We start from the raw sequence: 57,671 nt of genomic DNA, 5'->3' as shown, positions 1-57,671 counted from the left end.
ATAAAAGGTAAGGATCTAACCATATTGATCACTGGATTGACCATTTTGAAAAAAACACTATTTTCGATAATTCCTCCCGGCCTCGTAATGACAAGTAAAATTCCGAGCGGGATGCCGATGATCGACCCAACAAGTAAAGAAAATCCTACCATATAAAAAGTATCCACCATCGCTTGAAGGAATTGATCAACTGTAACTGTTGTCTGAAACATTAGTAAGCCAACTCCTTCACATATATTTCTTTGGTAGATAAAAAGGATACAGCCTGATTTACAGTAGCTGAAGCTCCAATTAATTGAATGACCATATGGCCGATCGTATTCGTTTTAATTTCGTTCATCGTCGCATAAATTAAGTTAACAGTGACACCGAAATTGCGAATCATATCATTAATTAACTCATTTGATTCATCATTAAAATCAATTTTAAATAGTCTACTTCCAGGAATCACGTTTATCTTTTTACGAATATTTTCTGGAATTTCATCTTGTAAAACTGTTCGAACAAAATTTTTCGTGGAAGAATGTTTTGGATTTCCAAACACTTCTAGCACATTGCCTTCCTCAATAATTTCACCTTTTTCCATGACAGCGACACGATTACAAATCTTTTGAATAATACTCATTTCGTGCGTAATAATCATGATTGTAATATTGTATGCTTGATTAATTTTTTGCAACAATTGTAAGATCGAATCGGTCGTTTGTGGATCTAGTGCAGATGTAGCCTCATCACATAATAAAATAGATGGATTGGAAGCAAGTGCACGTGCAATCCCGATTCGTTGTTTTTGCCCTCCAGATAATTCATTTGGATAATTAGTTGCCTTCTCTTCCAATCCGACAAATTGTAATAATTCCATCACACGTTCTTTGATCACTTTTTTATCTGTTTTAGCTAAGATAAGTGGAATGGCAACATTATGAAAAATTGTCTTCGAGTTTAATAGATTAAAATGTTGGAAAATCATCCCGATGTTTTTCCGAGTTTTTCTAAGTTCCTGCATTGTGTAGTCACTTACATCATTGCCATCGATCAAAACCGTTCCAGATGTCGGCTTTTCTAAATAGTTTACCATCCGGATTAATGTACTTTTTCCTGCACCACTAAACCCAATGACACCAAAAATATCTCCTTTATTGATTTGCAAACTAACATTGTTTAACGCTATTGTTTCTGTTCCATTCCGTTTATATGTTTTGGAAACATGTTCTAGTTGAATCAACTTATTTCCTCCTGACAAACTTTCACCTATAAAATTAATAATTCATATAAATTTACTATACATTGGAGATGAAAAGATTGCAAGAGGAAAAAAGCACGTACATCTTGACTCATTAAAGTGAATCTGTGCCAATTTGTTTACCCATTTCGTGTAAAATTTGTTCGAGAGGATAAACAACGCCATGATCATCTTTATACATAATATGTTTTGCCTCAAATTGAACAGGGGATTCAAGACCAGCGGCAGCAGAAATTCGAAACAATCCCCGGCGTAGCGTAATTAAATAATTAGCGACCCGGTGTTTTTTTTCTTCAATGACAAGTGCTTTTTGTAAGTTAGGATCAGTTGTGGCCACACCAACAGGGCAAATGTTTGCATGACATTTCAATGTTTGGATACAACCGACAGAGATCATAAAGCCACGTGCTATATTGATAAGATCTGCCCCCATTGCGAGTGCAATAGCAATCCGGTCAGGAGTAAACAGCTTGGCGGATGCAATAATCTTTACTCGTTCTCGCACCCCGTATTTTTTTAACGTTAAATCAAGTATAGGAAGGGCGGATCTAATCGGAAGTCCAACACTATCAATTAGCTCTTGATAAGAAGCCCCTGTCCCACCTTCTCCACCATCAACTGAAATAAAGTCAGGTCCTTGCCCAGTTTCTTTCATGTACTTAGCGAGTGGTGCGATACTATCCGTGCCACCGACGACAATTTTAATGCCGACAGGCTTTCCGGTCACTTCACGAATTTGATCGATGTATTCAAACATGGTCGGAATAGAATCGAATTGATGAAACCGGTTTGGACTGTCGATTGATCGATATGGTTCAACCCTACGAATTTCTGCAATTTCAGGGTTTACTTTTTCGGCATCAATATGGCCACCTCGCGTTTTGGCACCTTGGGCAAGTTTTATTTCAAAAGCTTTAATTTGAGAGATTTCACCTTTCCGTTTTAGTTCTTCTCTGTCTAGTTCACCGTCTTTATTACGGACACCAAACATGGCTGGTCCAATTTGCATAATGATGTCGACATTTCCTTCAAGGTGATATGGCGCTAGACCACCTTCCCCAGTATTCATCCATGTCCCTTGTGCTAGCCCTAACCCTTTCGATAAAGCAGTTATCGCATTTTTGCCTAGAGCACCATAACTCATCGCCGACATCCCGATCAGTCCTTTCGTTACAAAAGGGTGTGTCGTATTTGGACCGATTACAACAGCATCTTCATCTGTTAAAAGATAAGCGAACGATTTATCATCTTGCAACACTTCTTTTCGTTGTGTAAATAGTGGATCACGTAGTAATAAATATTTTTTTGTTAACACAATGACATCTTCATCAACATTTAGTTCCTCTATTAATTTTGGAAACATCTCATTGCGAACATAATATCCTTCTTCTTCATAATCACGTTTCGAACCAAAACCGATGACATCTCGTTTATACTTTGCACTTCGGACAATATGTTCATAGTCGTCTCGTGAAAAAGGCTTTCCCTCTGTGTCATTATTAAACCAATATTGCCTTAATTCAGGTCCGATTTTTTCTAAAAAATAACGCACCCTGCCGAGTACAGGGTAGTTTCGTAGAATGGAATGCATTTTTTGTCTTTGATCAAATAAAACTAAATAAAGGAGTAAAAAAGTAAATGCTAAGAATAGGAAGATGAAAAGAATAACTGCAATAATGATGAGCATACTAGCGATTAACTCCATATAGTTCCTCCTCCCATGTATATTCCTATAAATTAATATATTCGAATGTGGATAAATTATACGGAAGATATGTAAGGAACGGTGGGGAAGATTCGTTTATCTTCGCGGCGTTACCAGATCTCCCACCTCTATAGGCAGGGGAGTAAGTGCCGCTAGCAAACACACTGACTGACGAACTAGGAGCGAAGTAAGAAGTGATGTTGCGCATTTATGCAAATAAATCCTCCTTTATTTTCCAAACTCGGAAATAAGTACGACTAAGGTTCGGTGGAGAAATGAAGCAAACGAACGACGTGACGTCTTGGGAATGGGACTGCAGTTACTCGTCCCGTCGACAATCATTGTCGCAATGTTTACCCTAGCGAGTCCTGTGTGTCGAAACTTCATACTGAACCAAGTCTTTTTATAAGAAAAAAGCCGAGGGGAATTTACCTCGACTTTTAATCTAACCATTCATTTATCGTATCTTCATTTTCTTCTACCCACTGTTTTGCACCTTCGATCGGATCGTCAGCATCTGCAACATAGCTCATCAATGCCCCGATTTGATCATCGTCCATCTTCCAATTTTTTAACCAACGATCGACTTCAGGAAAATCTTCTGCAAACCCATGACGTGTAGCATGGTGAATTTTTTCTACTCCACCATATACTTCTTTCGGATCTTCCAAGTACTTTAAATCGACTTCTGAAAATATCCGATGTGGACTCCAGAGAGGAGCAACGATCGGGTCTCCTTGATCAATTGCTTCCTTAATTTCTGTCACCATTGCCGGTTCTGAGCTAGGAAGTAATTCGTAATGTAAGTCATACGCAGCAATTAAGTCTTCCGTTACCTCCATTGTTCCTGCCCCTGGGTCAAACCCGACAATGACGCTTTCAAATAATGCTTGATAATCATTTAAATCTTCAATGCTATTTACTTCTTCCACATAGCTTGGAACAACTAAGCCTACTTTTGCATTATCGTACCATGTTTCATCTGAAAAATGAATCTCCTCTTTGTATTGTTCTAAGTAATTAGCATCTTGAACTGGTAACCATACTTCTAAGCCAACATCGAGTTCATTGTTTGCAAGTGCTGCCATTGTGGTACCTATATCAAGGACATTAAAGTTAACTTCATATCCTTTGTCCTCTAAGATAACTTTCCACATATTTGACACAGCTATGTTTTCGGCCCAATTTATTTGCCCCATTTCAATTACTCTTACATCCGTATCTTTTGTTTCATCTTCCTTTTTACCGCCACACGCAGAAATGAGGACGGAAAAACTTAATACTATTATCATCAAATATTTAAATCTCATAAAATCCTCCATAGAAATTTAGTTGGTTTCTGGTGGATCTTTCGGTAAAAATTCGTATATTTCACCACTTCGGATACTTTTCACTAATCGCTTTAGCCAACGATAATACTTTTTGGAATCTTCGAGTAAACGTGCTTTTTTTTCTGCATCTTCACGAATAATGGAAGAAACAGATGAATCCTTGATTACTTCATTTAACAGGATTTGTGCTTGTCTAATTGCAGCCATATTCGTATTTGCTTCTCGATCCCACATTTGGCAAAAATACGAGATAAATGAATGAAAAAAATCCTTTTCGGCAATATAATTATGTTTTCTTGATCCACGCTGAAACACTTTCTTTACCATTTCGATTTCTTGTAATTTTCTAACTCCTGTACTCATACTTGGTTTACTCATCCCAAGTTCATCACGCATCTCATCTAATGTCATTTCCTCTTTAAAATACATCGTTGCATATAGTTGACCCGTTGAAGGAGTAACACCGTAGAGATCCATTGTTTCTGAAATCGCATTGATCACGATGTTTTCCGCTTCTTCAATGGTTTCCAACGCTTGATCATTTTGAGAAAGGTTCATTTGTACACCTCTATTGTTCATTAGTTAAATTAAATTTTTTCTTAACATTTTTAATCTTATCGTATATTAAAGATATGTCAAATGAATAAAGAAGATTTTTTGTAGTTTTGACAACTATTTTCCTTTATGTTATGTTAATAACGTTCAGAATGTTAAATTTTTTCTTAACAAATTAAATGAAGTGGGGGAGGTTCATTTGGACATCAAAAAACAATTTATTGATGGCAAATGGGTTTATTCGAATGCAAAAAATAGTAGGGAAATTATTAATCCCTTTAATCAAAAGAGCATTGCACAAGTGACTGAAAGTAATGAAACAGATGCCAAAACAGCCGTGGCAGCAGCAAGAAAAGCATTTGATTACGGAGATTGGGCATATATGTCATCATTAGAGCGAGGAAAAATTGTTAGAAAAATTGCCGAGCTTATCGAACGTGATAAAGAAGAACTTGCGACACTTGAAACATTAAATACAGGAAAAACATTAGAAGAAAGCCGTTGGGATATGGATGATATTGCATGTGTATTTCATTATTATGCAGACCTTGCTCAGCAAAAATGTGAGGAAATAATTGACTCACAAGTCCCAAACTCTGTTAGTAAAGTCGTATATGAACCGGTTGGTGTTTGTGCTCAAATTACTCCATGGAATTACCCACTCTTACAAGCTTCATGGAAATTAGCACCGGCACTTGTCGCTGGAAACACTCTTGTCATGAAGCCAAGTGAAATTACACCACTGACAACGATAAAAGTGTTTGAATTAATGGAGGAAGCGGGTGTACCAAAAGGAGTAGTAAATCTTGTACTCGGCCCTGGTCATACAGTTGGTGCTGAATTATCAGTTCATACGGATGTCGATCTCGTTTCATTTACAGGTGGATTAGAAACGGGAAAGAAAATCATGCAAGCAGCAAGTAGTAATGTTAAAAAAGTTGCTTTAGAGCTTGGTGGGAAAAATCCGAATATTATTTTTGCTGATGCAGACTTTAATACCGCTGTTGATCAAGCGATGAACGCTGTTTTTTTTCATGCAGGGCAAATTTGTTCAGCTGGCACGAGAATCATTGTTGAAGAAAGTATTCATGATACATTTATCGATGCACTAGTTAGGCGAGTGAAAAATATAAGATTGGGAAATGGTTTTGAAGAATCAACAGAAATGGGGCCACTTATTTCAAAAGAACATCTACAAAAAGTAATTTCATATGTTAAAGATGGTATTGAAGAGGGCGCTACTGTTGCTATTGGTGGAAGGCAACCTGAATCAGAAGAATTAAAAGCAGGCTTCTTTTACTTACCGACAGTTTTAACGGACTGTACAACTAATATGTCCGTTGTCCAAAATGAAGGGTTTGGTCCAGTCATTACGGTAGAAAAGTTTTCGACAGAAGAAGAAGCAATTATTTTAGCAAATGATTCTCCATATGGGCTTTCAGGTGGAGTTTGGACACAAGATCTAGCAAAAGCGGAGCGTTGTGTAGCAAAAATGCGTATGGGAACTGTTTGGATTAATGATTTTAATATCTACTTCCCACAAGCGCCATGGGGTGGTTTTAAGCAGTCTGGATTTGGACGTGAATTAGGTAAAACAGGACTTCAAGAATATCAAGAGCAAAAACATGTTTTCCATAATTTACAGCCGGAAGCTATGAATTGGTTTGGAACAGAAGATAGATAGAAATGTTTTATGGGAGGAATAACAATGGGATTAAAGATGAAAGTGGAGCATATGTGTACATTTCAACAGTTTGAAGTACCAACAGCAATTAAGCATGGGATTGGTGCAGTGAAATATGTTGGGGAAGAAGTAAAGAATTTAGGTGTCACAAAGGTATTATTAGTGACAGATCCAGGAATATATGAAGCGGGTGTTACAAAGCCAGTAGAAAATGCATTAAAAGAAGCTGGTATCGATATCGTTTTGTTTAACAAAGTAGAACCCAACCCACCAGTACGATCTGTGGCAGCAGGCTCAGCACTGTATAAGGATACAAATTGTGATGGACTCATTGCAGTTGGTGGTGGGAGTTCAATGGATACGGCAAAGGGAATTGGGGTTGAAATTGCCCACAATGGATCTGTCTTAGAATATGAAGCGGCAGAAGGAAAGAAACCACTTGAAAATAGAATTCCTCCTTTAACGACGATTCCAACAACAGCAGGTACTGGATCGGAAGTAACACAGTGGGCCGTTATTACAGATGAAGAACGCGAGTATAAATTTAATACAGGTGGACCACTTATCGCTGCTCATTTAACGATTATTGATCCAGAACTTCATAAGTCAATGCCACCTCATGTAACAGCAATGACTGGTATCGATGCGTTAGCACATGCGATAGAATGTTACACGATGCATTACGCACAGCCTGTAACAGATGCGGTTGCTCTACTTGCAATTGAATATGTCGCAAAATACATTCGCCGTGCTTACGCAGATGGAGGAGATTTAGAAGCTCGTTATGGCATGGCACAAGCAGCGATGCTCGCAGGATTATCTTATGGTAGTGAATCGGCTGGCGCAGCACATGCAATGTCGCAAACATTGGGAGGCATCATTCCAGTTGCTCACGGTCAATGTGTTGCAGCAATGATGGGACCGGTAATGGAGTACAATTGGAAAGGACATCCAGCAAAATTTGCTCGTATCGCACAAGCGCTCGGAGTTAACACCTTTAATATGTCGACAGAAGAAGCAGCAAAAGCGGCGGTAAATGAAGTATATGAGCTTGTGTCAGACTTAAATATTCCTAGTTTAGAAGAGCAAGGAGTTTCGAAAGATCTGATTGAAAGATTATCGGAAGAAGCGTTAAAAGACCCACAAACAATCGGCAATCCAAGAGATTTAACATTGAAAGATTATGAGTGGATTTATAAAAGATGTTTTAATCTAGTACCAAAAACGATCTAATTTATGTCAGGGAGATTCTATATGGATCTCTCTTTTTTATTTGTTGAAGGCAATCATTACAGCTACAATAAATATAAAGTAACGTCAAAAAGGGGTGGTCTTATGTTGAAAAATGAACTTACAACATTGTTGAAGATAGAATACCCAATTATTCAAGCGCCGATGGCTGGTGGGGTAACGACGACAGAACTAGTTGTTGCATCCTCTAAACATGGTGGACTTGGAATGGTTGGAGCTGGGTATATGAGTGGAGATCAATTGAAGAGTCAGTTGAAGGAAATCCAAAAAAAGACGAAAAGTTTTGGAGTAAATCTTTTTGTGCCAAATGAGTTTCTTGTAAACAAGACTGAAGTAAACGATGCGAAAGAAATATTACACCTTTTTCATGAATCATTACTAATCAAAGAAGAAACGACAACCCTACCAACGACAGAAACAATGGCAAACAATTTTCGTGAACAAATCCAAGTCATTATAGAAGCACGAGTACCAGTTTGCTCCTTTACATTTGGAGTGCCGAAAGAATCAATGATAAAAAAATTAAAACAAAACGGAATTATTATTATTGGCACAGCGACAACGGTGGACGAGGCAATTGAAATAGAGCGGCTCGGAATGGATATAGTTGTCGTTCAGGGAAGTGAAGCAGGCGGTCATCGTGGAAATTTCATCAACGAGACAGAAGAAAGCATGATCGGTTTAATGTCACTAATTCCGCAGGTGGTCGATCATGTAACAATTCCTGTTATTGCTGCAGGAGGGATCATGGATGGGCGTGGGCTCGTTGCTGCTTTCGCCCTAGGTGCAAAGGCTGTTCAAATGGGTACAGCGTTTTTAACGACAAAGGAAAGTGGAGCACATAATGTACATAAAGAGGAAATCTTACAAAGAAAAGAAGATGAAACGATCCTCACTCGCTCTTTTTCTGGAAAATATGCACGCGGAATTAAAAATGAATTTATCCAGCGAATGAAAGAACATGAAGATTCTTTTCCGCAATTTCCCATCCAAAATACATTAACACAATTGATTCGTAAAGCTGCCAGTAAAGAGAACGATAAGGAATGTATGTCACTTTGGTCTGGTCAAAGTCCAAGAATCGCTAAAAAACAAACAGTTCAACAATTAATGGAACATACGATAACTGAAGCGGAAAATGTACTGAATAAACTAGACGTTAGGTTGTAGCACGATCAATTTTGCTTTTTTACTATTAGCTCATTTCATCAATCTTATCATTAATAGTCCACGTATTTTATGGTACTCTTATAAGAGAAAGGGAATATGAAATGAATTTTTTTTAGCCAAATAGCGCTTTTGCTAGAAGGGTTCTTTATATCCAGTTATTGATTAAAGGAGATTTTTGCAAATGATTGTAGAACGTTTAAAAGAAAAGCTCGGTGCTGAAAAAGTAAGTATATCCGAAGCGGAACGATATCGACACAGTCATGATGAGTCTGCACATGAAGCAGTACAACCTGATGTCATTTGTTTTCCCGAGACGAGAAAAGATGTAGAAACCATTATGGCTATTGCTCGTGAACTCCATATACCTGTTACACCTTTTGGAGTTGGATCGGGGCTAGAAGGGCAAGTTATCCCATTAAAGAAAGGAATTTCAATTAATTTTGAGCGTATGAATCGAGTAATCGATTTTTCTCCAGAAGATATGACGATAACTGTCGAGCCGGGTATCACTCGGATTCAGTTAAATGAACAGATTAATAAACATGGATTGCATTTCCCGATCGATCCCGGTGCAGATGCAACGATTGGTGGAATGGTAGCTACGAATGCAAGTGGGACGACTGCCGTTCGCTATGGATCCATGCGTGATAATATTTTAGATTTGGAAATTGTATTGGCTGATGGAAGAGTCATTCATACTGGAACTAGAGCAAAAAAGTCATCATCAGGATATCACTTAACAGGCCTTTTTACAGGGTCGGAAGGAACACTTGGAATTTTCACTGAAATTACTTTAAAATTGCATGGAATACCTGAACATATTATTGCAACAAGATGTACATTTCCAACATTGGAAGAATGTGCAAAAGGAGCTTATCTTATATTAGCGAGCGATATTCCGGTGATGCGAATGGAGCTTGTCGACGCTTCAAGCATCAAGCAAGTAAATGCTTATGGAAATTATTCATTTCCTGTTAAGCATTCGTTGTTTTTTGAATTTGCGGGGGCAACATCTGCTGCAAAAGCACAAGCTGAACTTGCGAAAGAATTAATGGAAGATGCAGGTTGTGATCATTGGAGTGTAGCGACAAATACAAAAGAAAGAAACGAAATATGGAAAGCACGTCATGAAATGGCCTATGCATTTAGGCATCAAAAAGGAAAACGATTTTACGGAACAGACATTTGTGTACCAATTTCAAAACTGCCTGATTTAGTTCATTATGCTAGAGAATTAATCGAGGAAACAGGTTTACATGGTGGAATTTTAGGTCATGTTGGTGATGGGAATTTCCATACATTGTCTTTATTTGACGCCAATAATGAAGAAGAGAGAAAAAAAGCGGAACGGATGAATGATAAACTCGTTTTAAAAGCAATTGATGTTGGTGGAACATGTACGGGTGAGCATGGTGTTGGAATTGGCAAAATGAAATATCAGCAAGCTGAACATGGAGTAGCAGTTGATGTGATGAAAAGCTTTAAGCAATTATTAGACCCAGATTATTTATTAAACCCCGGAAAGATCTTTGAATCATAAATGCAGAGCATGAAAAAAGTTTAGTGAGCCGGTTCACTAAACTTTTTTCAATAATAGACAATTTTTTTCCGGTTTAATGCCGCCATTAACTTCCGTTCGTATTTCTGGTGAAAAAGGTTCTTTTGTAATTTATCATGATTGAATTTTCCAATGAGATTACGAATTTCCCGATCATGAATAATAAACTGTCTATATTTTTCATTCCTTAATATGTTTTGAAACCACTTATTTTTCTTCAATACTTTCATATTTTCACAAATTTCGTCTTCTGAAATATTCGTTCGATATGGTAAAATCATATTAAATAATATATCGAGTAATAGTGATAACATGCCCTCACCTTCCTAAAGAAATTTTACCATAAATGATGCCATATTCTATTTATTTTATTTTTATTTTAGATTTTATTCGTATCGATTATTTAGCTTGCATCTGAGTAAACTCCTCATTCCGCGGGTATACTCGTGTACAGGATTTTACCAATGTAGATGACGTCACAAAAGCATTTAGTTGGACAAGAGAATGAGACGTCCCAGAACGTGGCGGTTGTATCGACCCTCGAGCTCCGTAAAGCCACTGAAAAAGCTTAAATTAAAATATGAAGCGATCAGTGCATTTACTAAAGTTTTTTATTAAACAATAAGTAATATATATTTTACATAATTCAATATATATGTTACATTAATAAGTGGAAGGGGTTCATAGGAGTGAAAAATAAAGTTAAACTTGCCAGGGTGGAAGCGAACTTAACGCAGGCAGAGCTAGCAATGAGGACTGGAGTTACCCGGCAAACGATTAGCCTGATCGAAAAGGGTAAATATAACCCATCATTAAAGTTATGTTTACAAATATGCTACACGGTAAACAAAACGTTAGATGAACTATTTTGGGTAGATAAGAAAGAATAAATCCTTTCTTACTACATAAGCGCAACATCATCTCTGATATCGCCCAACGGCTTTCCAATCGGTGTTTTTTCTTTCGTCATAAACTAGCTACCCGCTATAACAAGTCGTACGCTGGCTAAGAACACCACGTCGTGTGGCAACGCCCGGGACTGCGATTACTCGTCCCAACGTAAAGATTTGCACTAGCACGTCCTATGCGTCGTAAGTGCAACATCACCTTTGTCATCGCCCAACGGCTCGTCAGTCAGTGTGTTTTCTTAAGCGAATGCCAAGTTTTCTAAGATTAAAAGGAGTGAATGATTTGTTAAAAAAAATAAAAGATGAACGATTAATGATAAAAAACCTCAAAATTATTCGAGTTGCATTTTTGGTTCAAACAATAGGAATTTCGATTATTTTAGTCAAGGATTTCATCGATGGGAAAGCTGTTTTTGGATCACCATTATTTTTTGTACTCATTGTAACGGTACTCGTATTAAATGTGATGAGTATGCCCATATCTCTTGAGTATTTCGAGCCAAAGAAAAAATCAGTTCTAAATTCTTATCCTAAAATATTATTTATCTCAGCCTTAATCGGCGTTGGGATGACATTTTTGTATTTGTTTTTATCACCTGATCGGTCTGTGATGGAAGCGATCATTGCTGGGGGCATCTTATCCGTTTGTTTTTTGTTCTCGTTTTCCATTTTATATTTTATTCAAAAAAAACGTAAACAAGATTTGGATGAATAGGCAAGCGCTTAGTAGTTTATTTATAGTATCTTAAGATGATGGCGTTTTATTTTCCATCTTTATCGAGAGAGCTTAAGTTACGTACCGATGATAAAAAGTATGTACTCCATCCAAGCATCCCACCACCAATTGCAAGAATACAACCAATTAGAACAAACTTTGCAGAATAGTAGTAGACACCAGATAAGTAGACGCCGATAGTAAACATGATTAATCCTATGATAAAAAGTATTGTACCTGTCGATTTCACGGTTTTTATATCTTCCCTATATGTTAATGGTATTCTTGTTTCATATTATCATATAGATAGATGATTTCATTTATTTTATCATTATTTTACTATCATTAACGACAAAAAGAAGGTTTCCAAAGAACCTTCTTTTCATCAAACTCATTATTTACTTTTCGCGATCATACCATCAATATATTTAATAATTTCTTCTTTATTCCCAGCTATTTTTGCTTCGCGTGCATCATCTGAAGCCAATTTTTCTTTTGCTCCTTGTAGTACTTCTTCCGCTTTTTCTCTTGGAATTACGACCACTCCATCAACATCCCCGACAATAATATCGCCAGGATTTACAGATGCACCACCACATGAAATTGGGACATTCGTTTCTCCTGGTCCTGTTTTCCCACCTGAAGATACCGTTGTCCCTTTTGAAAACACAGGGAAATTTAACTTTTTTATATCAATAATGTCACGTATAACTCCATCAACAACTAGTCCGCCGAGCTCCAATGTTTGCATCATCCCGACGACAAAGTCTCCAGCAATTGCCCTATATGTATCACCTTTTACATCGACAACAAGAATGTCACCAGGTTTTGCCTCTTTTAAAGATTGTAAAAGTTTTAAATTGTCCCCAACTGGAAGCTTGACCGTGTAGGCAGCACCGGCGATTTTATATGCTTCTTTAAGCGGCTTTATGGCAGGATCTACATTGTTCATTCCTTTGAGTACATCAGAAATCGCAGTAGTTGGTATTTCTTCAAATTGTTCTATAACAGAATTCATTTTACATGCTCCTTTACGTAATTGAGTTTGCATTTATTATAATTTGATAAGGGCCATAAATGCAATTATTTTAATTCCTTTGTTATAATACAGTTTTGTTTCGAGTATTACTAATAAAATATGGTAAAATTAAGTAGATTAATATAAGAGGTGATCATATGTTATTTAAAAATAAGGACATCACTCTTCGGCATTTGCAAGAAAAAGATAAGGAATTGCTTGTAAAGTGGCTTACAAATCCTTTCGTTCTTCAATACTACGAGGGGAGAGATAATCCTCATCATTTGGATCAAGTGGAGGGAAAATTTTATCGAAGAAAAGATGAGGCTACAAGATGCATTGTTGAGTACAAAGGAGTTGCTATAGGGTATGCTCAATACTATAAAGTAAACCCTGAGACTAGTCATATTACTGATTACTTTGAAAAAGAAAATGTATATGGAATGGATCAATTTATTGGTGAAACAAATCATTGGAACAAAGGGATTGGGACGAAATTAGTAAAATCCATGATCACATTTTTAATGACGGAAAAGCATGCAAATGCAATTATAATGGATCCTCAAATGACAAATGATCGTGCAATAAGATGTTATGAAAAATGCGGATTTAAAAAAATACGAATTTTACCGAAGCATGAGTTTCATGAAGGTATATACCGCGACTGCTGGTTAATGGAATTTACAGTTAGAAAGGACGGGTAGCGAGAACATGAATGAAGAAGTCAATAAAGCAATCGAGTTACGGGAAAAAGGAGAGCTAAAGGAAGCGAATACATTGTTGGTAAAACTAGTACAAGAGTTTCCAGATGATGCATATATTCATTTTCAATGTGCATGGAGTTTTGATGTACTCGGGGAAGAAATAAAAGCCGTTCCTTACTATGAAGCTGCAATCAATTTAGGATTGTCTAATAAAGATGTAGAAAAGGCTATTATCGGATTGGGAAGTACATACAGAACGATTGGCGAATATAAAAAATCGCAAGAAACTTTTTTGAAAGGAATGAAATTGTTTCCAGAAAACAAAGTAATTCAAGTATTTTACTCTATGACGCTGTACAACTTAAAAGAACATCAAAAAGCGATGGAATTATTGCTATCATGTTTAATGGAAACGACATCAGATGATGAAATTTTAAGTTATCAAAAGGCAATTAATTTTTATAAGGACAATTTAAATGAAGTATGGAGATAATGGATTTTTGAAGGTTAAACTGTATAGAATGTGGAATTAAGTATGTATCAGGTAGATGTTTGTTATTGTTATACAGGTTTCCGTTCATGTGAATTTAAAATGATGCTTGAAATGGGGGAGAAAAATGGCTATCGATTTTCATGATAAGAAAAATCGCTTTACTTATACAAATCGTTTTGCGGATGAGTCATGGATGAATACAATACAGAGTCTTATACCGATAGAAAAAATCCATCATGCAGTTGATGTAGGTTGTGGTGGAGGGATTTATTCTAAAGCACTTTTAGAGATGGGGGTAGATTTTGTCACAGGAGTTGATTTTTCAAAAGAAAGTCTTCAAGGAGCAAAAGAAAATTGTAAACAAATTCCCAATATATCTTTTAGTTATGGAAGTGCTTTACATACAGGATTACAAGGTGAACAGTTTAATTTAGTCTTAGAAAGAGCGTTAATACATCACTTGACTGATTTACAAGCTTGCTTTAGGGAAGCTTTGAGATTGTTAAAGGAAAACGGATATTTTATCATACAAGATCGTACTCCGGAAGATTGTATGTTGCAAGGTAATGAAACACACATTAGAGGATATTTCTTTGAGCTTTTTCCAAGATTACAAGAGATAGAAACACAACGAAGGCATTCAAGTAAGTCTGTTATCAACAACCTTAAGTGTGTTGGATTTAAAGATATAAAGGAATATACATTGTGGGAAACGAGAAAAGTTTATGATAAGAAAAAACAATTATTAAAAGAATTAAGTGAAAGAACGGGAAGAAGCATTTTACACGAATTAAACAATAAGGAACTACAATTATTGCAAAGGTATATCGATACGTCTATTAAATCAGACAATAATATAGTTGAACAAGATAGATGGACTATTTGGACAGCTGTAAAAAAGTAGATGATAAAACGAAGAAACATTACGATTGTTTTGTTGAAATTTTTGGGGCTAGGCATTGATAAATAGAACGATGATTAATCGCGGATTAATTGAATCATCAGCTGAACCGATGGAGTGAATTTCAACTATAATTCGTGATACTTTCGTTTTTTAATTTTAGGTAAAAGAAAATTTACTATCGTATTACAAAGAGATGAGGAATTATTTAGATATTGGAAAAAACACATTTGGAACAGATGATTAAAATTAGTGAGATTGTATAGATGGCTAGGGGGTGTCAACAGCTGAATTATTAAAGTCGTTTAAGGAAAAGGATGTTGAATAATAGCAAGGTGGAAAATCATTTATACAAGAAGAGCTATATTGTAAAGGACATGAGAGTAGCCTGTCTAATAGTAGAAATAAATAAGGCAGAATGTTTTTCGCGCAAAAAGTAACACCCTGCCAAACGATTATTCTCTTTCCATTTTATACACTTGGTCCACGTCCTTATCACCGCGACCAGATAAGTTTACAATAATCACATCATCTTCAGCTAGTTCTTTTGCTAATCTCAACGTATAAGCAATGGCGTGAGAACTTTCAAGTGCTGGAATAATTCCTTCTACACGCGATAACTCTCTGAAAGCTTTCAACGCTTCTTCGCCAGTAATTGTTACATACTCTGCTCGTCCAGTTGTTTTGAAATGACTATGTTCGGGGCCAATTCCCGGATAATCAAGGCCAGCCGCAATGGAGTGTGTTGGAGCAGGTTCTCCATCTTCATTGAGCAATGTTAAACATTTAAATCCGTGAATGACTGCTGGTACACCTTCTGTGATAGAAGCAGCTTCTTTCGGTTCCACACCAATTAACCGAACATTCTCTTCATCGATATAATGTGCGAAAGATCCGATTGCATTACTGCCACCACCGATACAAGCAACAACTGCGGTTGGAAGTTTTCCTTCTTTTTCAATAATTTGCTTTTTTGATTCTTCACTAATGATCGATTGGAAATGTTTGACCATTGTTGGGAATGGATGTGGTCCTACTGCTGATCCTAATAAATAGAAAGTAGTTTGATAGTTTTCGATTAAATCACCAAGCGCCGCATCCACTGCATCTTTAAGCCTACCTTGTCCAGCTTCGACTGGGACAACTTTCGCTCCAAGTAATTCCATTCTGAAAACATTGAGAGCTTGTCTCTCTGTATCGTGTTTTCCCATATAAATCGTACACGGAATATCAAACATGGCACATGCTGTAGCTGTTGCAACACCATGTTGACCCGCACCAGTTTCAGCGATTACACGAGTAGCTCCCATCCGTTTTGCAAGTAAAATTTGCCCGATTGCATTATTAATTTTATGAGCACCTGTGTGGTTTAAATCTTCACGCTTTAAATAAATTTTTGCCCCACCAATTTTTTTCGTTAAGTTTTGGGCGAATGTAAGTGGATTTTCTCTTCCAACATACTCCCGTAAATAATAACGGAATTCCTCTTTGAAATCTGGATCATCTTTATGCGTTTCAAATGCTTCTGCAAGTCCATCTAATACTGTTTGTAAATTTTCTGGTACATAACTTCCACCAAATTCACCGAAAAGCCCATTTTGATTATTTTCTGTCATATTAACTTCACTCCTTTAACAATTTATTATAATAAAATTGTTCTAGAAATCCAAATTGAAAGAAAAGATGACTTGAGAATGTCCGACATCCGAAAAACGTTGTTCTTAAAGCAAAAGATTGAATACCTAATGAAAGATTGCATACGTTTAATAGAAATTGTTCAAAAAGTTCGGTAAAAAAGATACTGCGCACTTCTTTGGCAGTAAGAAAATACAAACATTTTACCAGTTTACTTGCTAACGAAAAGCATTGTTGCAACGCCTGCTATTAAAATGCTTCTGCAATTATTTGTTGCCAAACTTCCGCAAGGGACTGGAAATTCCTGCAGTTTTTCAAAACTTTCCGCACTAAACTAGAATGATCAGAAATCGACAAAGGATTAGATGTAATTGCATGAATAAAAAAGCTCACACTTTGATAAAGGTAGTGTGAGCCGAAATACTACTCTTGTAAAGCTTTCTTTGGATCTTTTGTGACACCGTTTGTTAAAAACTTTTTCATGTACAGTGTTTGTAATAGGACGAATAATCCACCTACTGCCCAATATAAAGGCAGGACTGCTGGGGAATTAAGTGAAATAACCCCGATCATAACTGGCGAAAAATAACCCAAAATGGCCATTTGTTTTTTCTGTGTTTCTGGCAGTCCAATAAGACTCACTTTTGCTTGTAAAAAGTAAATTGCGACGGCGATGAGTACTAAAATGATGTCTGTTTGTCCTAAGTCGAACCATAAAAAAGATTGAGCACTAATTTCAGGTGTACGTCTTATTGCATAATAAAAAGCGAATAAAAATGGTAATTGAATAAGCATTGGCAAGCAACCCGCAGCCATTTGAAATGGATTGTATTGATGCTTTTTATACAGTGCTGTCAATTCCTTTTGCATGTCAAGTTGATGATCAGTTCCTTTTTTTGAGCGATATTTTTCTTGAATTTGCTCCATTTCGGGTTTCATGATTTTCATTTTCTCTTGTCCGATTTGACTTGCTTTCATTTGTTTCATCATGAATGGTAATAAGACAAGTCGGATTGCTAATGTAATGATAATAATAGATAAACCATAGCTTCCGAGTATGTTTGCTAACGTTTTTATTAAAAGTGAAAATGGATAAATAAAATAATGATCAAATATCCCAGTGGATGATCCATCAATCGGTGTGATTTCTGTTCCACATCCTGTAAGAAATAGTAAACTAAAAATAATTAAAAGACGATATTTTTTAATAATGGTGAGTACGTTGTTTTTGCCCATTTTTGTCCTCCTCTAATTTTAAGCATATGGATAAAATTAGAGAAAGTAGCATCTTCTTTGTCATCGTCAGGCAGATCGATTCGTTTAAAAGTAACAATAAACCAAACGATAAATGATTCATTTGAAAAGACTGGTTTTTTAAGACCTTCCAAATCGAGCTTTACATTGTTATAGTCTTTTATAACGAATTCAGAACGCGTTGTGACCATCGTATAACGTAAATAACCGAATTGATGTATCCCAATTGTTGTTAACAATACACCGAAATAAACATAGAAAAGACTTGAGTTAATGAAAAGGTCGTTAAATAGATCTAAAAACATTCGCACTCACCTCCCGAACAGTAGTTGTTTATATTATACCACAGACGAATTTGCAGCAAAAATCATTCATTCGATAACTTTAATAATTCAAGGATTTTGAAAAATAATCCAAGGATAATTGCAACGACAGTGGCCAGTCCCATACCAGTTAACGCAACTTTTCCAATATGAATGGAAGCGCCACTAATTCCAATTACTAATACAACACAAGTTAAAATTAAATTTTGTGATTTCGAATAATCAATTTTTGCCTCAACGAGCATGCGAATCCCGCTTGCCGCAATAATTCCGAATAATAATAGTGAAATTCCACCCATGACAGGAGTTGGAATCGATTGAATGAGTGCCGCAAGTTTACCTACAAACGATAAAATAATCGCCATGACAGCAGCCATTCCAATGACCCAAGTAGAATATACGCGTGTAATTGCAAGTACTCCAATATTTTCACCGTACGTTGTGTTTGGTGTTGAACCAAAGAAACTCGAAATGATCGTTGAAATACCGTTCCCTATAAATGAACGATCCAGTCCAGGTTCTTTCATTAAATCTTTCCGAACGATATTACTCGTGACGAATAAGTGACCAATATGTTCAGGAATTAAGACGAGCGCAGCAGGTAAAATGATAAAAACAGCTGACCAGTCAAATTTCATTGTATAAAGTTGTGGAACCGTTACAAAAGAAGCCTCACGTACTAGGTCGAAATTTAATAAGCCAAACATCCAAGCAATAATATAACCAGAAATAATACCTAGTAAAATTGGAATGATTTTTAAGAAACCACGCATCGTTACCCAAAAAACAATTGTAATCACAAGAGTTAATAGTGCAACAGTTGCTGACGTAACATCCATCTTCCAATCAGCACCTGCATCAGCAGCAGGAATCCATCCAGCCATTTCAGCTGCTACTGGAACAAGTTCAAGTCCGATAACAGCGACGATAGCCCCCATTGCAGCGGGTGGGAAAATAACATCGATCCAACCAGTTCCCGCAAATTTTACAATAATTCCAACAACGGTTAAAACGACTCCAACCATTAAAAATCCGCCTAATGCATAACTGAATCCTTCTTCTCCATTATATTTATCAAGTACGACAAGGACTGGTGAAATGAATGCAAAACTTGATCCTAAATATGCAGGAATCTGCCCTTTTGTAATAAATAAATAGAGGATGGTCCCAATTCCATTCATTAACAAAATAGTTGCTGGGTTCACCCCAAAAATAATTGGCACTAATACAGTAGAGCCGAACATTGCAAATAAATGCTGAATGCCAAGCGGAATACTTTGTTGGATTGGTGGTCGCTCATGAACTTGAATTTCATCATATTTTGCCATATTTTTTATCTCCTATCGCTTTCCTTTTATTATTAGGTGAGTGCTTGTCCGATATACAAATAAAAAAACACCTTTTACCAAGGTGTTTTATCCATACAAATTCCGAACGCAGAGAAGTACTGCATTATATATCGTTCACCTTGTTAGCCTCACAGGACTAAATTAAAGGAAAAATATTAAATTAGACTTGCCATAATTGTCACATAAAATCAGTAAATGTCAATAGAAATCTTTTACATTATTAAAAAGTTCATAAAAGTGTCTGTTTTGTTAAAGAAATATTTGCTTACCTCCAATCATTAAGCATTTTTTTAAAAAATTAGTATAATAGATGGAGAAGGTGGGGTGGAAGCAATGAACGCTAATGATGTTTTTTCGAAATTAAAAAATCGTCAAGCCTCAATTTTAGATAAAGATAAATGTAAAGAATATGCTGTATTACTTCCGCTTGTAGAGGAAAAAGAAGAAACGCATCTATTGTTTGAAGTGCGATCCATCTATATGCGCAGTCAGCCGGGAGATGTTTGTTTTCCGGGAGGAAGGGTTGACCTAACAGATGTGGACGAACAATATTGTGCTATTCGCGAGACTTCTGAAGAGTTAGGGATCACCCCTTCCTATATTAAAAATGTCGTTCCACTTGATTATATTGTTTCAGACTATGGCCAGATCATTTATCCATTTGTTGGGGAAATAGTGACACTCGAAACGATGAAATTAAACAAAGCAGAAGTTGCAGAAGTGTTTACTGTTCCTTTATCCTATTTTCTTCATACGGAACCAAAAAGATATAAAGTAAATTTCGAAGCTGTTCCAGAACAAGACTTTCCGTTTGACTTAATTCAAGGCGGAGAAAATTATGACTGGCGAACTAGACAGCTTGATGAACTTTTTTATGAATATGAAGATCGAGTGATTTGGGGACTTACCGCGAAAATAATTACTCATTTTACTGGATTATTAAAAAAAGAAGAAGGATGGAAACCAATCTTAAAGGGGTAGGAATAAATGTTACAAGTTCAATTTTACACAAAAAATAATTGTTCCTTATGTGATGATGCTTATGCACTCTTAATGATGCTTAAACGATATTATGATTTTGAACTAGTGGAACTTGATATTTATACGAATGACGAATGGCTAGAGGAATATCAACTCCTTATCCCTGCTGTTCGAATGAATGATACTTTTTTAACATGTGAGGAAATGGATTTGGAAACACTTGAACATGCTATCAAAAATAACGTGTAAAAAAGATTGATTTTCCAATGCATTTTATGGTAAAATAATTGCAAGGCTAAGCGTCTTACTTATTTTTTACTCCAAGTGGGACAGAAAAATGTGTATCGGGACAAAAATGACCCTAAAGTAATTTTCTGTTTAGTCGTTAAAGGAGTTTTCTTAATGAAAGAGTTAATTCAGTTACAAAAAGTCATTTACCCTGATTTACTTGAGGTGATGCACAAACGTTATACGATACTTTATACGATCTACTTGTTTGAAACAATTGGTCGAAGAGGAATAGTAGATCATACGAAGATGCCAGAAAGATATGTTCGTAATGAAATGGAGCATTTGCAAGAACAAGGTTTAATTCAAGTAACGACAAAAGGTATGGTTATTACAGAAGAAGGTAAAAGTATTATTGAACAATTACATGCTTTTATTCGTGAACTCTCTGGATTAACGACACTCGAAGCGAAATTAGAACAAATGATGGATGTAGAAAAAGTAATCATCGTTGCTGGTGATAGTGACAAAGAAACGTTTGTGAAACAAGAACTAGGTAGGGCAGCAGTTGCTTTTTTAAAGGAAATAATTAAAAAAGATGTGACGATTGCCGTCACGGGAGGAACGACGATGGCATCTGTTGCAAATGCAATGGTTCCTCTCAATGTTAAATGTTTATTTGTCCCTGCCAGAGGTGGCGTTGGTGAAAAGGTAGAAAACCAAGCAAATACAATCGTTGCAAAAATGGCAAAGGCGGAAAAAGGGGATTACCGATTGCTACATGTCCCTGACCCGTTAAGCGAAACATTGTACCAAACGATTATCAATGAGCCATCCATTGCAGAAACGTTGTCCTATATAAAAAATGCTTCCATTGTTTTACACGGAATTGGCGAAGCGTTGGCAATGGCCGAACGAAGAAAGACAGACGACCATATTGTTGAAAAATTAACAAGTGAAAAAGCAGTTAGTGAGGCATTTGGCTATTATTTTAATCGAGAAGGGGAGATTGTTCATAAAGTAAGAACAATCGGCATCCAGTTAGAAGATTTAGCAAGTACAGATTATGTTATTACGGTCGCTGGTGGAAAATCGAAGGCACAAGCTATTGCGTCCTTTATGAAGCAACGTAAAAATGACGTATTAATTACAGATGAAGCGGCTGCAACTGAAATTGTGAATCAATATTTGATATAAATATAAAAATATTAGGCTTTTTTCTAATCATGTTACTTTGAATGAAGAAAGAACTACATTATATGCACTGAGCGTAACCGAAAACATGTCGACTCCTGTGGGAAGAACAGTTTAGGTGAGACTCCGCAACGAGCGAAGCGAGTGAGGCAGGATAAGACTGCCACGTCTTGGGACTGTGCTTACGCTCGTCCCATCGAAAACATTTGGGACTGTGCTTACGCTCGTCCCATCGAAAACATTTGCACTAGCACGTCCTTTGTACGTCGGAGACTCAACAACTGCTCGTGAAAAGTGGAGTATATGCGGGACGCGGTTTAAATGATAACAATCAATACGAAAAGAGCCAAATAAAACATTCAAGGAGGAAGTCAAATGACTGTAAAAATTGGAATTAATGGGTTTGGAAGGATTGGAAGAAATATTTTTAGACAAGCATTAAACAATGAAAATGTTGAAATTGTTGCTATTAATGATTTAACAGATGCAAATATGTTGGCACATTTACTTAAATATGACTCTGTCCATGGAAGACTCAATGTAGAAGTAACGGTCGATGGGGACGATATCGTCGTTAACGGAAAGAAAATCCATGTCTATTCTGAACAAGATCCTGCAAACATCGGTTGGAAAAATCATGAAGTAGAAGTAGTCATTGAATCAACAGGACGTTTTACGAATCGTAAAGACGCACAAAAACATATGGAAGCAGGCGCTAAAAAAGTAATCATTTCTGCTCCAGCAAGTGACGAAGATTTCACAGTAGTGATGGGAGTAAATGAGTCAGAATATGACGCAGAAAAACATCATATCCTTTCTAATGCATCATGTACAACAAACTGTTTAGCACCATTTGCAAAAGTACTCGATGAAAAATTCGGTATTAAGCGTGGATTAATGACGACAATTCATGCTTATACAAACGACCAACAAATTTTAGATTTACCACATAAAGATTACCGTCGTGCCCGTGCTGCGGCAGAAAACATTATTCCAACCTCTACAGGTGCAGCTAAAGCAGTTGGAAAAGTATTACCACAATTAAACGGTAAACTAAATGGAATGGCAGTACGTGTGCCAGTGCCAGATGGATCGGTTGTTGATTTAGTTGCTGAACTTGAACAAAATGTAACGGCTGAACAAGTAAACGAGGCATTACGTCAAGCAGCAGAAGAAGGGTTACAAGGCATTTTACAATATTCAGAAGAACCACTTGTTTCTACAGATATCGTTGGAAATCCTCATTCATCCATTATCGATGGATTATCCACAATGGTACTTGAAGATACAATGGTAAAAGTTATTTCTTGGTATGATAACGAAATGGGCTATTCTGCACGTTGTGTTGATCTTGCACAATTTTTAAAAGAAAAAGGATTGTAATTGCAACGAAAGTAGGGGAGCTTGCCTCCCTTTTTTGCTTTATTTTTTTGCAAATCAAAACAATTGCTCAGCGATAGAAAGTGCGAAAAACGACAGTGAAATGAGGAAACTTTAGGTAAAGTGTCGGAATCTCCAGTAAGTGCAAAAATTTTTAGGAAAGCGCGCAAAAGTTTTAGTAAAGTGCGCAAATTTTTAGGAAAGCGCGGAAAAACCCTTGCATGGTGCGTAAATTTTCGATCAAGTGCAATAAAATCTTCAGCACAGTGCGAAAACCTTCGATAGGTTTTATTGCAATGAGTAATCGACGTCGCGCTAGAGCGTCTGTGCTTACTTTTATTATGTTATTTTCCTCCCTTCTTGTATAATGAAAATGAATCAACCATATTAGACTCTAAAGGAGTTTTTACATATGAATAAAAAATCGTTAAAAGATATTGACGTAAAAGGAAAAAAAGTATTTTGTCGTGTTGACTTCAACGTACCGATGAAAGATCAAATGGTGACAGATGATACACGAATAAAAGCAGCACTTCCAACAATCAGTTATTTACTTGACCATGGTGCAAAAGTGATTTTAGCTACACATCTTGGCAGGCCTAAAGGAAAAGTTGTCGAAGAGTTACGTCTTGATCCCGTTGCCAATAGACTTGCCGAACTTTTACATAAACAAGTAGTAAAAACAAATACCGTATATGGACCTGAAGTAGATGAGGCTATCGCAAACTTAAAAGATGGAGAAGTCGTTTTACTTGAAAATGTTCGCTTTGAAAGTGGCGAAGAAAAAAATGATCCTTCCCTTGTTTTAGCATTTGCAAATATGGCTGATATTTACGTGAACGATGCTTTTGGGACAGCTCATCGTGCCCATGCATCAACTGCAGGAGTCGCGGAAAAACTTCCTGCTGCAGCAGGTTTTCTAATGGAAAAGGAAATAGAAGTATTAAGTAGGGCATTACATAATCCTGAGCGTCCCTTTACAGCAATTATTGGTGGCTCCAAAGTTAAGGACAAAATTAATGTGATCGAAAACTTCTTAGAGATTGTGGATCATTTAATCATTGGCGGAGGCCTTGCTTGTACATTTTTAAAAGCGAAAGGCTATGAAATTGGAAATTCCTTACTAGAAGAAGATAAAATTGATCTTGCAAAAAGCTTTATGAAAAAAGCAGAAGAAAAAGGGGTTCAGTTTCATATTCAAGAAGATGCTGTTATCGCTGATGCATTTAGTAAAGATGCAAATAGTAAAGTGGTCGCAGCAAGCGAAATTCCAGCCGAGTGGATGTGTCTTGATATCGGCCCAAAAACAGCTGAAACATACCGTGATGTCATTTTAAATTCGAAGCTCGTCGTTTGGAATGGTCCGATGGGTGTTTTTGAAATGGAACCTTTCGCAGCTGGTACGAAAGCAGTAGCACAGGCAATCGCTGAAACAGACGGATATACGATTATCGGTGGCGGGGATTCAGCAGCAGCAGTTGAAAAGTTTCAGCTAGCGGATAAGATGAATCACGTGTCAACAGGTGGAGGCGCATCTCTAGAATTTATGGAAGGAAAAGTTCTCCCAGGGGTTAGCGCTTTAGACGATAAATAATTTTTAAAAGTTAGGAGTAGTCATCCATGCGAAAAATAGTCATTGCAGGAAATTGGAAAATGCATAAAACGAAACAAGAAGCGGAACAATTTATAGATGAAGTAAAACAGTTAAAAACAAATGAACGAGTAGAAGCGGTTATTTGCGCACCATTCCCTTATTTATCTTCGTTAGTAAATAAAGTAAAACAGACGGATGTGAAAATAGCTGCACAAACGATGCATTTTGAACAAAGTGGTGCTTTTACAGGTGAGGTAAGCCCGGTCATGCTAGCCGATATTGGAGTAAGCCATGTTATTATTGGTCATTCTGAACGCCGGGAATATTATCATGAAACAAATGAAACAGTAAATAAGAAAGTGCATGCAGCATTTAGTCATCATTTAACACCAATCGTTTGTGTTGGAGAAACATTAGCGCAACGTGAAGCGAATGACACGTTAACACATATTGAAAAACAGATTAAAATTGCTTTAGATGGGTTAACAGATGAGCAAATAGCAAATACGATCATCGCATATGAGCCAATTTGGGCGATTGGAACTGGAAAGACAGCGTCAAGTGCCGATGCAAATGAAGTATGTGATCATATTCGAAATATAGTCGCGAAAATCACTTCCGAACAGACTGCCGAAAAAGTCGTTATTCAGTACGGTGGTAGTGTGAAACCAGAAAATATTGATGAACTCTTAAGTACTTCAGATATTGATGGTGCACTTGTTGGTGGTGCAAGTCTTGAACCAGCATCATTTATTCAACTAGTGGAAGCAGGGAATAAATTATCATGACAAAGCTGGCTGCATTAATCATCTTAGACGGATTCGGATTACGTGAAGAAGTACAAGGAAATGCCGTTGCTCAGGCGAATAAGCCGAATTTTGATCGTTATTGGCACGGCTATCCTCATAATGAGCTTCATGTAAGTGGAGAGTCAGTTGGGCTTCCTGACGGGCAAATGGGTAATTCCGAAGTAGGGCATTTAAATATCGGTGCTGGTCGAATCGTCTTTCAAAGCTTAACGAGAATAAATAATGCAATAAAGTCAGGAACGTTTTTTGAAAATGAGGCATTTTTACAAGCGATTAAGCAAGTAAAAGAAAAGAACAGTGCTCTCCATTTATTCGGTTTACTTTCAGACGGTGGGGTTCATAGCCATATCGACCATTTATTTGCACTATTAAAATTAGCGAAACAACATCATGTCGAAAAAGTGTTTGTACATGCATTTTTAGATGGACGTGATGTCGGCCCCCAAACAGCTTTACAATATATTGAACAAACAGAAGCGGAAATGAAAAAAATTGGGATTGGTGAATTTGCGACTATTTCGGGACGTTATTATGCGATGGATCGAGATAAACGTTGGCAACGAGTGAAAATGGCTTACGATGCAATAAAAGATGGTGTCGGGCCGAAATTTAATCGCGCCGAAGCTGTCGTACATGAATCGTATGAAAAAGAAATTTATGATGAATTTGTCCTACCTTCTGTTATAATGAATGAGGATGGCATTGCTACAGGTCCTGTTAATGATGATGATGCGATTATCTTTTTTAATTTCAGGCCTGACCGAGCAATCCAGTTATCACAATGTTTTGCAAATGATGATTTTGCGGGCTTTGATCGGGGTAAACGTAAAATAGAAGATGTGACGTTTGTCCAAATGACTCCTTTCAGTGAAACTGTTCATGGGTCTGTTGCTTTTGAAACGATTAACTTAACGAACACACTAGGTGAAGTACTCGCAAATCATCAGATGAATCAATTACGAATTGCTGAAACAGAAAAATATCCTCATGTTACTTATTTTATGAGCGGTGGACGTGAGGAACCATTTCCAGGTGAAAAACGAATCCTCGTTAATTCGCCAAAAGTGGCGACCTATGATTTAAAACCAGAAATGAGTGCGTATGAAGTAACAGATGCTCTCCTTAAAGAACTTGATCGAGATGATCTAAATGCTATTATTTTAAACTTTGCGAACCCTGATATGGTTGGCCATTCTGGAAAAATGGAACCAACTATGAAGGCAATTGAAGTAGTTGATGAATGTTTAGGAAAAATTGTCGATAAAATCATTGCATTAGGTGGAGAAGCAATCATCACAGCCGATCACGGGAACTCGGATGAAGTGGTTACAATTGAAGGGAAACCGATGACCGCTCATACGACAAATCCTGTCCCAGTCATTATAACGAAAGAAGAGATAACGATTCGTGATGAAGGAATTTTAGCTGATTTGGCTCCAACAATGCTCGATTTACTCGGAATTGAACAGCCAAAAGAAATGACAGGTACATCATTAATAGAAAAATAAATAGCAATTGTATTTATTAACATAAAAAAATTCCGATGAAAAGAAGGAGAGATTGACATGCCATACATTACAGATGTATATGCACGAGAGGTATTAGACTCACGAGGAAATCCGACAGTAGAAGTAGAAATTGTGACAGAGTCAGGCGCTTTTGGAGCTGCTCTTGTTCCAAGTGGTGCTTCAACTGGTGAGCATGAAGCGGTTGAGCTAAGAGATGGCGATAAAAAGCGTTATTCAGGCAAAGGTGTTTTAAAAGCAGTAGCAAATGTAAATGAAAAAATTGCACCAGAATTAATTGGACTTGATGTTACTCGTCAGAATATTATTGACGCCATTATGATTGAACTGGATGATACAGCAAATAAAAGTAATCTTGGTGCAAATGCTATTCTAGGTGTTTCGATGGCAGCAGCCCACGCTGCGGCAACCTATTTACAAATTCCACTGTACAATTATTTAGGTGGATTTAATGCAAATGTGTTACCAGTTCCAATGTTGAACATTTTAAATGGTGGAGAACATGCGGACAATAATGTTGATATTCAGGAATTTATGATAATGCCAGTTGCCGCACCAACATTTAAAGAGGCAGTTAGAGTTGGAGCAGAAGTATTCCATTCATTGAAGAACGTTTTACAAGCGAAAGGATTAAATACAGCAGTTGGAGACGAAGGTGGGTTCGCTCCAAACTTAAAATCAAATGAAGAAGCACTTCAGACGATTGTGGAAGCAATCGAACTTGCCGGCTATAAAGTTGGTGAGGAAGTGCAACTCGCAATGGACGTCGCTTCATCAGAATTTTATGAAGACGGAAAATACAACCTACAAGGTGAAGGGGTCGTTCGTACGTCAGAGGAAATGGTTGATTGGTATGAACAAATGATTGAAAAATACCCGATCGTTTCCATTGAAGATGGACTTGATGAAAATGACTGGGAAGGTCATAAATTGTTAACGGAGAGAATTGGTGACCGAGTGCAATTAGTCGGGGACGATTTATTCGTTACAAATACAGAAAAACTAGCTCAAGGAATTGAGCAAGGAGTCAGCAACTCCATTTTAATTAAAGTAAACCAAATCGGTACTCTTACAGAAACATTTGAAGCGATTGAAATGGCAAAACGTGCCGGATACACAGCCGTTATTTCACACCGTTCAGGTGAAACAGAAGATGCAACAATTGCTGATATTGCTGTTGCGACAAATGCTGGACAAATTAAAACAGGTGCACCATCACGTACAGACCGAGTCGCAAAATATAACCAACTGATTCGTATTGAAGATGAGCTAGCGGGAATCGGTGAATACGCGGGTTGGGATGCATTTTATAATTTAAAATAAGTAACGAAAAAATCACCAGTGGGAAGCCCATTGGTGATTTTTTTATGTAATTATGTAAAATGCACAAGGTTGATCCAACTAACCGGCTCATACTTCCTAACGCTAGCACACACATAAATGAATTTTACAGCACCTAATGCTTACCATCCACATTATAAGCAACCTTCTCAGTAATCCTTCTAAACGCATCATGCTGAACCTAAGCTATTATCAAGTTCAGTATATATTATTAACCACGCTAGTTCTTCATTCTTTTTTTCTATCCCCATGTTTTTTTAAAAAAAGGTTGACAAAAAAATATAACTAGCATAGCATAGTTAACAGGTATGAATACTAAATTATAAAAGCTGTTGTTACAACAAGATGAACAAGGGGGCATAGTGGATTGACTAAATCAACTTTACAATTAATTTTTCAAGAATTACAAGATCACCAAGACGAAGTAATTCATTGGCGTCGACATTTACATCAACATCCTGAACTTTCTTTTCAAGAGTTTGAAACGGCTACATTCATTAAAGAAAAATTACAAAGTTTTGGGTTGGAAATCAAAACAAATATTGGTGGTAATGGGGTAATAGCTATTTTAAATGGCCAAAAGAAGGGGCCAACGATTGGTTTACGTGCAGACTTTGATGCACTTCCAATAAACGACGGAAAAGATGTGCCTTATAAGTCGACAAATCCGGGAGTGATGCATGCTTGTGGACATGATGGGCATACAGCAGCTTTATTAGGAACAGCTCGTATATTAAGTAAATATAAAGATAAAATTAGTGGCAGCATTATTTTTATTTTTCAACATGCGGAAGAAAAGCCTCCAGGTGGGGCTAAGGCGATGATTGAAGAATTAAATATAGATGAAATTGATTATATTTTTGCAGCACATTTAGCTTCTGATATACCAATTGGAAAAGTTGCAGTTGGTGCAGGGTTTAAAATGGCCGCTGTCGATAAATTTGAGATAATCGTTCATGGTAAAGGTGGTCATGGGGCTAAGCCGCAAGAAACGAATGACCCGATCGTTATTGGGAGCGACTTGGTAAATGCTTTTCAGAAAATAGTGAGTCGGAGGGTCGACCCACTCGATTCAGCAGTAGTAACGCTAGGCGTGTTTCACGCGGGCAATGCGTTTAATGTCATTCCAAACGAGGCGAGGCTAGAAGGAACGGTTCGTTCGTTTAGTGAAGAAGTTCGAAAACAAGTGAAAGAGAATATTTATTCACTTGTAAAAGGGATTACAGATGGATACCAAGCTAGTTTTAACATTGACTACTTACACGGATATCCTGCACTGTATAATCCGCAAAAAGAAACAGCAGTAATCACTCAATTATTTACTGAACTTCTAGGGGAAGAAAATGTAGTTGAATTTCAAACGTCGATGGGTGCTGAAGATTTTGCTTACTTCCTAAATGAAAAACCAGGAAGTTATTTCAAAGTAGGCTCACGTAATCATGATGGACGTACACAGTTTCCACATCACCATCCGAATTTCGACATTGATGAGAGAGCATTATTAATTATTCAAGAAACATTTGTAAAAATAGTATCCCATTATGTACTAATAGATGAAGCATAAAAAATACATAACTCCTTATTGGGAAGAGAGAGGAAGTTTTCATCGTGAAAAAAAGAAGCATTCAAGCTATTTTAATTCTGACTATTTCACTATTAGTAGTGGGTCTAGTTGGTTGTGGAAATAAAACAGATTCAAAAAATACAGCAGCAGTAAATTCTACTTCTGATGAAGCAGAGAAATCAGGCGGCACCATTCGCGTTGCTTTTGCAGCTGATCCAGAATCAATTGATTGGATGTATACTGGTGCATCGCCAACTAGAGATGTAGGGTGGCATATTTTTGAAACGTTATTTGCTCTTGATCAGGATTATCAATCACGTCCGATGATTGCAGAGGATTATGAGATTAGTGATGATCAAACTGTTTATACGATTAGCATACGTGAGAATGTCCCTTTCCACGATGGATCGACAGTAACAGCTGAAGATGTCATTGCTTCGATCGATCGCTGGCAAGTAGTTTCTGGTGTGGGGGAAAACGCCAGTCAATATATTGAAGAAGTGAAAGAGATCGATGAATATACAATTGAAGTGACATTAAACCAAGTATATAACTCATTATTAGCTGATTTTTCAGCGCCGAAACAAGCATTAATGATTATTCCAAAAGAGATAGCAGAAGAAGCTGGAGAAAACCCGTTAGAACCAACTCAATTGATTGGAACAGGTCCATATAAATTTGAAAAATGGGACAAAGGAAATGAGATTTTATTAACTAAATTTGCTGATTATGCTGCCCGAGATGAAGACTGGGGTGGTGCAGCAGGAGAAAAAATCGCATATTTCGATGAGATTAAGTTTCAAATTGTCAAAGACCCCCAAGTGATGATTAATGGGTTAAAAACAGATTTATATGATTATGCTCAATCGATATCACCTGATTTGTTTGAAGTAATAGAGAGTAGTCCGAACATGGAGCCGATCACTTATATTAATGGATATACGATTATTACACCTAATAAAGCAAAAGAGCCTTTTGAGGATTTACAAGTCCGTCAAGCATTAAATTATGCGTTAGATAAAGAGAAAATTGCCAAATCAGTTTATGGAAATGAAGAGTTTTACGCATTTGATGGGGCACTATTCGATCCAGAGCAAAAAGACTTATATTCGAGTCAAGGAACGGATGATTATCTAGTCTACGATAAAGAGAAGGCTAAAAGCTTATTAGATTCATCTAACTATAATGGTGAACCAATAACGATTATGTATTCCAATAACTTTGAACGATATGAAAAAACGGCAGAGATTGCGAAACAACAATTGGAGGAAATAGGCTTTAAAGTTGAACTCGTTTCCTATGAATGGGCAACATATTTAGAAAAATGGGGTGACCCAGATAATTGGGATCTTGTCGTTATCGGATGGTCGACTCGTTTTTCACCAAATGAGTTAGGTATGCTTGGAATCGGAAGTTCAAGTAGTGGATTTTATGAAAGTAAACGTTGGGAAAAGTTGCTTGACGAATGGAGCAATGTTGATACGGAAGAAGAAAAACAAGACGTACTAGCGGAAATGAATCAAACAGTTTGGGATGAATTGCCGTTTGTAAAAATGGTGAACGAGACGACATTAGATATTAAAAGTGACAAAGTGAAAGAATATGAGAGTTGGGTCGGTCCACGATTTTGGAATACGTATAAAAGTGAATAACTAATCTTGTAGAAGTTCGCTTACGGTAAACAGGCGAACTTCTCCTTTCATTCAGATTTGTTAAGGAGGGGAAATAATTGCTTAAATATACGGTTAATCGATTGCTATCAACAATACCCGTAATGATTATTGTCAGTATTATTGTCTTTATGATTGTCCATTTAACACCTGGGAATCCAGCATACCTTATTTTAGGCGAAGATAGTTCTGAGGAAAGCATTGCTCAATTGGAGAAACAACTTGGACTTGATCAACCGATTGTCGTTCAGTTTTTTGACTGGTTTAAAAATGTTATTACTGGAGATCTCGGTCAATCAATCTATTCTTCTGAGCCCGTATTACAAATTATCCTTGATCGGTTAGGTCCTACCTTCAGTTTAATGATGTTGTCGATGACATTAGCTTTAGCTATTGCAATTCCCGCGGCAATTTTTGTCGTCTGGAAAAGAAATACTATCGTCGATCCATTGTTTATTTTCACCTCACTATTAGGCGTTTCCATTCCAGAATTTTGGTTTGCCATGTTACTTGTCCTCGGTGTTGCGGTAGCAATTCCTATCTTTCCTGTAGCTGGTTATGTTCCCATTGTGGAAAGTGTTAACTTATGGTTCTATCATTTGATTCTACCTGCGATTGTACTTGCAACGGTGGAAATTGGACTCATTGCCCGCATGCTTCGTGATAGTATGCTAGATAATGTACATCAAGATTACACTAAAACCGTACGGGCGCAAGGGATAAAAGAGAGTATGATATTGATGAAATACGTATTTGCCAATGCACTTATTCCAACGACTACTGTAGTTGGTACGATGGTTGCAGGTTTATTAGGTGGAGCCATTATTGTAGAAACGATGTTCACTATTCCTGGTATTGGTCAATTACTTATCGATTCTATTCATCGTAGAGATTATCCAGTTATTCAAGGAGTCGTTCTAATTATTGCAGGTATTTACTTCCTTATTAATTTACTTATTGATTTACTTTATACATTTTTGGATCCACGAATTCGTTATGATTAAAAAGTTTTAAAGAGAAAGGAATTTTCGTTAATGTTTAAGAAAAAACGTAATGTAGTTTCCATCAGTGTGCTATGTATGATAACGATTGCAACATTGACAGCTTCTTTTTGGTTACCTCATTCCCCATCCTATATAGATCCGGATTTTCGCTTACTTGAACCATCGGCAACATATTGGTTTGGTACAGACGACTTTGGGAGGGATATTTTTGCTAGAACGGTTGTTGCGGCTAAAGTATCTTTATTCGTTGGAATAGTTGTTGCAGTAGCATCAACGTTACTTGGAACTTTAATCGGCCTTCTTTCGGGCTATTATCGAAAAGCGGACTTTCTAATGATGAGAGTGATTGATGGTATGCTTGCATTCCCTTCTTTACTTTTGGCACTTGCATTAGTCGCAGCACTTGGGGGCAGCATCGTGAACATCATTGTCGCTTTAACGTTTGCGTTTAGTCCTGTCATGGCAAGAATTGTTCGCTCAGCCGTTTTACAAATAAATAATGTTCAATATATCGATGCAGCAAAGATAACAGGAACGAGCGATATCATTATTTTATTTCGGTATATATTGCCTAATATTATTACACCAATTATCGTTCAAGGAACGTTTATTTTCGCAAAAGCAATTTTAGCAGAAGCTGCATTAAGTTTCTTAGGTGTCGGTGTCGATCCAACGATTCCAACCTGGGGAAATATGTTACAAGAAGCACAAATATATATTTCGATCGCACCATGGTTTTCCATTTTCCCCGGCCTTGCTATCGTCTTCACTGTTTTTTTATTAAATATTTTAGGAGATGGGCTCCGTGATGCGTTAGATCCCCATGCTAAAAAGGTCAAATCTAGAAAAAGCTTGTTAAAAAAGCTAAAGCTAGCAAAATCTTAATATGAAGGAGAGGTGGATAGCATGCTAGAGGTGAAAGGATTAAAAGTAAGAATCCATTCAGATAAAGGAGTCGTAAAAGCGGTAAACGGAGTATCTTTTACCATTAAGGCTGGGCAAACGGTCGGAATTGTCGGTGAATCAGGTAGTGGAAAGAGTGTTCTTGCCCAGTCGTTAATGCGTCTAAATCCAGAGCCTACAACAGTTTATACAGAAGGAGAAATACTTTTTCAAGATAGAAATATTCTTGCTTTAACTGATAAAGAAGTTCGACAATTAAGGGGAAGCGACATTGCAATGATTTTTCAAGATCCGATGTCAAGTTTGAACCCTGTATTTAAAATTGGTGATCAACTAATTGATGCCATTCGTGCGAAACAGAAAATGTCTCGAAAAACGGCTAAACAAAAAGCAACAGAACTTTTAAAAGATGTGGGGATATCAGATCCAGACCGACGAATGGGTGAGTACCCACATCAGTTTTCAGGGGGAATGCGTCAACGAGTACTTATTGCCATGGCACTCGCTAGTAAACCGAAACTACTCATTGCCGACGAACCTACTACTGCTTTAGATGTGACAATCCAAGCGCAAATTTTACAACTGTTAAAAAACATTCAAAACAAATACGGTATGGCCATTATTATTATTACGCATGATTTGGGAGTCGTGGCAAATATGGCTGATAACATATTAGTCATGTATTCGGGTAGAATTGTTGAGGAAGGAAGTACGGAAGATATTTTTTACCGAACGACAATGCCTTACACTTGGTCTTTACTGCGGGCTCTACCACGGTTAGATGCAAATGATCAAGAACAATTAGTAACGATAAAAGGAAACCCTCCAAACCTATTAGGGGAGATGAAAGGTTGTAGCTTTTATCAACGATGCCCATTTGCAACGGAGCAATGTGCATTAAGCGATCCGGTTTTAAGGGAAATTGGAAAAGATCATCGCGTTGCATGTATTTTATCCGAAAGTGAATTTATTGATCAAGTAAATCAATTACAATCAATACAATAAAAAGAGGTGGTATACGAATGACGGAGGAAGTTTTAACGATTCGTAATTTACACGTCCATTTTCCAGTAAAAAAGATTCCATTTAAGAAAACAACGGAGTATGTAAAGGCGGTTAATGGAATAAGTCTTTCCGTTCATAAAGGGCAAACATTAGGGATTGTTGGAGAATCAGGTTGTGGAAAAAGTACGTTAGCTAGAACGATCGTCGGATTAGAAAAGCCAACTTCTGGTCAAATTTTATTTGAAGGGGAAGATATTAGCAAGATGAATGCAAAAAGAATGCATGAATTGCGACGTGATATTCAAATGGTTTTTCAAGATCCTTACACAAGTTTACATCCACGAATGAAAGTCGGAGAAATTATTGCCGCCCCCTTTAAAGCGTATAAAATAAAAGATAATGTACCTTCTCGAGTGAAAGAATTAATGGAGCTCGTCGGTCTGAATCCAGATGAACATTATGATCGGCTTCCACATGAATTTTCAGGTGGACAACGTCAACGTATTGGGATAGCAAGAGCGATTGCTCTTAAACCGAAATTACTTATTTGCGATGAACCAGTTAGTGCACTTGATGTATCTGTACAGGCACAAGTGATTAATTTGTTTGAAAACTTACAAGAGGAATTAGGTCTTACGTATATGTTCATTGCTCATGATTTATCTGTCGTTAAACATATCGCTGATCAAGTAGCTGTCATGTATTTAGGCAAAGTGATGGAAATATCAGATAGTGATTCCTTTTATAGAAATGCGCGTCATCCATATACGAACGCACTCTTATCAGCCATTCCTTTACCTGATCCATTGCAAGAAAAAAGTAGAAAACAATTAGTTTTAGAAGGGGAGCTACCGTCTCCTACCCATCCACCATCAGGTTGTGTTTTTCATACTAGATGCCCTTTTGCAAAAGATGTTTGTAAACAAAGTATTCCACCATTAGAAAAAGATGACGTGCAAGGTCATGCTGTTGCTTGTTTTTACCCCGTTCAACATCATGAGTTGGAAGAAACGATTTAGTGGCAAGGGATTTATTATATTTAACAAGGTCTAACTGGTAATGGTATACTGATACTATGAACTAAATAATAGAGAAATAGGTGTAATAAAGAAGTTTGTTCTTTATTGCTTAAAAGGGAAGTTGGTGCGATTCCAACGCTGTCCCGCAACTGTATATCGGAGCAATTCGAAAAAAAGCCACTGTTTTCTTGAGAATAGAAAATGGGAAGGTTCGATAAAGCGATGATGATGAGCCAGGAGACCTGCCTATACAATCTCTTACACATTTGTTCCTACGAGGATAGGAGGTGTTTACTGCACATAGGGTATTTTTAAAAAATACGAATATACCTATGCTTCTTTACGTTTGCATAAAACAACCTTCTAATAATAAGGTTGTTTTTTTAATGTGAGCTTTTTAGCAGAAATGGGGGAGAAGATATTGTTTGGCACTGTAGCTTATTATTCTGAACAGTTGATGACGATAGTGATGAATCGATTGGTTATTAATGATGCGATTTCACTAGATGATTCATACGAAAAACTACAAGAGGAAATTTCCACCTTAAATGAGTCTGAAACGAGTAAACAAGTTTATTATCGGAATTTAACAAAAGCATATGAGAAAGTAACGAACTATATTTACGGTGTTGATAAGGAAGAAGAATTAGTTTAATACAAGAGGCTGGGGCATCAGGGTTTTTATCAAAGGAAAATCCGAACAACGGTAGTTGCATATAATCCGTTCCGCAAATATAATTCGCGCATCCTAAGGCAGCTGGTGAGTCTCCCGCGTGCCTTCCTAGATGAAAAAGCGGATGAAGGTAAGGTGGCACATTCCCGCGCGCCATCTATCCTCCCCGCTCTTACACTGGAGTGTAAGGTTACAGTACGTGACCTTTTTAGCCGATTAGGAGTTTACGTATATTTCTTTCGCTTAGGTTTTATATTTGTTCGTCTATAGATGTAATTGTTGTAGTTTTGTCCCAGCCTTCATTGTTACTTTGCAACCTTTTTTGTCGTTGTCGCTTTTGCTGTAGTTTTCTTTTTTGGCTTTGGATTTTCTTTCTTCGCCCGATCCAAAGAAGCTTGAAGTGCATCCATTAAATTTGTAACATTGTCAGGTTTTTGTTTTCCAGTAACTGTAGCCGTTTTTTCAGTCTTCTTTCCTTCAATTATCTCAAGTAAAGAAGTCCGATATTCATCTGTATATTTTTCAGGTTCAAAAACAGTCGTTAATTGATCGATTAACAATTTGGCGGTGTCAAGTTCTTTTTTAACGACTTCCGTATTTTCAGGCACATTTGGCACATCCTGTACAGCTCGAACCTCATCAGGGTAATGTATCGTTTCAACAACAAGTGTATTTTTATAAATGCGAATAACAGCTAATTGTTCCTTGGAACGAATCATCATCTTCGCTACCCCAATTTTCCCTGTTTCCAGAAGGGCTGCCCGGAGTAAACTATATGCTTTTACGCCACCTTCATTCGGGGATAAATAATAACTTTTTTCAAAATAAATTGGATCAATTTCTTCTAATTTTACAAAATCAATGATTTCCACCGCTTTGTCGGTTTGCTCTTTTTGTAATGCTTGAAGGTCTTCTTTATCTAAAACGACAAATTTATTTTTCGTGTATTCATATGCTTTCACAATTTCCTCTTCTTCCACCTTTCGCTCACAAACAGGACAAACCTTTTCATACTTAATCGGAGATTGGCATTCTTTATGAAGTTGTCTTAGTTTCACATCTTTATTTTCTGTTGCGGCATGCATTTTTACAGGAATATTGACGAGCCCGAAGCTAATCGTTCCTTTCCACATCGTATGCACAAAACACGCCTCCTTTTTCAAGTAGTTTACGTTTATTTTTTGCATTTTATCCACAAAAAAGTGCAACTTAAATAGGAGGTGGTTTAAAAATGAATTTGATGCAACCAATTGTGATTACTGACCTACACCAAGACGATGTTTTCCTGTATGAAGTGAAATATGATGGTTTTCGTGCTGTTGTTCATTGGACAGAAAAAGAGATTAAAATAATTAGTCGAAATAATAAAGAGTTAACAGAAAATTTTCCGGAAATTATTCAGTATTGTGAGTCCATTCAATCACAAGTCAAGTCGTTTTTACCAATGCAATTAGATGGTGAATTAGTCGTTTTAAACAATAAATTTCAAGCGAATTTTGCGCTCATTCAAAAACGGGGTCGTTTAAAAACAAAAGAAAAAATTGCTGAAATTGCTAAAGAGCGACCGGCTACATTTATTGTTTTTGATCTGTTACAAATAGAAGGAAAGGAGCTAACCGAGCGGCCATTATTAGAACGAAAAGAACAACTCCATAAGCTTTTTGCAAAAATAAATCAAGAAACAGATAAGTTACAAATGATCAACATATTGAATGATTTTGAAACAATTTCCAAGTTGGTATTTGATTATAAAGCAGAAGGAATCGTCGCAAAGCGAAAAGCTGCAACATACTCGCAAGGAAAAAATCATCATGATTGGTTAAAATGGAAAAATTGGCGCACCATTCAAGTTTTTTTAACCGAATTTTACCCTAAAAATGATTATTTCACGGCTGCCGTCTATGAGAAAGAAACAATTATACCAATTGGAAAATGTAAACATGGATTAGACGATGAGGAATATGAGTCATTAAAACAAATTTTTATGACAAATGGAGAAAAAAACGGACAAAATTACACTCTACCACCAGCAATATGTACGAAAATACATACGCTCGATTTACACACACATGAATTAAGAGAACCAGAATTTGCTCAACTTGCCCCAGAGTTATCCCCCGCCAAGTGTACAGTAGAAAAATTGCAATTGGATTTAGCGATGTTGCCTGATGTTGGACTTTCAAATGAAGATAAATTATTTTGGCCCCAAATAGGACTGACAAAAGGTGATTTGCTTACTTTTATGAGGGACATCTATCCCTATATGATTCCTTATTTAAGTAAACGTGCGCTTACGGTTATTCGCTGCCCTGATGGGATTGCGGAAGAATCTTTCTTTCAAAAAAATTTACCGAGTTATGCTCCCGATTTTGTCGAATTTATCGAAACTGAAGATAAACGGATTCAACTTTGTAATAATCTGTCTGCACTTATTTGGTATGCGAATCATAGTGCAATTGAATATCATATCCCTTTTCAACCAATTGATTCAAGTGAGCCAACCGAAATTGTTTTTGATTTAGACCCGGCTAGTAGGGAGGACTTTTTACTCGCGATTAAAGCATCTCTCATGATTAAGCAATTGTTAAACGAATTCGAACTTACATCCTTTATCAAAACATCAGGAAATAAAGGGTTACAAATTCATATTCCATTAAAAGCTCATGCGATGAATTATGAACAAACAGCAATTTTTACCGAAGCAATTGCCAAAACAGTTGAAAAGGCAGGACCAAACTTATTTACGACCGAACGATTCAAAAAAAATCGCGGTGAAAAGTTGTATATTGATTATGTACAACATGGAAAAAATCGCACCATTGTTGCACCATACTCTCCGAGAAAAACGGAAGAAGCAACAGTTGCCACTCCCCTATATTGGGAAGAAGTGAAAGAAGATCTCCATCCGACACGATTTACGATAAAAAATGTGGTGGAACGGGTCCAAACATTCGGCTGTCCGTGGCTAAAGTCTTATGAATTAGCACGAAATCAAAAGTTGGATAAAGTATTAGCGTTCATTCAAACAGGTTGATTTGAGAAACTTCTCCATATTGCTAATTACAAAATTTTCTAAATTTAATATATAATTAGCTGTAAGGAGGGGGAAAAGATGGAATACGATACGATTGTAATTGGTGCAGGGCTCGCGGGACTCGTTGCAACGACAGAGATTGCTCGAGAGGGAAAAAGCGTTTTGCTTCTCGAGCAAGAAGGGGAACAATCGCTCGGTGGACAAGCTTGGTGGTCATTTGGTGGACTTTTTTTAGTTGATTCTCCTGAACAAAGAAGAATGGGAATTAAAGATTCAAAAGAGCTAGCCTGGCAAGACTGGCTTGGAACAGCAGGGTTTGATCGGGAAGACGATGAAGATTATTGGGGAAAGAAATGGGCTGAAAGTTATGTCGATTTTGCAACTGAGGAAAAGCGTACTTGGCTGTATGAAAAAGGAATAAGGATTTTTCCTGTAGTTGGTTGGGCAGAACGAGGTGGATATTTAGCGGAAGGTCATGGAAACTCAGTGCCAAGATTTCATATTACGTGGGGGACGGGTCCTGGAATTGTTGCACCTTTTGTACGTGATCTTTACAACTATATTGAAACCGGACTAGTAGCCTATTTACCGCGTCATCAAGTAGATCAATTCATAACCGAAAATGGTGCGGTAACAGGAGTAGCAGGATCCATTTTAAAGCCGACAACAATAAAACGTGGAGAAGAAAGTTCACGTAAAATAATAGGTGATTTTAGATATGAAGCAGAAGCGGTAATCGTCTCAAGCGGGGGAATTGGAGCAAACTTTGATTTAATTCGCAAAAACTGGCCGGAACGTCTCGGAACTGCGCCACAGTCAATGATATCTGGAGTACCAAAACATGTTGATGGGCGAATGCTCGTACTTACAGAAATGGCTGGTGGACGAATCGTTAATCGTGACCGAATGTGGCATTATACAGAGGGGATTAAAAATTGGAATCCGATTTGGGAGAATCACGGAATAAGGATTTTACCTGGGCCATCATCCATGTGGTTTGATGCAGAAGGCAATCGATTTCTTTCGCCTAATTTCCCCGGTTTTGATACGTTAGGCACGTTAAGAACGATTATGGCTACGGGATATGATTATTCGTGGTTTATTTTAACACAAGATATTATTGAAAAGGAATTCGCTCTTTCAGGATCCGAACAAAATCCCGATTTAACGGAAAAAAGCGTCCGAAAAGTGTTACAAAGAGTGCTACCGGGAGCACCTGGACCAGTTCAAGCTTTTATTGATAATGGGGAAGATTTCGTCGTAGCAGACAATATAGATAACTTAGTAATCGGTATGAATGAATTAGTCGGGGAGAAAAGAATAGATATTGAAAAAGTAAGGAGACAAGTGGAAGCAAGGGATAGGGCGATTAAAAATAAATTTACGAAAGATCTCCAAATAACTGCGATGCACGGGGCAAGACATTACTTAGGAGATAAAGTTATTCGAACCGCAAAACCACATAAATTACTCGATCCAAAAAACGGTCCTCTTATCGCAGTTCGCTTACATGTATTAAGTAGAAAAACACTCGGAGGATTACAAACAGATCTATCGGCGCGTGTTTTAGGTGTTGATGGGGACCCAATTGACGGTTTATTTGCAGCCGGAGAAGTGGCCGGATTTGGTGGGGGCGGAATGCATGGGTATCGTTCGTTAGAGGGAACATTTCTAGGTGGTTGTTTGTTTAGTGGAAAAATTGCAGCCCGTTCAGTAGTTGAAAAGTTAAGATAATGTATGATGATTTATCAGTTTTGGCAGGAAGAAAGGAGAAAAGGTTGTATGGAATAGAAAATATTTTAAGGTTTATTTAGGGGTTGCTGAATAAAAAGAAATCCCATCTACATCGATAGTTTGTACCCGTTTTTCTCGATATAAAGTGCAAGGCTTTTGACTGTTTTACCAATAAACCTTTGTATATGCAATGAACTTCTCTAGTTGTCTGGAGCGAAAGTGACTGACTCCAGCGGGAAAAGCAACAGAGGAACGCAGACTAAGAACGCCACGTCCTGTGGCGACGTCTGCGCTAGTACATCCTGTACGTCGGAAGACCCCACAGGAAGTGGTTTTCTTCCGAGGCAGATTAAGTACGCGACGTCCTGGGACTGGGACTGCGCTAAATGCTCGTCCCATCGAAAAGAGTTTGCACTTTCGTTCGTCCCATCGAAAAGCTTTGTCGCAACACCTGGGACTGCGATTACTCGTCCCACCGTAAAGATTTGCACTAGCACGTCCTGTGCGTCAGAGGGCTGAAGCCGTGCCCGCTAAAAAGCACTGTACATTTCGCGGAAGACAACGGTAAGATGAAACGCAATTTAGTTGTTCAGCAGACCCTATTTAGATAATTTGAATAAATGGAGTCCACCTTGATTGATTTCAGTCTTTCAAGGTTTTTTGTCTTTTGATTATTATCTAATTTCATACGTTTTTAGGGATGTTTATCAATTAAAATGCAACTTATCCGACATATAACGGAATATGAATAATATCGGATATATAATACGCTTACGTTAACAAAAAAATAGGAGGATGGAAAATGTCTAATGTAAAACAAGTTTTTCGAGAAATAGATGTAGCACTAGGTGAAGATTCAGCATATGCAGAAGGAGTTGAAGCTGTTTATCAATTTAATCTAAATGGTGAAGAACCAGGTGTTTTTCAACTTATTTTAAATGGAGAAGATAGTTACACAACAGAAGGAGATGGGGTAGAGGCTGATTGTATTCTAAATATGGCATCTGAAGATTTTATCAAAATGGCTGAAGGAGAGTTAAATGGCACGCAAGCATTTATGAGTGGTAGATTGAAAATAAAAGGAAATATGGGACTCGCTTTAAAATTACAAAGCATATTAGCTACCTATAATAAAAAAAATGCCTAGTACATTACTTTCGTTTTAAAAGGAGGTTTCCTTATGATTTCATTTGAATCAACAGAAGATGAAAATGCTTTTGTAAGCATTGCTCAAAAAATAGCAAGCGAAAATATTCGCCCCTATGCAAGGGAAAGTGAAAATAAAGGTATGATTAGGAATGACATGATTAAAGTAGTTAATGAATTAGGTTTTTTGAAATTAGAAGAACCCGAATCCTATGGCGGTTTGCAATTACCTCTTATTTCCCAAGTGCAGATTCAAGCAGCGTTAAGTTATGGAGATTTGGGCATAGTGCAAGGTCTTCCAGGGTTAGCAGATGGTGCCTCCTTACTTCGTTCAATGGAGCCAAAGCAAATGAATAAAGATCAACAAAAGTTGGTCTGTGAGGGTGAAAGTACGATCGCATTTATTGATGATATCAATGATAAGGCAATGGGGAAGAGGTTATCTCTAACAAAAAGTGGTACCAATTATACATTACATGGCACATCACAACCAACTCGTTTAGGCCAAATGGCAAATCATCTGATTCTTGCTGTTTTAGACGAGGAAGGGTGCCCTGTTATATGTTGGATGGATAAAAAACACCATCATTTGAAAGTAAATAAAGGGGATTACCGATTCGGTTTATTAGCCGCTAGCATTGCAAAAATTTCTTTTGATAATGAAATAATTTCTCAAGACCAAGTGATTGCTACTGGGGAAAAGGCCGATCAATTGATTCGTCGGACACACACACGAATACAAATTATCCAAGCTGCAAAGCAAGTTGGACTGATGCAAGCTGCGCTAGACTATGCGACAGAATATACAGCGATGAGAAAAGCTTTTGATCAAGTGATCGCCAAGTTTCAAGGTGTGTCTTTTCAGATAGCACGTATGGTTATCGAAACAAGGATTGCGAATCATTTAGTTTGGGAGGCAGCAACAGTGGCCGATAAAAATACCGAAGAAGCAGAAGGACCTGCACTAAGAGCCATACAGCGAGCACATCAAGGGGTGCGCTATGTGACCAATTCGGCAGTCCAATTACTTGGTGGTCATGGTTATGTAAAGGATTATCCTGTAGAGAAATGGATGAGGGATGCACAAGCACAGGTGATGTTGTATGGGCGTGAAAAGAATTATTTAATACGACGCGGTAAACAAACTTTGGCAACGAAAGAAAAGGCTGTGATTACATGATTTCATTTACATTATCTGAACAACAACAACAAATAAAAGAAATGACACATTGGTTTGCAAAACATGAAATGCGCCCTATTTCGATGGTAGCAGACAAAATAGGTAATGTACCAGAAGAGTGGCTTGATAAGGTAAATCAAATGGGAATCCATTTAAATACTTCTTCCTTTAGTAATGACAAAAATGATAGCGCTAACAAAAGGGGCAGAAAAGAACAGGAAGGGAACCGAATGGGAGTCATCGCAACAGAAGAAATAGCTTGGGGGGATCCAGCAATCGCTTTATCATTACCTGGTGCAGGACTTGGTGGACCACCTATTCAAAGTAGTGGTACGAAAGAACAAAAGGAGCGATTTCTTACCATTTTTAAAAAAGACAAAGCTCGTTGGGGAGCCTATGCATTAACAGAACCAGAGGCAGGTTCAGATGCTTCAGCAATCCAAATGACAGCGAAGAAAGTAAGTGGCGGCTATATATTAAATGGTCAAAAGATTTTTATTACAAATGGTAGTCGTGCTTCCTGGGTTGTCGTTTTTGCAACTGCCGATGCTACATTAGGACGTGCAGGGCAAAGGGCTTTTGTCGTTGAAAAAGGTACACCGGGATTTAGTTCTACACGGTTAGTAGAAAAAATGGGTCTTCGAGCAAATGAAACAGCTGAACTATTGTTTGAAGATTGCTTTGTTCCAATAGAAAATTTACTCGGGGGAGAACAACTTTATAAAAGAAGTAGATCCGATCAATCTGGATTTGAAATGGCAATGAAAACATTTGACTCGACACGTCCAATCGTTGCAGCTATGGCAATAGGTATTGCTCGCGCAGCTTTTGAATATACACTAGATGTTGTCCAACGAGATTTTCCTACCAGTGGTAAATTTTATTACTTGGCTACGGAAATGTTAGCAGAAATAGACGGAAATATCGCTGCTGCAAGACTATTAACATGGGAGGCTGCTTGGAAAGCGGATCTAGGTCTTGCCAACGCAAAAGAAGCGGCAATGTGTAAAGCGTATGCAGGACAAATGGCACTTGATGTTTGTGCAAAGTGTCTAGAGCTATTAGGTCCAACCGGGTTAGAAGGACATATTGTGGAGAAATTGTACAGAGATGTAAAAGTTTTTGACATATTTGAAGGAACGAATGAAATACAACATTTAGTAATTGCAAGACGTCAATATGAACCTTACGGAATTAGAGTGTAGGAGGTCATGTTAATGAGATACGAATTAATCGAAATACAGAAACGTAAAAAAGGAGTAACATGGATCATTATTGACAATCCTCCAGTAAATGCGATAGGGGAACAATTAATGAAGGAGCTGGAAGCAGCGGTCGATGATTTAGCAGAAGATCATTCTGTACGTGTCATAGTCGTAACGTCCAATCATCCGAAAATCTTTTTAGCTGGTGCCGATTTAAAAGGGATGATTTATGATACCGGAGAAATGGAAAATAATGAAGATCCAATTGCTGTACAAAGCGGAAAAATGCAAGCTTGTTTTCATAAATTTTATAAGGTTTCTAAGCCAGTAATAGCTGCTATTAACGGGCATGCACTAGGAGGTGGATGTGAATTAGCTTTGGCATGTGATTTTAGGATGATGTCTAAAGGAACAATAGGCTTGACTGAAACGTCTTTAGGTATTATTCCGGGTGCTGGAGGAACCCAGCGGATGACACATTTAATTGGGCGAGCAAAAGCGATGGAACTTATTTTTACGGCAAAAAGACTAACACCAAAGGAAGCTCATCAAATCGGATTAATAACACAAGTTGCAGAGGATTTAGAAAAAGACACAACCGAGTTTGCTGAACAGTTAGCTGAGGGGGCAATCCATGCAATGGGGCTCGCAAAGCAAGCGATTAATGGCGCTGAAATGCCAATAGAAGAGGGACTGAAAATAGAAGCAAAAGCTTTTTCACATACATTTAAAACGGAAGAACCAGGAATCGGGTTGATGGCTTTTTTTCAAAAAGAAAAAGCTCAATTTTATTCAGAAGGTTAGATGGATTTTTGAATGAAAGGGTAGGATGCACTATGAATTCATGGGATAAATTGTTACTTGGTAAAGTTGCCGTAGTAACGGGAGCTTCACGTGGGATCGGTCGAGCGGATGCCCTTGCTTTGGCGGAAGCAGGTGCAGATGTAGTCATAACAGATATATTAATTGAATCGGACGAAAATAGTGAAAAAGAAGCGGAGAAATATGGACCGTTGGCTCAAGTGATGCAAAGTACAAATGTAATGTACGCAAATCAAACAGCTAGAGATATTGAAAAGATGGGTAGACGTTCTGTTGCGATAAAAATGGATGTCACGAACAAGAAACAAGTGGAAGAAGTTTTTACGAAAGTGAAACAAGAATTTGGAAGTATTGATATTTTAATTAACAATGCCGGAACACTCGACCATGTATCGCAAATAGAAAACCAAAATGATGCGTATTGGCAAAGGGATCTAAATGTGAATTTAACAGGAGCTTACAATTGTACCAAAGCAGTGTGGCCTTATATGAAAAAACAAAATAGAGGCTCTATTATTAATATGTCTTCTGTTGCGGGAACTTTAGGAGGATTTGGGCAAGCAAGTTATTCGGCTACAAAAGGTGCATTGTTAAGTTTTACAAAAAGTATGGCATTAGAAGGTGCAAGATATAACATTAATGTGAATGCAGTTGTACCAGGCATTATTGATACGGAAGCGTTTAATTTGGGAAACCCTAACATGAATGAACGAATGATTCAGCGTACCGCATTTAAAAAGGCTGGAAAACCAGAGGATATTGCTAATGCCATTACATTTTTAGTTTCCGATAAAGCGAGCTATATTACCGGGGTTGGACTGAATGTATCTGGAGGAATTGAACTATTTACATTTTAGTCCTATGCGTTAAGAGGAGGTAACATAATGACAAATGTCGTAATTGTTGATGCAATAAGAACCGCAATTGGTAAAAGAAATGGAGCACTGAGACATACCCACCCAGTCGATTTGCTCGTACCGATATTACAACAGTTAGTTCATCGAAACGGTATTTCTGAAAATGATGTAGAGGATGTAGTAGTAGGCTGTGCAACAATGATAGACGAACAAGGTGGAAATATTGGCAGGTTAGTCACATTGGCTGCTGGATTTCCAGTAGAAGTGCCAGCATATTCAGTTAATCGACTATGTGGTTCAAGTCAACAAGCAATTCATAATGCTGCACAAACAATCCTCGCAAATGATGCAGATATAGTTATTGCATGTGGGGTAGAAAGCATGTCACGGGTACCGATGGGAAGTGATATCGGTGAGTTTAGTGATTCACTTATGAATACTCAAACGATAGTTCCACAAGGTTTTTCCGCTGAATTGATCGCTAAAGAATGGAATGTAACGCGAAAAGAATTAGATGAATATTCCTTTTTAAGCCATCAAAAAGCGATGAAAGCAATAGATGAAGGATATTTTGAAAGAGAGATTATTTCGCTAAATCTCGAAAGTGGAAATGAAAATGGCTTGTTTATGATGGATGAGGGAGTACGTAGAGATACGACAATCGATAAACTAAGCGATTTACATGCAGCATTTTTACCAGAAGAAGGAGTAATAACAGCGGGAAATTCCAGTCAAATAAGTGATGGAGCAGCGGGATTATTATTAATGTCTGAACAAAAAGCAAATGAGTTATCCATTAAACCAAGGGCAAAAATAATCGCTAAAGTTGTAGTTGGAGAAGATCCAGTGATGATGTTAACAGGTGTGATCCCGGCTACGAAAAAAGTGCTGAAAAAAGCTGATTTACGGATGGAACAAATAGATGTGATCGAAATTAACGAGGCTTTTGCATCGGTTATTAAAGCATGGGAAAAAGAGATAGAAGCAGATATGAACAAAGTAAATCCTCGAGGTGGTGCTATTGCTTTAGGGCATCCATTAGGAGCAAGTGGTGCGAGACTTGCGACTACACTACTTCACACATTGGAAGATAGAGGGGGGAGGTATGGGTTACAAGTAATGTGTATCGGTTTTGGAATGGCGATAGCAACGATAATAGAGAGATTATAAGTTTACTACAATTTTATTAATATGAACAATTTCATTATTCAATGTTTCAGTTAAAAATCCGAACAACGAAGATTAGTTATTGGTTTCCACTTTAGGTGGTCGCTTTTTAGCGGGCGGCCGTTAAGCCAACGCCTGAGCTAAAGCCCTTCTAGTCTTACCCTGTGCCTCTCCTCCCGCAGGAGTCGACCACCTGCCGTTCCAACCATTAGGTGTTAATTAAATACACGAATATTAAGATTTACTCAATGTGTAAGTTCGGGTTTATTCTTGGAATTAGCATTTATGAAATTGAATCATTATAAGTACTTTAATACTTTTTTCCCTTAGAATGAATCAATCAATTTCTTTAATCGTGAAACTTTTTTTGGAAATAGGGGATAAGAGAGCGTTTCATAGACAAATGTAGATTTGATTTACAAGTAAGGAGGTGTCTTAAATGAAAGCTAACAATATAATGGAAATGCTTCGCCGAACGGTAGACCGCTTTAACGAAAAAGAGGCTTTTATTTGGAAAAATAAAAATAATTATATCCAACTAACTTATGGACAATTTTGGGATCGCATTAAACATTTTGCTAATGGTTTAACACATTTAGGAGTAACGGAAAATGATAAAGTTGCTATTATATCAAATAGTAATCCGATGTGGGGGATCTCTGACTTTGCAATTGCTAGTATTGGAGCTGTCAGTGTGCCAGTATATCCAACGATTCCAACAGAACAAGTAACATACATGCTAAACAATGCAGATGTTTCTACCGCAATTGTCGAGAACAAAGAACAATTGCAAAAGTTAATTGAAAGCGGGGGTGAGTTAGAAAGAATTATACTGATGCACCCTCGGGGAGATTTTATACCGTCAGAACAGTATTTCCCTTTTTCGATGGTAGAAAAATTAGGCGAGGACAATTTGAGGGATGATTGGGAACAATCTTGGATGAATATCGATCGTGAACAATTATTAACGATCATTCATACATCGGGAACGACGGGTAATCCAAAAGGAGTCATGCTTACTCATGGTAATATTTTAGCTAATATTGAGGGTGTGCAGTTTTGGTTAGTAGAATTATTGCCTAAAGATGTCACACTCTCCTATTTACCACTTTCACATATTTTTGAACGTTTAGCGGGTCATTACCTACCATTATCAATAGGAACAACCATTGGGTATGCAGAAAGTATAGAAACTATTCCACAAAATCTGAAAGAAATACGTCCCACTGTATTCACGAGTGTTCCAAGATTATTTGAAAAAGTATACCAACAAATACAAGCAGAAATTAAAAACGGTTCTCCACTAAAAAAGAAAATATTTAATTGGGCAGTTTCAGTAGGACAAGAAAAGTATGAGTGTTATTTAAATACAAATATTGATCATTATTTTTCACAAAGTTATTTACCTGAAAAGCTATATCGCAAATGGAAAAGAGCAGATAAACTCGTATTCCAAAAAGTTAAACAACAGTTGGGCGGTCGAATTCGTGGCTTAGTATCTGGAGGAGGAACGTTAAATCCAGAAATAGCTAAGTTTTTTTGGGCGCTTGATATCCCAATATTAGAAGGATACGGGTTAACCGAAACATCTCCGATTATTACAACAAACCCTATGATTAGAGGAAAGGTAGTACAGTAGGAAAAGTTTTGCCCAATTTAGAAGTGAAAATTGGAGAAGATGGTGAAGTATTAGTTAGAGGGCCGAGTATTACTAAAGGATATTATAATGATCCTATAGAAACGGAGAAATCTTTTGATGAAGGATGGTTTAAGACAGGGGATGTAGGAGAATTTGATGAGGATGGATATTTAAAAATTATCGATCGTAAAAAGCGAATTATTGTTCTATCAACTGGTATGAATGTTGCACCTCAACAAGTTGAGAATGCAGTAAATGAAAGTCCTTTTATCAACCAGTCCCTCGTAGTGGGAAATAACAGAAAATACGTGATTTGTCTCGTTAACCCTAACCATGAATATCTCCTTCATTGGGTTAAGGAAAATAAAATGAATATGAAATCGCGGGAAAAAATATGTGAACATCCGCTTGTGAAAGCATTAATTGAAAGAGAAGTAAGGAGCTATACAAAAAGACTCACGAAATATGCTCAACCAAAAAAAGTAATAATCATTAGTGATGATTGGACGATTGATAGCGGTGAAATAACGCCAAAACAATCATTAAAAACAAATGTTATTGAAGAAAAGTATAAAAATATCATTGAACGTGCTTATGCAGAAGAAAGTATAAGTATAAAAGCAATTATCTGAAGAAGAAAGGTTAGGATAACTAAAACGATCAACCCTAAAGACGAACAATGCAATACTTTAGCGGAGAAAATACACGTAGACTACTGGTCGGCTAGAAACGGTCATGTCCATGTGACCTACGCCGACACTAGCTCCGCTAATTGCTCGTCCCACCGAAAAGCTTTGCGAATACGATTACTCGTCGCAAATAAATATTGTGCGTCGCAGGAGGAAAGGCATCGGTGAGACCCTGCCTCGGCAAGGAGTATGCCGACGTTGGCCTTCCTTAAGTATCTTTCGAGGCTTACCAGATACTCGTGGTAAAGAAGACATGGTGAAAGCAAGCTGAAAACGTAGCTAGAACAGATGTTACTCTTATGCCTGTGGTGATAGCGAAGTATATTTCCAGAGCGAGGTTATATGCAGCTATTGTAGTTTGGATTATTCTTTGATAAACACTGTTGTTCTAGCTTCTTTTTATCGTTATATAACCCCTTTTCTTATTGCACGTGCTACTGCTTCCGTACGATTTCTTGCCTTCATTTTTTGCATTATTGCAGTGATATAATCACGAACAGTATATTCACTTAAATGGAGAATTCCAGCTGCACTCGTTGTCGATTCCCCCTCCGCCATTAATTTCAACACTTCAATTTCTCTAGGTGAAAAGTGCAATGTTTCATTCAATGAATGTATACTGATATGAAACTTCCCTAGTATTTCACCAGCACTTTGACCAAATTTTATGAGAGCCGTATAAGTTTCTCGGGAAATTTCAAACTTTTTATTTGCCCCTTGATCAAGTATTGCAGCACCAATCAATTCACTTCGAGATGGAGTAAATATAGGTGCGACAACAAGTGATTTTAATTGAAATTGATTGATGTATTGTTCTGGAAATCCATCTTTAGCATCAGGAATGTATAGTGGTTGTAAATATTTCATGTTTTTACCAAACATACGTAAAAGTTCTAACCCATCATTAATAAGGGGGAGATTACTTACTTCCTCGGTAATTCCCTTAATGGCTTCAGTATCTAAACGATGACCAGATAGGCCGAATCCAATTTCATCATTTTGGGAATATGAAAATATAGCACATCGCTCAAATGGCAAGTAATTTACAAAGCCCTCTGTAATAATTTCAAGTGCATCACTGAATGTACGTGCACGGATAACCGCTTCATTAAACATAATAACGGCATCTTTCCATTGCTGTTCTTTATGCGTTAATTTCAAGGTCATTTTGCCACTCTGTAAAAGCTGTAAAGCATGGCTAATAAAAGGCATAATATGTGTAGTGCTCTTTTTTTCTATACAGAATAATAGTGTTACATTTTCAAAAGGAATAGTGATAATGTTTTTCCTATTTGAATTTGTACCAATGCGGAGTAATAATTCAGTTAAGGTATAAATATTGTCTGCTTGGACTTTAGGATGAACATTTAGTAAACATTGATTTTTATTAAACCATTTATCAACTACGAGTAAATTATTTTGATTCAAAACAACGGCTACCCATTCAATAGGCAATTGTTGTGAATAAACAAGATGTTGTAAAAATGTATCGATTGAAAAAGGGTCTTCTGTTTTGTATGAAAGAATTTGCTCACTAATCTTAGTGAAAACCAATTGAATAGCTTGATAATCTTTATAAGTGTGATTCGATTTTGTTTTAGTGGCATGATGAACTGAACTTTCTAACAATGTCATAATAAACTGATTAATAGGATTTTCGCCAATTTGTTCTTTCCAAGCCACCTTTATTTTATTTATTAATGTTTCTTTATCATAATTATAATTGAAAATAATTTTCGAAAAGATATGAACTGATTTTACTGTTGTTTTTGCGGATCTCTTGCCAGCCTTTTGAAAATATTCCTTCATTTGTGCCCATTCATTATGAATAGACGCTTCATTTGCTCTTATTATTTCTAACCCGTGTTGAAATAAAGTATCCATATGATGGTCTAAAGTTAGAGTCATTTAACATCTTTCCTCTCTTTATCAATTCTTTTAAAAAATGTTATCTAACCTTATAACTCAAAATTATTACTTATCTAAATTGACATGCGGATGGGCTAATATTTTGTATTGAATATTCGGAAAATTATCCGTGAGCAATGGGTAGTTTATGTATTAGTAGGAAAACTTCAAATCATATAAAAGTAGGGACATAACAAATCAGCACTAATTAAGATACGATTATTTTAGGAATTGGTAGTTACGGATAAAAAGCCTAAAGTATTGTTAAGCAAGCGATACTGTTTAAGTTCTGTATAAGCCCTTTCTCATAGTTGTACATTATTCTATCAAAAAATGGAAGGGCTTACAAGAGTGATTAGTGTTTTTGGCAAGGGGGGATTGATGGATTAGTGAGATCGTAAAATAAAGACCAATTAATTATTGAGGAGGGTTTAAAATTAAAAATAACTATAAAAATGTATTTGTTTGGATGTTTATTATTGCGATCATATTCTTTTATCAAACAGGATTAAACACAGCAAGTGCAGCAGAAGCTACTAAATCATTTCTGTATAAATGTAAAGCAACCACATCGATAGCTGGAGATATTTTAATAGATATGAAAGTTACTCCGAAAATAGTACTACCAGATGGGGTGGAACCAAATACTGATATTTCAGTTGAGAATATTGTTACCGATATTGAAATTGATTTAACAGGAGATTTATCGTCGCTTAAAAGTTTTATTAACCCATTAAATGGGCATGTGAATAAGTTTAATTTACATGCAAATGGACAAACAGTGAATGTCGTAGGTGCAAATGGTGTTCCTATTCCGACAACACCGTTCGATTCAAGTGCTAATGCGATTCCATTTACTGTACATGGGGTCGACTCTACATTTTCAGCAGGTGATAATAACGTAGATATTAACGTAGGGGAAATTCAAGCAGATATTGTTGCGAACTTTTTAGGTTCACCGATTACATTACCAGCAGTTTGTACAGCGCCAAGTGATCATTTGCTAGCAACTGTCGTTGTAGAGGAAGCTGATCATGTAGCTCCAGTCATTACGCTACATGGTGAAAATCCGTTGGAATTAAATGTTGGTGATGAATATATTGAACCAGGTGCAACAGCGGAAGATAATGTTGATGGAGACATAACAGATGCAATAACGATTAGTGGTGAGGTAAATACAGCAGTAGCAGGAACTTATGAAATATTATACACAGTATCTGATGCAGCTGGAAATTCAACTAAAGAGATTAGAACTGTCATTGTAAAAGAAGTGCAAGAACCAGGCCCACCAGGTGAACCAGGCGAACCGGGCGAACCAGGCGAACCGGGCGAACCAGGCGAACCGGGCGAACCAGGTGAACCAGGCGAACCGGGCGAACCAGGCGAACCGGGCGAACCAGGCGAACCGGGCGAACCAGGCGAACCGGGCGAACCAGGCGAACCGGGCGAACCAGGTGAACCAGGCGAACCAGGTGAACCGGGCGAACCGGGTGAACCAGGTGAACCAGGCCCACCAGGTGAACCGGGCGAACCAGGCGAACCAGGCGAACCGGGCGAACCAGGTAAACCAGGCGAACCGGGTGAACCGGGCGAACCAGGTGAACCGGGCGAACCGGGCGAACCAGGTGAACCAGGTAAACCAGGCGAACCAGGTAAACCAGGCGAACCAGGTAAACCAGGCGAACCGGGTGAACCAGGCAAACCAGGTAAGGATGGTGTCGACGGGAAAGACGGCAAAAAAAGTAAAGTAGCGGTCACTTCAACTGGGGATAACAAAGGTGGAACCTCAGGTGGAGGAAAATTGTTACCAAAAACCGCCACAAATAACCCATTACTTCTATCGCTTGGAATCCTATTATTAGTAACAGGTGGTGCACTAACGTTTATTCGAAAAAGATTCGTTAACTAACCAAGACGGCTAAGTAAACTGAAAAATAATGTATTCAAAAAGACTAATTTAAATAATTTAAAGAGCAGTGAAAATCAATTACTATTGTTTTTCATTGCTTTTTTTAAGTCTCGGAAATTACATTTAATTATCCTTATTGCTATAAATGACTGGCAAAATTAGTTTTGTCTATTTGGGACTTACCGGAGATGCAAGTATTGTGTCGCGTAATCGTAATAATAGACATCGGCATTTAGTTGTTCTTTTAATCATATTAAAGTAGTGCCGTTAAGTCATAAACATGATGGAGTACCGACAATTATAGGAATTGGTAAGAGTTTTTGTAAAGCTTATGATTAAGAATAAGTGATAAATATAGAACTACGCTATATTGAAAGCGTTTACCGGTTGGGTAGTATTTAATATAGATTGGCAGAGAAAGGAGTGAGTAGCACTACAAATAATACGAAAACTAAAAGAAGATAGTTTATTTGCGAAAGGAAATAAAATAAAAAAATAATGTGAAAAGCGATGCAATGAATAGATACAAAAGGGGGAGGGTTTTATGACATTATCAAAATATATTTTTGCTGAAATAAAAAAGCTAAAAGCGAATCGTTCCGTGATCGTCTCTGTTCTGCTAGTGATTTTTGTACCACTTGTCTATGCAATGATTATGTTGTCACCTAAATGGGGTCCTTATGATAATTTAGATAACGTACCAGTTGCAGTAATCAATAATGATGAAGGTGCAATATCTGAAGGTGAGCAAATCAATGTTGGTGACGAATTGGTTAAAAGTCTAAAGGGTAATCCGACCTTGAAGTGGGATTTTGTCACGACAGAAGAAGCCCAAAGAGGTATGGAAAAAATGAAATACTACATGAAGATAGAAGTACCTCAGAATTTCTCAGAAAATGTTTTAACTGTTATGGACGATAACCCAAAAAAGCCTGAACTAAAGTATACGCAAAATGAAGGATTACATTTTATGGCGGCACAAGTAACGGATAGTGCTATCAATACAATTAAAAATCAATTGTCCACACAAGTTACAGAAACATATGTAAGAAATGTATTCTCTCAACTTGGAGATGTTGCAGATGGTTTTGAAGATGCAGCAGACGGATCAGAGCAAATAAACGATGGAGTAGGTCAATTAAAAGATGGCTCAGATGAAATTTTAAGTAATTTAACTGAAAAAGCAAGTGACATAAGTCGGTTAGCTACCGGTGCAAAAGAACTTGAGGCAGGAACAAAAGAAATGAGCGATTCATTAGTCTCCAAACAAGGAGATATTTCAAAGCTTGCTGATGGATCAAAACAACTCAATGCTGGAACAGGCGAATTATTAAGTAATTTAGAAAATAAATCAGGGGATATTTCCAAATTAGCTAATGGAGCAAAACAACTAAACGAAGGAACGAATGAACTAAAATCTAACTTAATCGATAAATCAAGTGATATATCTAAATTAGCTAATGGTGCGAAAGAAGTGAATGATGGGACTGGACTTTTATTAAGTACATTACAAGACAAATCATCCGATATTAATAAGTTATCAAAAGGAGCATCTGAGTTAGAAGCGGGAGCGAAGGAACTTCAGTCGGGAGCAACTCAAGTACTAGATGGATTAAAGGCTGCAAAGACAGGGAGTGATCAACTTAATGCTGGACTAACTGGACAACTTATACCTGGTAGTCGGGAATTAGCGGAAGGAGTACACCAAGCACAAGAAGGTGTAAACGATACGATCGCTTCTATGGAAGGGTTATACGAAGCTTTACAACAATTACCAGACAGTGTAGACGGTTTAGAAAATAATGTATTATATAAGATAATAATGAATCAATTAAACGAAAGTTTAGCAGATGCTCCTCAGAAGAAAGCAGATTTCCAAAGACTAGTTGATGGTGCTAATCAATTAAGGGACGGACTACAAGAAGGCAGTGAGTTTCAAGCTGGTATGACTAGTTTAAATGACGGATTATCGGAGCTAGTCGATGGTCAGACCAAAATAACAGCTGGAACAAAACAATTAGCGGATGGAGCTGGTCAGGTTGCCGATGGGAATAAAACAGTAGCTTCAGGTTGGGGCGAATTGGAAACGAATGTCGCAAAATTGCACGCAGGAACGACTCAAATTAAAGATGGAAATAAATCAGTTGAAAGTGGCTGGCAAGCACTAACGGAAGGAGCTACGCGACTTTATGATGGTTCATCACAAATGAAAGAAGGAAATTCAGCGGTTAAAAGTGGTTGGCGTGACTTAACTGCTGGAACGACACAACTTCATGATGGTGCATCTCAAATAAGTGTAGGGAATCAAACGGTTGAGAATGGTTGGCGAGAGTTATCAGCAGGTGCAACAAAAATCCATGATGGATCAGCTCAAATAAGTGATGGAAACCAAACGGTCGAAACCGGATGGAAGGCTTTAACAGATGGAGTTGCACAAGTGGATGACGGGTTAGCACAAGTAAAGGATGGTAGTGAGGAATTAACATCTGGATTAAAGGGTGGAGCGGAACAAACGGGAAGTATCAACCCAACAGATGATAATATACTAATGTTTGCCGCGCCAGTTCAATTGGATGGGGAAATTATTAATAGTTTCCCATTTTATCGCGATGCAAATGCTCCATACATTATTACATTAGCACTTTTTGTAGGTGTTTTGGCGATGTCATTTGTCGTATCTTTTAGAAAACCCGTTATTTTACCACCCACTGGAATGTCATGGTTCACTGGCAAGTTAGCTACACTATCTTTACTTTCTATCGCACAAGCTCTAGTTATTTCATTGTTTTCTTTACTCTATTTAAAAATACAAGTACAAAGTAGCTTTTTATTCATCATCTTTGCAATTTGGGTAAGCCTAACATTCTTAATGATTATTTTATTTTTAGTTGCCTTTGCAGGGAATATTGGACGCTTTGCTGCATTAATTTTTGCAGTCCTTCAATTATCAACTACTGGATCGGCTTTACCTATTCATATGTTACCAGAAGGATTACGTACATTAAGTACATTTTTACCTTTTACTTACTCCATAAAAGGCTTTAAAAATATCATTACTTTAGGTAGTACATCAAGTGTATGGGCAAATATGGGAGTTCTATTCATATATTTAGCAGCCTTTGGAATTTTAGCTCTTCTTGTCTTTTTGTTTAAATACCGATATTTTAAGGAACATGGTAAATTTAATGAAGATGTTGGAGAGTATGTCGGATAAGTAATAATCATTTAAAAAGGTCTATGCCTACCTAATATAGGAGCATAGACTATTTTTTGTAATTTAAGCTACTTGTCCCATGAAATATCGATTTTAGATGATGAAATGATTGTATTTGTGATAGCTTTTACGAACTCACTGTTGGTAACATTGCAACTGATGTTAAGAAACTCTTATTGATAAAGGAAAGAAAATTGGATTTTCTGTAGTGTTAACTAATTTTATGAAAATGTCCAGAACACCCGTGATTTCAATCGTGGGATGAATGGACGCCTGGGAGCTATAAATCTAATCTCAAATCCATTTGCAAACACACGTTCCGTAAAGTGTAATTAAAGTATAAAAACGAGGTGGATCATATGTTGAAACATAAAGCCTATAAAATTCGGATCTATCCCAATAAAAACCAAGAAAAACTAATTGCTAAAACAATTGGTTGTGCAAGATTTGTGTATAATCATTTCCTTCATCGATGGAAT

Annotated in this window: 51 protein-coding genes and 1 riboswitch (1 of these 52 running past the window's edge); of the genes, 37 read left to right on the top strand and 14 right to left on the bottom strand. The window is 37.3% G+C overall.

What is annotated here, in order from left to right; translation table 11 throughout:
• From DFR56_RS18860 to cudC, 5 genes are all read right to left on the bottom strand, one after another.
• Positions 1–212, bottom strand: partial view of a methionine ABC transporter permease gene (locus DFR56_RS18860; RefSeq protein WP_110397007.1) — the beginning only. It extends 451 nt beyond the left edge of the window; the window shows 212 of its 663 coding nt (coding positions 1–212); the start codon lies at positions 210–212; its stop codon lies off the left edge, out of view.
• Complete coding sequence (locus DFR56_RS18855) at positions 212–1,225, bottom strand: methionine ABC transporter ATP-binding protein (RefSeq protein ID WP_110397006.1); 1,014 nt, start codon at positions 1,223–1,225, stop codon at positions 212–214. Before DFR56_RS18855 ends, DFR56_RS18860 begins: the two co-directional genes overlap by 1 nt.
• Before the next feature lie 112 nt (positions 1,226–1,337).
• Positions 1,338–2,948 carry an FMN-binding glutamate synthase family protein gene (locus DFR56_RS18850; protein ID WP_110397005.1) on the bottom strand — a complete coding sequence of 537 codons (1,611 nt, stop codon included), beginning with the start codon at positions 2,946–2,948 and terminating at the stop codon, positions 1,338–1,340.
• A gap of 440 nt (positions 2,949–3,388) precedes the next feature.
• Entirely contained in the window at positions 3,389–4,258 is an 870-nt protein-coding gene (locus DFR56_RS18845) for a glycine betaine ABC transporter substrate-binding protein (protein ID WP_242694600.1), read from the bottom strand.
• Positions 4,259–4,276: 18 nt separating this feature from the next.
• Positions 4,277–4,837, bottom strand: a complete 561-nt coding sequence (gene cudC, locus DFR56_RS18840) for a choline uptake/conversion transcriptional regulator CudC (protein WP_110397003.1) — start codon at positions 4,835–4,837, stop codon at positions 4,277–4,279.
• Positions 4,838–5,033: 196 nt separating this feature from the next.
• On the opposite strand from cudC, the gene betB reads away from it, so the two are divergent.
• From betB to DFR56_RS18820, 4 genes are all read left to right on the top strand, one after another.
• The gene (gene betB / locus DFR56_RS18835) at positions 5,034–6,518 is read left to right on the top strand and encodes a betaine-aldehyde dehydrogenase (protein ID WP_110397002.1); all 1,485 of its coding nucleotides are present in this window, start codon (positions 5,034–5,036) and stop codon (positions 6,516–6,518) included.
• Positions 6,519–6,542: 24 nt separating this feature from the next.
• On the top strand, positions 6,543–7,751 hold the full coding sequence (locus tag DFR56_RS18830) for a choline dehydrogenase (RefSeq protein WP_110397001.1): 1,209 nt from the start codon (positions 6,543–6,545) through the stop codon (positions 7,749–7,751).
• Between the two features lie 102 nt (positions 7,752–7,853).
• The gene (locus DFR56_RS18825; RefSeq protein WP_110397000.1) at positions 7,854–8,939 is read left to right on the top strand and encodes an NAD(P)H-dependent flavin oxidoreductase; all 1,086 of its coding nucleotides are present in this window, start codon (positions 7,854–7,856) and stop codon (positions 8,937–8,939) included.
• A 181-nt stretch (positions 8,940–9,120) separates the two neighbouring features.
• Positions 9,121–10,479 carry an FAD-binding oxidoreductase gene (locus tag DFR56_RS18820; protein WP_110396999.1) on the top strand — a complete coding sequence of 453 codons (1,359 nt, stop codon included), beginning with the start codon at positions 9,121–9,123 and terminating at the stop codon, positions 10,477–10,479.
• 47 nt (positions 10,480–10,526) lie between these two features.
• Here the strand turns inward: DFR56_RS18820 and DFR56_RS18815 are convergent, their stop codons facing one another.
• Positions 10,527–10,811 (bottom strand): hypothetical protein, encoded by a 285-nt coding sequence (locus DFR56_RS18815; protein ID WP_110396998.1) that lies wholly within the window; start codon positions 10,809–10,811, stop codon positions 10,527–10,529.
• Positions 10,812–11,186: 375 nt separating this feature from the next.
• Between DFR56_RS18815 and DFR56_RS18810 the strand changes: the two genes are divergently transcribed.
• Both DFR56_RS18810 and DFR56_RS18805 read left to right on the top strand, forming a co-directional pair.
• Positions 11,187–11,387: a helix-turn-helix transcriptional regulator gene (locus tag DFR56_RS18810; protein ID WP_110396997.1), complete on the top strand. Its 201-nt coding sequence runs from the start codon at positions 11,187–11,189 to the stop codon at positions 11,385–11,387.
• 301 nt (positions 11,388–11,688) lie between these two features.
• Positions 11,689–12,120, top strand: a complete 432-nt coding sequence (locus DFR56_RS18805) for a branched-chain amino acid ABC transporter substrate-binding protein (protein ID WP_110396996.1) — start codon at positions 11,689–11,691, stop codon at positions 12,118–12,120.
• 46 nt (positions 12,121–12,166) lie between these two features.
• Here DFR56_RS18805 and DFR56_RS18800 read toward each other — a convergent pair whose 3' ends face one another.
• The gene (locus tag DFR56_RS18800; protein ID WP_110396995.1) at positions 12,167–12,370 is read right to left on the bottom strand and encodes a hypothetical protein; all 204 of its coding nucleotides are present in this window, start codon (positions 12,368–12,370) and stop codon (positions 12,167–12,169) included.
• A 144-nt stretch (positions 12,371–12,514) separates the two neighbouring features.
• On the bottom strand, positions 12,515–13,138 hold the full coding sequence (locus tag DFR56_RS18795; RefSeq protein ID WP_110396994.1) for an RraA family protein: 624 nt from the start codon (positions 13,136–13,138) through the stop codon (positions 12,515–12,517).
• Between the two features lie 158 nt (positions 13,139–13,296).
• Here DFR56_RS18795 and DFR56_RS18790 point away from each other — a divergent pair, with 158 nt between their 5' ends.
• The 3 genes from DFR56_RS18790 (at position 13,297) to DFR56_RS18780 (ending at position 15,239) form a co-directional block, all read left to right on the top strand.
• Complete coding sequence (locus tag DFR56_RS18790; RefSeq protein WP_110396993.1) at positions 13,297–13,842, top strand: GNAT family N-acetyltransferase; 546 nt, start codon at positions 13,297–13,299, stop codon at positions 13,840–13,842.
• 7 nt (positions 13,843–13,849) lie between these two features.
• Positions 13,850–14,335 carry a tetratricopeptide repeat protein gene (locus tag DFR56_RS18785; RefSeq protein ID WP_110396992.1) on the top strand — a complete coding sequence of 162 codons (486 nt, stop codon included), beginning with the start codon at positions 13,850–13,852 and terminating at the stop codon, positions 14,333–14,335.
• Positions 14,336–14,459: 124 nt separating this feature from the next.
• The gene (locus DFR56_RS18780) at positions 14,460–15,239 is read left to right on the top strand and encodes a class I SAM-dependent methyltransferase (RefSeq protein ID WP_110396991.1); all 780 of its coding nucleotides are present in this window, start codon (positions 14,460–14,462) and stop codon (positions 15,237–15,239) included.
• Between the two features lie 452 nt (positions 15,240–15,691).
• On the opposite strand, the gene trpB is transcribed toward DFR56_RS18780, so the two are convergent.
• From trpB to uraA, 4 genes are all read right to left on the bottom strand, one after another.
• Positions 15,692–16,852 carry a tryptophan synthase subunit beta gene (gene trpB, locus DFR56_RS18775; RefSeq protein ID WP_110396990.1) on the bottom strand — a complete coding sequence of 387 codons (1,161 nt, stop codon included), beginning with the start codon at positions 16,850–16,852 and terminating at the stop codon, positions 15,692–15,694.
• A 442-nt stretch (positions 16,853–17,294) separates the two neighbouring features.
• The gene (gene yidC / locus DFR56_RS18770; protein WP_207519354.1) at positions 17,295–18,107 is read right to left on the bottom strand and encodes a membrane protein insertase YidC; all 813 of its coding nucleotides are present in this window, start codon (positions 18,105–18,107) and stop codon (positions 17,295–17,297) included.
• Positions 18,059–18,430, bottom strand: a complete 372-nt coding sequence (locus DFR56_RS22650) for a hypothetical protein (RefSeq protein ID WP_146214331.1) — start codon at positions 18,428–18,430, stop codon at positions 18,059–18,061. The genes yidC and DFR56_RS22650 overlap by 49 nt, the downstream gene beginning before the upstream one ends.
• A gap of 62 nt (positions 18,431–18,492) precedes the next feature.
• Positions 18,493–19,776 (bottom strand): uracil permease, encoded by a 1,284-nt coding sequence (gene uraA, locus DFR56_RS18765; RefSeq protein ID WP_110396989.1) that lies wholly within the window; start codon positions 19,774–19,776, stop codon positions 18,493–18,495.
• 354 nt (positions 19,777–20,130) lie between these two features.
• Here uraA and DFR56_RS18760 point away from each other — a divergent pair, with 354 nt between their 5' ends.
• The 15 genes from DFR56_RS18760 to DFR56_RS18690 all read left to right on the top strand — a co-directional run bounded on the left by DFR56_RS18760 (position 20,131) and on the right by DFR56_RS18690 (position 36,670).
• Complete coding sequence (locus DFR56_RS18760; protein ID WP_110397036.1) at positions 20,131–20,778, top strand: NUDIX hydrolase; 648 nt, start codon at positions 20,131–20,133, stop codon at positions 20,776–20,778.
• Between the two features lie 6 nt (positions 20,779–20,784).
• Positions 20,785–21,027, top strand: coding sequence for a glutaredoxin family protein (locus DFR56_RS18755; RefSeq protein WP_110396988.1), 243 nt, complete (start codon positions 20,785–20,787; stop codon positions 21,025–21,027).
• 153 nt (positions 21,028–21,180) lie between these two features.
• Positions 21,181–22,203, top strand: coding sequence for a sugar-binding transcriptional regulator (locus tag DFR56_RS18750; protein ID WP_110396987.1), 1,023 nt, complete (start codon positions 21,181–21,183; stop codon positions 22,201–22,203).
• Positions 22,204–22,575: 372 nt separating this feature from the next.
• Positions 22,576–23,583, top strand: coding sequence for a type I glyceraldehyde-3-phosphate dehydrogenase (gap, locus tag DFR56_RS18745; protein ID WP_110396986.1), 1,008 nt, complete (start codon positions 22,576–22,578; stop codon positions 23,581–23,583).
• A 409-nt stretch (positions 23,584–23,992) separates the two neighbouring features.
• Entirely contained in the window at positions 23,993–25,174 is a 1,182-nt protein-coding gene (locus DFR56_RS18740; protein WP_110396985.1) for a phosphoglycerate kinase, read from the top strand.
• Positions 25,175–25,200: 26 nt separating this feature from the next.
• Positions 25,201–25,962: a triose-phosphate isomerase gene (tpiA, locus tag DFR56_RS18735; protein WP_110396984.1), complete on the top strand. Its 762-nt coding sequence runs from the start codon at positions 25,201–25,203 to the stop codon at positions 25,960–25,962.
• Positions 25,956–27,491, top strand: coding sequence for a 2,3-bisphosphoglycerate-independent phosphoglycerate mutase (gpmI, locus tag DFR56_RS18730; RefSeq protein ID WP_280523479.1), 1,536 nt, complete (start codon positions 25,956–25,958; stop codon positions 27,489–27,491). Before tpiA ends, gpmI begins: the two co-directional genes overlap by 7 nt.
• A 57-nt stretch (positions 27,492–27,548) precedes the next feature.
• Positions 27,549–28,832: a phosphopyruvate hydratase gene (eno, locus tag DFR56_RS18725; protein ID WP_110396982.1), complete on the top strand. Its 1,284-nt coding sequence runs from the start codon at positions 27,549–27,551 to the stop codon at positions 28,830–28,832.
• Positions 28,833–29,217: 385 nt separating this feature from the next.
• Positions 29,218–30,414 (top strand): M20 metallopeptidase family protein, encoded by a 1,197-nt coding sequence (locus tag DFR56_RS18720; RefSeq protein ID WP_110396981.1) that lies wholly within the window; start codon positions 29,218–29,220, stop codon positions 30,412–30,414.
• 44 nt (positions 30,415–30,458) lie between these two features.
• Positions 30,459–32,066 carry an ABC transporter substrate-binding protein gene (locus DFR56_RS18715; protein WP_110396980.1) on the top strand — a complete coding sequence of 536 codons (1,608 nt, stop codon included), beginning with the start codon at positions 30,459–30,461 and terminating at the stop codon, positions 32,064–32,066.
• A gap of 77 nt (positions 32,067–32,143) precedes the next feature.
• The gene (locus tag DFR56_RS18710) at positions 32,144–33,088 is read left to right on the top strand and encodes an ABC transporter permease (RefSeq protein WP_110396979.1); all 945 of its coding nucleotides are present in this window, start codon (positions 32,144–32,146) and stop codon (positions 33,086–33,088) included.
• 30 nt (positions 33,089–33,118) lie between these two features.
• Complete coding sequence (locus DFR56_RS18705; protein WP_110396978.1) at positions 33,119–33,973, top strand: ABC transporter permease; 855 nt, start codon at positions 33,119–33,121, stop codon at positions 33,971–33,973.
• A 21-nt stretch (positions 33,974–33,994) separates the two neighbouring features.
• Entirely contained in the window at positions 33,995–34,996 is a 1,002-nt protein-coding gene (locus DFR56_RS18700; protein WP_110396977.1) for an ABC transporter ATP-binding protein, read from the top strand.
• A 17-nt stretch (positions 34,997–35,013) separates the two neighbouring features.
• Positions 35,014–36,015, top strand: a complete 1,002-nt coding sequence (locus DFR56_RS18695) for an ABC transporter ATP-binding protein (protein ID WP_110396976.1) — start codon at positions 35,014–35,016, stop codon at positions 36,013–36,015.
• Between the two features lie 62 nt (positions 36,016–36,077).
• Positions 36,078–36,279: riboswitch (cobalamin riboswitch) on the top strand.
• A gap of 124 nt (positions 36,280–36,403) precedes the next feature.
• A complete protein-coding gene (locus DFR56_RS18690) occupies positions 36,404–36,670 on the top strand; it encodes a hypothetical protein (protein WP_211320655.1) in 267 nt (88 codons plus the stop codon).
• Between the two features lie 323 nt (positions 36,671–36,993).
• Here DFR56_RS18690 and ku read toward each other — a convergent pair whose 3' ends face one another.
• Positions 36,994–37,830, bottom strand: a complete 837-nt coding sequence (ku, locus tag DFR56_RS18685) for a non-homologous end joining protein Ku (RefSeq protein ID WP_110396974.1) — start codon at positions 37,828–37,830, stop codon at positions 36,994–36,996.
• Between the two features lie 89 nt (positions 37,831–37,919).
• On the opposite strand from ku, the gene DFR56_RS18680 reads away from it, so the two are divergent.
• From DFR56_RS18680 to DFR56_RS23775, 10 genes are all read left to right on the top strand, one after another.
• Positions 37,920–39,722 carry a DNA ligase D gene (locus DFR56_RS18680; protein ID WP_110396973.1) on the top strand — a complete coding sequence of 601 codons (1,803 nt, stop codon included), beginning with the start codon at positions 37,920–37,922 and terminating at the stop codon, positions 39,720–39,722.
• A gap of 78 nt (positions 39,723–39,800) precedes the next feature.
• Entirely contained in the window at positions 39,801–41,456 is a 1,656-nt protein-coding gene (locus DFR56_RS18675; protein WP_110396972.1) for an FAD-binding dehydrogenase, read from the top strand.
• 802 nt (positions 41,457–42,258) lie between these two features.
• Entirely contained in the window at positions 42,259–42,603 is a 345-nt protein-coding gene (locus DFR56_RS18665; protein WP_110396970.1) for an SCP2 sterol-binding domain-containing protein, read from the top strand.
• A gap of 33 nt (positions 42,604–42,636) precedes the next feature.
• Complete coding sequence (locus DFR56_RS18660; RefSeq protein ID WP_110396969.1) at positions 42,637–43,782, top strand: acyl-CoA dehydrogenase family protein; 1,146 nt, start codon at positions 42,637–42,639, stop codon at positions 43,780–43,782.
• Positions 43,779–44,987, top strand: a complete 1,209-nt coding sequence (locus tag DFR56_RS18655) for an acyl-CoA dehydrogenase family protein (protein ID WP_110396968.1) — start codon at positions 43,779–43,781, stop codon at positions 44,985–44,987. The genes DFR56_RS18660 and DFR56_RS18655 overlap by 4 nt, the downstream gene beginning before the upstream one ends.
• 12 nt (positions 44,988–44,999) lie before the next feature.
• Positions 45,000–45,791 (top strand): enoyl-CoA hydratase/isomerase family protein, encoded by a 792-nt coding sequence (locus DFR56_RS18650; protein ID WP_110396967.1) that lies wholly within the window; start codon positions 45,000–45,002, stop codon positions 45,789–45,791.
• Positions 45,792–45,823: 32 nt separating this feature from the next.
• Positions 45,824–46,666 carry an SDR family NAD(P)-dependent oxidoreductase gene (locus DFR56_RS18645; protein ID WP_110396966.1) on the top strand — a complete coding sequence of 281 codons (843 nt, stop codon included), beginning with the start codon at positions 45,824–45,826 and terminating at the stop codon, positions 46,664–46,666.
• Positions 46,667–46,693: 27 nt separating this feature from the next.
• Entirely contained in the window at positions 46,694–47,836 is a 1,143-nt protein-coding gene (locus tag DFR56_RS18640; RefSeq protein ID WP_110396965.1) for a thiolase family protein, read from the top strand.
• A gap of 436 nt (positions 47,837–48,272) precedes the next feature.
• Positions 48,273–49,472 (top strand): AMP-dependent synthetase/ligase, encoded by a 1,200-nt coding sequence (locus DFR56_RS23780; protein WP_280523475.1) that lies wholly within the window; start codon positions 48,273–48,275, stop codon positions 49,470–49,472.
• Positions 49,473–49,480: 8 nt separating this feature from the next.
• Entirely contained in the window at positions 49,481–50,104 is a 624-nt protein-coding gene (locus DFR56_RS23775) for an AMP-binding protein (RefSeq protein ID WP_280523474.1), read from the top strand.
• Positions 50,105–50,566: 462 nt separating this feature from the next.
• Here the strand turns inward: DFR56_RS23775 and DFR56_RS18630 are convergent, their stop codons facing one another.
• Positions 50,567–52,069: a LuxR C-terminal-related transcriptional regulator gene (locus DFR56_RS18630; RefSeq protein WP_110396964.1), complete on the bottom strand. Its 1,503-nt coding sequence runs from the start codon at positions 52,067–52,069 to the stop codon at positions 50,567–50,569.
• A gap of 469 nt (positions 52,070–52,538) precedes the next feature.
• On the opposite strand from DFR56_RS18630, the gene DFR56_RS18625 reads away from it, so the two are divergent.
• The 3 genes from DFR56_RS18625 to DFR56_RS18615 form a co-directional block, all read left to right on the top strand.
• The gene (locus DFR56_RS18625) at positions 52,539–53,978 is read left to right on the top strand and encodes a DUF5011 domain-containing protein (protein WP_110396963.1); all 1,440 of its coding nucleotides are present in this window, start codon (positions 52,539–52,541) and stop codon (positions 53,976–53,978) included.
• Between the two features lie 544 nt (positions 53,979–54,522).
• Positions 54,523–57,192 (top strand): YhgE/Pip family protein, encoded by a 2,670-nt coding sequence (locus DFR56_RS18620; protein WP_110396962.1) that lies wholly within the window; start codon positions 54,523–54,525, stop codon positions 57,190–57,192.
• Between the two features lie 359 nt (positions 57,193–57,551).
• Positions 57,552–57,671, top strand: a 120-nt coding sequence (locus DFR56_RS18615; RefSeq protein ID WP_158525722.1) for a helix-turn-helix domain-containing protein, incomplete at its 3' end; no start/stop codon positions are given.

Source organism: Pseudogracilibacillus auburnensis (assembly GCF_003201975.1).
GTDB classification, from domain to species: domain Bacteria; phylum Bacillota; class Bacilli; order Bacillales; family Amphibacillaceae; genus Pseudogracilibacillus; species Pseudogracilibacillus auburnensis.
The sequence above is the reverse complement of the archived record's forward strand: the minus strand, read 5'-3'. Positions and strand labels throughout refer to the sequence as shown.

Bases quoted from the DNA above. Each gene is read 5' to 3' on its own strand.
- DFR56_RS18850 (WP_110397005.1), bottom strand. From the start codon at position 2,948: ATGGAGTTAATCGCTAGTATGCTCATCATTATTGCAGTTATTCTTTTC.
- DFR56_RS18845 (WP_242694600.1), bottom strand. From the start codon at position 4,258: ATGAGATTTAAATATTTGATGATAATAGTATTAAGTTTTTCCGTCCTC.
- cudC (WP_110397003.1), bottom strand. From the start codon at position 4,837: ATGAACCTTTCTCAAAATGATCAAGCGTTGGAAACCATTGAAGAAGCG.
- DFR56_RS18830 (WP_110397001.1), top strand. From the start codon at position 6,543: ATGGGATTAAAGATGAAAGTGGAGCATATGTGTACATTTCAACAGTTT.
- DFR56_RS18825 (WP_110397000.1), top strand. From the start codon at position 7,854: ATGTTGAAAAATGAACTTACAACATTGTTGAAGATAGAATACCCAATT.
- DFR56_RS18820 (WP_110396999.1), top strand. From the start codon at position 9,121: ATGATTGTAGAACGTTTAAAAGAAAAGCTCGGTGCTGAAAAAGTAAGT.
- DFR56_RS18815 (WP_110396998.1), bottom strand. From the start codon at position 10,811: ATGTTATCACTATTACTCGATATATTATTTAATATGATTTTACCATAT.
- DFR56_RS18795 (WP_110396994.1), bottom strand. From the start codon at position 13,138: ATGAATTCTGTTATAGAACAATTTGAAGAAATACCAACTACTGCGATT.
- DFR56_RS18790 (WP_110396993.1), top strand. From the start codon at position 13,297: ATGTTATTTAAAAATAAGGACATCACTCTTCGGCATTTGCAAGAAAAA.
- DFR56_RS18785 (WP_110396992.1), top strand. From the start codon at position 13,850: ATGAATGAAGAAGTCAATAAAGCAATCGAGTTACGGGAAAAAGGAGAG.
- DFR56_RS18780 (WP_110396991.1), top strand. From the start codon at position 14,460: ATGGCTATCGATTTTCATGATAAGAAAAATCGCTTTACTTATACAAAT.
- trpB (WP_110396990.1), bottom strand. From the start codon at position 16,852: ATGACAGAAAATAATCAAAATGGGCTTTTCGGTGAATTTGGTGGAAGT.
- yidC (WP_207519354.1), bottom strand. From the start codon at position 18,107: ATGGGCAAAAACAACGTACTCACCATTATTAAAAAATATCGTCTTTTA.
- DFR56_RS22650 (WP_146214331.1), bottom strand. From the start codon at position 18,430: ATGTTTTTAGATCTATTTAACGACCTTTTCATTAACTCAAGTCTTTTC.
- uraA (WP_110396989.1), bottom strand. From the start codon at position 19,776: ATGGCAAAATATGATGAAATTCAAGTTCATGAGCGACCACCAATCCAA.
- DFR56_RS18760 (WP_110397036.1), top strand. From the start codon at position 20,131: ATGAACGCTAATGATGTTTTTTCGAAATTAAAAAATCGTCAAGCCTCA.
- DFR56_RS18755 (WP_110396988.1), top strand. From the start codon at position 20,785: ATGTTACAAGTTCAATTTTACACAAAAAATAATTGTTCCTTATGTGAT.
- DFR56_RS18750 (WP_110396987.1), top strand. From the start codon at position 21,181: ATGAAAGAGTTAATTCAGTTACAAAAAGTCATTTACCCTGATTTACTT.
- gap (WP_110396986.1), top strand. From the start codon at position 22,576: ATGACTGTAAAAATTGGAATTAATGGGTTTGGAAGGATTGGAAGAAAT.
- DFR56_RS18740 (WP_110396985.1), top strand. From the start codon at position 23,993: ATGAATAAAAAATCGTTAAAAGATATTGACGTAAAAGGAAAAAAAGTA.
- tpiA (WP_110396984.1), top strand. From the start codon at position 25,201: ATGCGAAAAATAGTCATTGCAGGAAATTGGAAAATGCATAAAACGAAA.
- eno (WP_110396982.1), top strand. From the start codon at position 27,549: ATGCCATACATTACAGATGTATATGCACGAGAGGTATTAGACTCACGA.
- DFR56_RS18705 (WP_110396978.1), top strand. From the start codon at position 33,119: ATGTTTAAGAAAAAACGTAATGTAGTTTCCATCAGTGTGCTATGTATG.
- DFR56_RS18700 (WP_110396977.1), top strand. From the start codon at position 33,995: ATGCTAGAGGTGAAAGGATTAAAAGTAAGAATCCATTCAGATAAAGGA.
- DFR56_RS18695 (WP_110396976.1), top strand. From the start codon at position 35,014: ATGACGGAGGAAGTTTTAACGATTCGTAATTTACACGTCCATTTTCCA.
- DFR56_RS18680 (WP_110396973.1), top strand. From the start codon at position 37,920: ATGAATTTGATGCAACCAATTGTGATTACTGACCTACACCAAGACGAT.
- DFR56_RS18675 (WP_110396972.1), top strand. From the start codon at position 39,801: ATGGAATACGATACGATTGTAATTGGTGCAGGGCTCGCGGGACTCGTT.
- DFR56_RS18665 (WP_110396970.1), top strand. From the start codon at position 42,259: ATGTCTAATGTAAAACAAGTTTTTCGAGAAATAGATGTAGCACTAGGT.
- DFR56_RS18660 (WP_110396969.1), top strand. From the start codon at position 42,637: ATGATTTCATTTGAATCAACAGAAGATGAAAATGCTTTTGTAAGCATT.
- DFR56_RS18655 (WP_110396968.1), top strand. From the start codon at position 43,779: ATGATTTCATTTACATTATCTGAACAACAACAACAAATAAAAGAAATG.
- DFR56_RS18650 (WP_110396967.1), top strand. From the start codon at position 45,000: ATGAGATACGAATTAATCGAAATACAGAAACGTAAAAAAGGAGTAACA.
- DFR56_RS18645 (WP_110396966.1), top strand. From the start codon at position 45,824: ATGAATTCATGGGATAAATTGTTACTTGGTAAAGTTGCCGTAGTAACG.
- DFR56_RS18640 (WP_110396965.1), top strand. From the start codon at position 46,694: ATGACAAATGTCGTAATTGTTGATGCAATAAGAACCGCAATTGGTAAA.
- DFR56_RS23780 (WP_280523475.1), top strand. From the start codon at position 48,273: ATGAAAGCTAACAATATAATGGAAATGCTTCGCCGAACGGTAGACCGC.
- DFR56_RS18630 (WP_110396964.1), bottom strand. From the start codon at position 52,069: ATGACTCTAACTTTAGACCATCATATGGATACTTTATTTCAACACGGG.
- DFR56_RS18625 (WP_110396963.1), top strand. From the start codon at position 52,539: ATGTTTATTATTGCGATCATATTCTTTTATCAAACAGGATTAAACACA.
- DFR56_RS18620 (WP_110396962.1), top strand. From the start codon at position 54,523: ATGACATTATCAAAATATATTTTTGCTGAAATAAAAAAGCTAAAAGCG.